This window comes from Streptomyces sp. NPDC002896 (genome assembly GCF_040295225.1).
GTDB lineage: Bacteria > Actinomycetota > Actinomycetes > Streptomycetales > Streptomycetaceae > Streptomyces.
Map to the genome: position 1 here is coordinate 403,397 of NZ_JBEOVA010000001.1, position 57,671 is coordinate 461,067.

The 57,671-nt window shown below is 71.2% G+C and carries 46 protein-coding genes (2 of these 46 running past the window's edge); 21 read left to right on the forward strand and 25 right to left on the reverse strand.

What is annotated here, in order from left to right:
- Together ABT009_RS01645 and ABT009_RS01650 are read right to left on the reverse strand one after the other, a co-directional pair.
- On the reverse strand, nucleotides 1-188 hold the 5' portion of the coding sequence (locus tag ABT009_RS01645; protein WP_351288302.1) for a phosphatase. The gene continues 610 nt to the left of window position 1, outside the view; only the first 188 of its 798 coding nucleotides appear in the window; the start codon lies at nucleotides 186-188; its stop codon lies off the left edge, out of view.
- Between the two features lie 134 nt (nucleotides 189-322).
- A complete protein-coding gene (locus ABT009_RS01650) occupies nucleotides 323-1,957 on the reverse strand; it encodes a PucR family transcriptional regulator ligand-binding domain-containing protein (protein ID WP_351288305.1) in 1,635 nt (544 codons plus the stop codon).
- 199 nt (nucleotides 1,958-2,156) lie between these two features.
- Here ABT009_RS01650 and ABT009_RS01655 point away from each other — a divergent pair, with 199 nt between their 5' ends.
- The 3 genes from ABT009_RS01655 to ABT009_RS01665 all read left to right on the forward strand — a co-directional run bounded on the left by ABT009_RS01655 (nucleotide 2,157) and on the right by ABT009_RS01665 (nucleotide 6,486).
- Nucleotides 2,157-3,632: a sodium:solute symporter family protein gene (locus ABT009_RS01655; RefSeq protein ID WP_351288308.1), complete on the forward strand. Its 1,476-nt coding sequence runs from the start codon at nucleotides 2,157-2,159 to the stop codon at nucleotides 3,630-3,632.
- 170 nt (nucleotides 3,633-3,802) lie between these two features.
- Nucleotides 3,803-4,807, forward strand: coding sequence for an agmatinase (speB, locus tag ABT009_RS01660; protein ID WP_502989792.1), 1,005 nt, complete (start codon nucleotides 3,803-3,805; stop codon nucleotides 4,805-4,807).
- Nucleotides 4,804-6,486 carry a thiamine pyrophosphate-binding protein gene (locus tag ABT009_RS01665; protein ID WP_351288311.1) on the forward strand — a complete coding sequence of 561 codons (1,683 nt, stop codon included), beginning with the start codon at nucleotides 4,804-4,806 and terminating at the stop codon, nucleotides 6,484-6,486. The genes speB and ABT009_RS01665 overlap by 4 nt, the downstream gene beginning before the upstream one ends.
- 34 nt (nucleotides 6,487-6,520) lie before the next feature.
- Here ABT009_RS01665 and ABT009_RS01670 read toward each other — a convergent pair whose 3' ends face one another.
- Together ABT009_RS01670 and ABT009_RS01675 are read right to left on the reverse strand one after the other, a co-directional pair.
- Nucleotides 6,521-6,859 carry a helix-turn-helix domain-containing protein gene (locus ABT009_RS01670; RefSeq protein ID WP_351288314.1) on the reverse strand — a complete coding sequence of 113 codons (339 nt, stop codon included), beginning with the start codon at nucleotides 6,857-6,859 and terminating at the stop codon, nucleotides 6,521-6,523.
- 14 nt (nucleotides 6,860-6,873) lie between these two features.
- Nucleotides 6,874-7,242, reverse strand: a complete 369-nt coding sequence (locus ABT009_RS01675) for a type II toxin-antitoxin system RelE/ParE family toxin (RefSeq protein WP_351288316.1) — start codon at nucleotides 7,240-7,242, stop codon at nucleotides 6,874-6,876.
- Between the two features lie 266 nt (nucleotides 7,243-7,508).
- Between ABT009_RS01675 and ABT009_RS01680 the strand changes: the two genes are divergently transcribed.
- From ABT009_RS01680 to ABT009_RS01690, 3 genes are all read left to right on the forward strand, one after another.
- Nucleotides 7,509-11,276, forward strand: a complete 3,768-nt coding sequence (locus ABT009_RS01680) for an ABC transporter ATP-binding protein (RefSeq protein ID WP_351288319.1) — start codon at nucleotides 7,509-7,511, stop codon at nucleotides 11,274-11,276.
- 143 nt (nucleotides 11,277-11,419) lie between these two features.
- On the forward strand, nucleotides 11,420-11,827 hold the full coding sequence (locus ABT009_RS01685; RefSeq protein ID WP_351288322.1) for a hypothetical protein: 408 nt from the start codon (nucleotides 11,420-11,422) through the stop codon (nucleotides 11,825-11,827).
- A 114-nt stretch (nucleotides 11,828-11,941) separates the two neighbouring features.
- Nucleotides 11,942-13,354, forward strand: a complete 1,413-nt coding sequence (locus tag ABT009_RS01690) for a S28 family serine protease (RefSeq protein WP_351288325.1) — start codon at nucleotides 11,942-11,944, stop codon at nucleotides 13,352-13,354.
- 90 nt (nucleotides 13,355-13,444) lie between these two features.
- Here ABT009_RS01690 and ABT009_RS01695 read toward each other — a convergent pair whose 3' ends face one another.
- The 3 genes from ABT009_RS01695 to ABT009_RS01705 form a co-directional block, all read right to left on the reverse strand.
- Nucleotides 13,445-14,077 carry a hypothetical protein gene (locus ABT009_RS01695; RefSeq protein ID WP_351288328.1) on the reverse strand — a complete coding sequence of 211 codons (633 nt, stop codon included), beginning with the start codon at nucleotides 14,075-14,077 and terminating at the stop codon, nucleotides 13,445-13,447.
- A 131-nt stretch (nucleotides 14,078-14,208) separates the two neighbouring features.
- Entirely contained in the window at nucleotides 14,209-16,041 is a 1,833-nt protein-coding gene (locus tag ABT009_RS01700; RefSeq protein ID WP_351288331.1) for a glycoside hydrolase family 3 protein, read from the reverse strand.
- A gap of 397 nt (nucleotides 16,042-16,438) precedes the next feature.
- Nucleotides 16,439-17,356, reverse strand: a complete 918-nt coding sequence (locus ABT009_RS01705) for a LysR family transcriptional regulator (RefSeq protein WP_351288334.1) — start codon at nucleotides 17,354-17,356, stop codon at nucleotides 16,439-16,441.
- Between the two features lie 129 nt (nucleotides 17,357-17,485).
- On the opposite strand from ABT009_RS01705, the gene ABT009_RS01710 reads away from it, so the two are divergent.
- Entirely contained in the window at nucleotides 17,486-18,409 is a 924-nt protein-coding gene (locus ABT009_RS01710) for an EamA family transporter (protein ID WP_351288337.1), read from the forward strand.
- 25 nt (nucleotides 18,410-18,434) lie between these two features.
- Here ABT009_RS01710 and ABT009_RS01715 read toward each other — a convergent pair whose 3' ends face one another.
- Nucleotides 18,435-18,956, reverse strand: a complete 522-nt coding sequence (locus ABT009_RS01715; RefSeq protein WP_351288340.1) for a MarR family winged helix-turn-helix transcriptional regulator — start codon at nucleotides 18,954-18,956, stop codon at nucleotides 18,435-18,437.
- 86 nt (nucleotides 18,957-19,042) lie between these two features.
- Between ABT009_RS01715 and ABT009_RS01720 the strand changes: the two genes are divergently transcribed.
- Nucleotides 19,043-20,347: a hypothetical protein gene (locus tag ABT009_RS01720; RefSeq protein ID WP_502989793.1), complete on the forward strand. Its 1,305-nt coding sequence runs from the start codon at nucleotides 19,043-19,045 to the stop codon at nucleotides 20,345-20,347.
- Nucleotides 20,348-20,394: 47 nt separating this feature from the next.
- On the opposite strand, the gene ABT009_RS01725 is transcribed toward ABT009_RS01720, so the two are convergent.
- From ABT009_RS01725 to ABT009_RS01755, 7 genes are all read right to left on the reverse strand, one after another.
- Nucleotides 20,395-21,195 carry a sugar phosphate isomerase/epimerase family protein gene (locus ABT009_RS01725; RefSeq protein WP_351288342.1) on the reverse strand — a complete coding sequence of 267 codons (801 nt, stop codon included), beginning with the start codon at nucleotides 21,193-21,195 and terminating at the stop codon, nucleotides 20,395-20,397.
- Nucleotides 21,196-21,301: 106 nt separating this feature from the next.
- A complete protein-coding gene (locus ABT009_RS01730) occupies nucleotides 21,302-22,234 on the reverse strand; it encodes a bifunctional helix-turn-helix transcriptional regulator/GNAT family N-acetyltransferase (RefSeq protein WP_351288345.1) in 933 nt (310 codons plus the stop codon).
- 179 nt (nucleotides 22,235-22,413) lie between these two features.
- Nucleotides 22,414-23,175 carry an amino acid ABC transporter ATP-binding protein gene (locus ABT009_RS01735; protein ID WP_351288347.1) on the reverse strand — a complete coding sequence of 254 codons (762 nt, stop codon included), beginning with the start codon at nucleotides 23,173-23,175 and terminating at the stop codon, nucleotides 22,414-22,416.
- Nucleotides 23,172-23,984, reverse strand: a complete 813-nt coding sequence (locus ABT009_RS01740) for an amino acid ABC transporter permease (protein ID WP_351288350.1) — start codon at nucleotides 23,982-23,984, stop codon at nucleotides 23,172-23,174. Before ABT009_RS01740 ends, ABT009_RS01735 begins: the two co-directional genes overlap by 4 nt.
- Nucleotides 23,981-24,883, reverse strand: coding sequence for an ABC transporter substrate-binding protein (locus tag ABT009_RS01745; RefSeq protein WP_351288353.1), 903 nt, complete (start codon nucleotides 24,881-24,883; stop codon nucleotides 23,981-23,983). The genes ABT009_RS01740 and ABT009_RS01745 overlap by 4 nt, the downstream gene beginning before the upstream one ends.
- A 156-nt stretch (nucleotides 24,884-25,039) precedes the next feature.
- Nucleotides 25,040-26,149, reverse strand: coding sequence for an o-succinylbenzoate synthase (gene menC / locus ABT009_RS01750; protein ID WP_351288355.1), 1,110 nt, complete (start codon nucleotides 26,147-26,149; stop codon nucleotides 25,040-25,042).
- Nucleotides 26,146-26,979 carry a chorismate synthase gene (locus tag ABT009_RS01755; protein ID WP_351288358.1) on the reverse strand — a complete coding sequence of 278 codons (834 nt, stop codon included), beginning with the start codon at nucleotides 26,977-26,979 and terminating at the stop codon, nucleotides 26,146-26,148. The genes menC and ABT009_RS01755 overlap by 4 nt, the downstream gene beginning before the upstream one ends.
- Nucleotides 26,980-27,083: 104 nt before the next feature.
- On the opposite strand from ABT009_RS01755, the gene ABT009_RS01760 reads away from it, so the two are divergent.
- Nucleotides 27,084-28,706 (forward strand): PucR family transcriptional regulator, encoded by a 1,623-nt coding sequence (locus ABT009_RS01760; RefSeq protein ID WP_351288361.1) that lies wholly within the window; start codon nucleotides 27,084-27,086, stop codon nucleotides 28,704-28,706.
- Nucleotides 28,707-29,048: 342 nt separating this feature from the next.
- On the opposite strand, the gene ABT009_RS01765 is transcribed toward ABT009_RS01760, so the two are convergent.
- Entirely contained in the window at nucleotides 29,049-30,098 is a 1,050-nt protein-coding gene (locus ABT009_RS01765; RefSeq protein WP_351288364.1) for a LacI family DNA-binding transcriptional regulator, read from the reverse strand.
- 180 nt (nucleotides 30,099-30,278) lie between these two features.
- Between ABT009_RS01765 and ABT009_RS01770 the strand changes: the two genes are divergently transcribed.
- The 3 genes from ABT009_RS01770 to ABT009_RS01780 are packed head-to-tail and all read left to right on the forward strand — an operon-like array spanning nucleotide 30,279 to nucleotide 33,429.
- Entirely contained in the window at nucleotides 30,279-31,436 is a 1,158-nt protein-coding gene (locus ABT009_RS01770; RefSeq protein WP_351288367.1) for a Gfo/Idh/MocA family protein, read from the forward strand.
- A complete protein-coding gene (locus ABT009_RS01775; RefSeq protein WP_351288369.1) occupies nucleotides 31,433-32,593 on the forward strand; it encodes a dihydrodipicolinate synthase family protein in 1,161 nt (386 codons plus the stop codon). The genes ABT009_RS01770 and ABT009_RS01775 overlap by 4 nt, the downstream gene beginning before the upstream one ends.
- 41 nt (nucleotides 32,594-32,634) lie before the next feature.
- Nucleotides 32,635-33,429, forward strand: a complete 795-nt coding sequence (locus ABT009_RS01780) for a sugar phosphate isomerase/epimerase family protein (RefSeq protein WP_351288615.1) — start codon at nucleotides 32,635-32,637, stop codon at nucleotides 33,427-33,429.
- A 52-nt stretch (nucleotides 33,430-33,481) separates the two neighbouring features.
- On the opposite strand, the gene ABT009_RS01785 is transcribed toward ABT009_RS01780, so the two are convergent.
- The 6 genes from ABT009_RS01785 to ABT009_RS01810 form a co-directional block, all read right to left on the reverse strand.
- The gene (locus ABT009_RS01785; RefSeq protein ID WP_351288372.1) at nucleotides 33,482-33,994 is read right to left on the reverse strand and encodes a DinB family protein; all 513 of its coding nucleotides are present in this window, start codon (nucleotides 33,992-33,994) and stop codon (nucleotides 33,482-33,484) included.
- 279 nt (nucleotides 33,995-34,273) lie between these two features.
- On the reverse strand, nucleotides 34,274-34,663 hold the full coding sequence (gene rbsD, locus ABT009_RS01790; RefSeq protein ID WP_351288375.1) for a D-ribose pyranase: 390 nt from the start codon (nucleotides 34,661-34,663) through the stop codon (nucleotides 34,274-34,276).
- The gene (locus ABT009_RS01795; protein WP_351288378.1) at nucleotides 34,660-35,568 is read right to left on the reverse strand and encodes a ribokinase; all 909 of its coding nucleotides are present in this window, start codon (nucleotides 35,566-35,568) and stop codon (nucleotides 34,660-34,662) included. The genes rbsD and ABT009_RS01795 overlap by 4 nt, the downstream gene beginning before the upstream one ends.
- A 111-nt stretch (nucleotides 35,569-35,679) precedes the next feature.
- Nucleotides 35,680-37,629 carry an ABC transporter permease/substrate-binding protein gene (locus ABT009_RS01800; protein ID WP_351288380.1) on the reverse strand — a complete coding sequence of 650 codons (1,950 nt, stop codon included), beginning with the start codon at nucleotides 37,627-37,629 and terminating at the stop codon, nucleotides 35,680-35,682.
- Nucleotides 37,619-39,145, reverse strand: coding sequence for a sugar ABC transporter ATP-binding protein (locus tag ABT009_RS01805; protein ID WP_351288383.1), 1,527 nt, complete (start codon nucleotides 39,143-39,145; stop codon nucleotides 37,619-37,621). The genes ABT009_RS01800 and ABT009_RS01805 overlap by 11 nt, the downstream gene beginning before the upstream one ends.
- Before the next feature lie 11 nt (nucleotides 39,146-39,156).
- On the reverse strand, nucleotides 39,157-40,158 hold the full coding sequence (locus tag ABT009_RS01810; RefSeq protein ID WP_351288386.1) for a LacI family DNA-binding transcriptional regulator: 1,002 nt from the start codon (nucleotides 40,156-40,158) through the stop codon (nucleotides 39,157-39,159).
- Nucleotides 40,159-40,487: 329 nt separating this feature from the next.
- Between ABT009_RS01810 and recD2 the strand changes: the two genes are divergently transcribed.
- The 3 genes from recD2 to ABT009_RS01825 all read left to right on the forward strand — a co-directional run bounded on the left by recD2 (nucleotide 40,488) and on the right by ABT009_RS01825 (nucleotide 46,177).
- Entirely contained in the window at nucleotides 40,488-42,731 is a 2,244-nt protein-coding gene (recD2, locus tag ABT009_RS01815) for an SF1B family DNA helicase RecD2 (protein ID WP_351288388.1), read from the forward strand.
- Between the two features lie 356 nt (nucleotides 42,732-43,087).
- Nucleotides 43,088-44,377, forward strand: a complete 1,290-nt coding sequence (locus tag ABT009_RS01820; RefSeq protein WP_351288390.1) for a citrate synthase — start codon at nucleotides 43,088-43,090, stop codon at nucleotides 44,375-44,377.
- Nucleotides 44,378-45,133: 756 nt separating this feature from the next.
- On the forward strand, nucleotides 45,134-46,177 hold the full coding sequence (locus ABT009_RS01825) for a zinc-dependent alcohol dehydrogenase family protein (protein WP_351288392.1): 1,044 nt from the start codon (nucleotides 45,134-45,136) through the stop codon (nucleotides 46,175-46,177).
- Between the two features lie 55 nt (nucleotides 46,178-46,232).
- Here ABT009_RS01825 and ABT009_RS01830 read toward each other — a convergent pair whose 3' ends face one another.
- Nucleotides 46,233-46,433 (reverse strand): helix-turn-helix transcriptional regulator, encoded by a 201-nt coding sequence (locus tag ABT009_RS01830; protein ID WP_067280795.1) that lies wholly within the window; start codon nucleotides 46,431-46,433, stop codon nucleotides 46,233-46,235.
- Between the two features lie 417 nt (nucleotides 46,434-46,850).
- Nucleotides 46,851-47,795: a helix-turn-helix domain-containing protein gene (locus tag ABT009_RS01835; protein ID WP_351288394.1), complete on the reverse strand. Its 945-nt coding sequence runs from the start codon at nucleotides 47,793-47,795 to the stop codon at nucleotides 46,851-46,853.
- Nucleotides 47,796-48,274: 479 nt separating this feature from the next.
- Here ABT009_RS01835 and ABT009_RS01840 point away from each other — a divergent pair, with 479 nt between their 5' ends.
- From ABT009_RS01840 to ABT009_RS01865, 6 genes are all read left to right on the forward strand, one after another.
- Nucleotides 48,275-48,415, forward strand: a complete 141-nt coding sequence (locus ABT009_RS01840) for a hypothetical protein (protein WP_351288396.1) — start codon at nucleotides 48,275-48,277, stop codon at nucleotides 48,413-48,415.
- 16 nt (nucleotides 48,416-48,431) lie between these two features.
- Nucleotides 48,432-49,934: a CoA-acylating methylmalonate-semialdehyde dehydrogenase gene (gene mmsA, locus ABT009_RS01845; protein WP_351288398.1), complete on the forward strand. Its 1,503-nt coding sequence runs from the start codon at nucleotides 48,432-48,434 to the stop codon at nucleotides 49,932-49,934.
- Between the two features lie 286 nt (nucleotides 49,935-50,220).
- Nucleotides 50,221-51,633 (forward strand): APC family permease, encoded by a 1,413-nt coding sequence (locus ABT009_RS01850; protein WP_351288400.1) that lies wholly within the window; start codon nucleotides 50,221-50,223, stop codon nucleotides 51,631-51,633.
- A gap of 179 nt (nucleotides 51,634-51,812) precedes the next feature.
- Entirely contained in the window at nucleotides 51,813-54,464 is a 2,652-nt protein-coding gene (locus ABT009_RS01855) for an alpha/beta fold hydrolase (RefSeq protein ID WP_351288402.1), read from the forward strand.
- Entirely contained in the window at nucleotides 54,461-55,324 is an 864-nt protein-coding gene (locus tag ABT009_RS01860) for an ABC transporter permease (protein ID WP_351288404.1), read from the forward strand. Before ABT009_RS01855 ends, ABT009_RS01860 begins: the two co-directional genes overlap by 4 nt.
- A gap of 337 nt (nucleotides 55,325-55,661) precedes the next feature.
- Nucleotides 55,662-57,194: a vWA domain-containing protein gene (locus ABT009_RS01865; protein ID WP_351288406.1), complete on the forward strand. Its 1,533-nt coding sequence runs from the start codon at nucleotides 55,662-55,664 to the stop codon at nucleotides 57,192-57,194.
- Nucleotides 57,195-57,264: 70 nt separating this feature from the next.
- Here ABT009_RS01865 and ABT009_RS01870 read toward each other — a convergent pair whose 3' ends face one another.
- On the reverse strand, nucleotides 57,265-57,671 hold the 3' end of the coding sequence (locus ABT009_RS01870; protein WP_351288408.1) for a S8 family peptidase. 805 nt of this gene lie beyond the right edge of the window; the window shows 407 of its 1,212 coding nt (coding positions 806-1,212); the start codon falls outside the window, past its right edge; the stop codon is at nucleotides 57,265-57,267.

Here is a 57,671-nt window from a genome sequence, read left to right on the forward strand (position 1 = left end):
AGTACGTCCTGCTCGTCGGTCCAGCGGTCGCCGAGCTCCAGGCCGAGCCAGTAGTGGCGGTCGCCGTTCGCGAGCTTGCGGTAGTGGGAGAGGTTGTTCTCGCGGGGCGTGGCGACGTCGCCCGCTATGCGGGTGCGGACGAGGTGGCCGACGAGGTCGGCGCGGCTGGGTGTCCCGGATATCGGCATGGGCCCCATTCTGCCGTCGGCTGACCGGACTGGCGGCGATGTCCCGAACGCTGGGACGCGCCTCACGTCCGCGCCGGGGCTCGAGGGCGCCGCCGTGCTTCACGTCCGCGTCCGCCCCCGCGCCCGGCGCAGTGCTACTCCGTCTGCCGCAGCGCGAACCACAGCTCCATGCGTACGTCCGGGTCGTCCAGGTCCCTGTCGAGCAGTGCCGAGCAGCGGGCGATGCGCTGACGGACGGTGTTGCGATGGACCGCAAGGGCGACCGCTGTGCGGTCCCAGCTGCCGTGGAGTGAGAGCCAGGTGCGCAACGTCTCGGTCAGCGCGGGGGCCTGCGGGGTGCCGGTGAGCGGGGCGAGCAGCACGCGCGCGTGGGCGTCGGCTTCGTCCGCAGGGACGAGCGCGGCGAACCCGGAGCGGTCGCTGTGCGGCACGAGCGGCCTACGGGTGACCAGGGCCCGGGTCAGGGCCCTGGCCGCCTGCGTGTCGGCGACGCCGAGTTCGTGTGCCCCGGAGGGCGCGCTCGTCCCGAGCGTCCAGCCGGGTTGCGCGGTGACCTGGCGGTCGGCGGGGACGAGGAGCCGTACGACGTCGCCGTCCGCGTCCACGAGGGTGGTGCCCAGCGCGGTGCCCAGCGCGGCGGCGCTTACGGGGGCGGCGGAGGCACCCGCAGTGCCGACCGGACTCGCCGCGTCGGCTGCGTGTTCTTCGCCCGCACTCGCACCACCACGGTCCGGCCGCCCGTGCACCACGACCCACCGTTCGCCGCCCAGCAGCGGTGCCACATCCTCCGGAGCCGCGCCCAGCAGCATCCGGACCAGTGCCGTCGAGCGGGCGGTCTCCGTGGTGCTCTGGTGTTCCCCGGTGAGTAGTGAGAGAAGGACCACGGCGACGCCCGCGATCGTGTGGTCGCCGGGTTCGCGGCGGTCCGTGGCGATGCCGAGCGCGAAGCCCTGCCCGCCGCCGAGCGCGTACGCGGTGAGGTGTGTGCCGGACGCGGTGTCGGCGGCCGAGGACGGGCGCGCACCGGGGCCCCGTCTCGCGGAGCCCCGTCCGGGTCCGGGTCCGGGGCCGGCCTCGCTGTCGGTGTCCCTCGCGCCTTCCGCCGGCCGTACCACCGATGCCAGTTCGCGCAGGGCATGCAGCGCCTCGCTGCCAGGCGGGCGGCCCGCCGTCGCCGCCTCCGTGCCGTCCGGGGCGAACAGCACCGCCCAGCCGCCGAGGCGCTGCGCCAGCTGGCGCAGGACCGCCGGCACCGGATCTGGCCGGGCCGCAGCGATCGCGAGGCCCTGCTGGGCCTCGGTGACCCGGCGCAGCTCCGCATGCCGGGCCTGGGCCATGAGCCCCCACACCGCACGGGCGACCGCGCTGAACGTGGTCTGCGGCGGCACCTCGATGAGCGGCAGCCCGTACCGGTCGCAGGCCGCGATCAGGGCGCGCGGCACGGTGTCGTGCACCGGCGCAACTCCGAAGCCGAGGGCCGCGCCGCCCGCCGCGACGATCCGGGACACGTAGTCGTCGAAGTACGGCCCGGTGCCCGCGGCCTCCGTGGCGTGCACGCCCGCGGTGAGCAGCAATTCGCCGCCGAGAAGATACGGATAGGGGTCGGCCATCTCGGAGGTGTGGGCCCAAAGGATCATCGTCGGCTCGTCCGCGGGCGCGGGACCGGCGATCTGGCGCAGCCCGAGGTCCTCGCGGGCCAGCAGGGCGGCGAGCGGGACGGGCGGGGTCGGTGGGGCGGCGGGGTCCGGCACGGTGGACGTTCCCTCCATTTCGTTCCGGAGGAATGGATGAAACGTACACTTCAGCGTCGCATTCCGGCCACCTAGTGTCGTGCCGTCGGCGGCCGCGGGTACGGGCGGATGTCCCCGCGACCAGTCGTCGGCCGCAGGGTCCGCGAGCCGAGTGCGCTCGCCGGCCCACCCACCCCATCTGCACGACACGCCACCGAGGTGCGCGAAGGAGGGCCGCATGGCCGTCGACTACACAGTGATCGTGGTCTATCTGGCCGGGATGCTGGCCATGGGCTGGTGGGGCATGCGCCGCGCCAAGTCCAAGAGCGAGTTCCTGGTCGCGGGCCGCCGGCTCGGCCCGGCCATGTACTCCGGCACCATGGCCGCGATCGTCCTCGGCGGCGCGTCCACCATCGGCGGCGTCGGTCTCGGCTATCAGTACGGTCTTTCGGGCGCCTGGATGGTCTTCACCATCGGGCTCGGCCTGCTTGCCCTCTCGGTCTTCTTCTCGGCCCGTATCGCGCGGCTGAAGGTCTACACCGTCTCCGAGATGCTCGACCTGCGCTACGGCGGCCGGGCCGGGGTCATCTCCGGCGTCGTCATGTGGGCGTACACGCTCATGCTCGCGGTCACGTCCACCATCGCGTACGCCACGATCTTCGACGTCCTCTTCGACATGAACCGGACGCTTGCGATCATCCTCGGTGGCTCGATCGTCGTCGCGTACTCGACGCTCGGCGGCATGTGGTCCATCACGATCACCGACATGGTCCAGTTCGTCGTGAAGACCATCGGTGTGCTGCTTCTGCTGCTGCCCATCGCGGTCGTCAAGGCCGGCGGCTTCAGCGAGATGAAGGCCAAGCTGCCCACCGAGTACTTCGACCCGTTGGGCATCGGCGGCGAGACGATCTTCACGTATGTCCTGATCTACACGTTCGGCATGCTGATCGGGCAGGACATCTGGCAGCGCGTGTTCACCGCGCGCAGCGACAAGACCGCCAAGTGGGGCGGCACGGTCGCGGGCACGTACTGCCTCGCGTACGCGCTCGCGGGCGCCGTCATCGGTACGGCGGCCAAGGTGCTCTACCCCAAGCTGGAGAGCGCGGACGACGCCTTCGCGACCATCGTCAAGGACGAACTGCCCATGGGCGTGCGCGGTCTCGTGCTCGCCGCGGCCCTCGCCGCGGTGATGTCCACGTCCTCCGGCGCGCTGATCGCGTGTGCGACCGTCGCGAACAACGACATCTGGTCGCGGCTGCGGGGCGTGGTGTCCCGTAAGGGGGAGGAGCACGACGAGGTGAAGGGCAACCGCGTCTTCATCCTGATCATGGGTGTCGCCGTGGTCTGTATCGCGATCGCCCTCAACGACGTCGTCGAGGCCCTCACCGTCGCGTACAACCTGCTCGTCGGCGGGCTGCTCGTGCCGATCCTCGGCGGGTTGCTGTGGCGGCGCGGCACCGTGCAGGGCGCGCTCGCATCCGTCGTCGTGGGCGGTCTTGCCGTCATCGGGCTGATGTGGGGGTACGGCATCCTCGCCAACGAGCCCGTGTACTACGGCCTGCTGTCCTCGCTCGCCGCGTACGTCGTGGTGTCCCTGGCCACGAAGCCGACGGACGCGGCGGTCCTTGCGCACTGGCGCGAGCGACTGGCGGGGCGGGGGGACGAGGCCCCGGTGGAGGCCGAGGCAGCCGCGCCGAGCGCCGCGGGGGCCTGACCGACCCGCCCACGCGTGGCCCGCTGTTGCGTCCCGCCCCCGTTGGTCGGGACCGGCACCGGTGACTGTCAGTGGGCCGCGCAACACTTGACCGAGCAGATCCGCACCACCGGATCCGCACCACCTGGATCCCCACCCACTGGATCCGTACCACCTGGAGGAGTTCGACCGTGAACAGCACCGACTACCCGGTTATCGGCGGCGAGGGCAGCCCCCGCGGCCCCGTCGACTCCTCCCGTGTGCCGCGGTATGCCGGGCCCGCGACGTTCGCCCGGCTGCCGCGCATCGACCAGGTCGACGCCGCCGACGTGGCCATCGTGGGCGTGCCGTTCGACACGGGCGTCTCCTACCGGCCGGGCGCCCGATTCGGCGGCAACGCGATCCGCGAGGCCTCGCGCCTGCTGCGGCCGTACAACCCGGCACAGGACGCGTCCCCCTTCGCCCTCGCGCAGGTCGCGGACGCCGGTGACATCGCGGCGAACCCGTTCAACATCAACGAGGCCGTGGAGACCATCGAGGCCGCGGCGGACGAGATCCTCGGCACCGGCGCGCGGATGATGACACTCGGCGGCGACCACACCATCGCGCTGCCGCTGCTGCGCTCGGTCGCGAAGAAGCACGGCCCGGTGGCGCTGCTGCACTTCGACGCGCACCTCGACACGTGGGACACGTACTTCGGCGCCGAGTACACGCACGGCACGCCGTTCCGCCGGGCCGTCGAGGAGGGCATCCTCGACACCTCCGCGCTCTCCCACGTCGGCACGCGCGGCCCGCTGTACGGCAAGCAGGACCTGACCGACGACGAGAAGATGGGCTTCGGCATCGTCACGTCCGCCGACATCTACCGTCGCGGCGCGGACGAGGTCGCCGACCAGCTGCGCCAGCGCATAGGCGACCGCCCGCTGTACATCTCCATCGACATCGACTGCCTCGACCCGGCGCACGCCCCCGGCACCGGCACCCCCGAGGCCGGCGGCATGACCTCGCGCGAGCTGCTGGAGATCCTGCGCGGCCTGGCCTCCTGCAACCTGGTCTCGGCGGACGTCGTGGAGGTCGCCCCCGCCTACGACCACGCGGAGATCACGGCCGTCGCCGCCTCGCACACCGCGTACGAACTGACGACGATCATGTCCCGGCAGATCGCGGAGGCCCGTGAGAGCGGTGGGGCCAAGTGACCCACGACCACGACCTGGAGCTGCGCCCGACCGCCGCACAGACCGAGGCCGCGCTCAACCCTCCCCCGGGGCGCAACGGCGGTGACCTCGTCGTCGAGACCCTGCAGGGCCTCGGCGCCACCACCGTCTTCGGCCTCCCCGGCCAGCACGCGCTCGGCATGTTCGACGCGCTGCGCCGCTCGTCCCTGCGGTACGTGGGGCTGCGCGTCGAGAACAACGCCGGGTTCGCCGCCGACGCGTACGGCCGGGTCACCGGTGAGGCGGCGCCGCTGCTGCTGTCGACGGGCCCTGGCGCGCTGACGTCCCTGGCCGCCCTCCAGGAGGCGGCAGCGGCGAGCGCCCCCGTGCTGGCGATCAGCAGCCAGATCCCGGTCGCCGGACTCGGCGGCGGGCGCCACGGCTATCTGCACGAGCTGCCCGACCAGCAGGCGTCGTTCCGCGGGATCGTGAAGTCGGTGCACACGGTGCGTACGCAGTCCCAGATCCCCTCGGCGATCGCCGAGGCCTGGCAGTCGGCGCTGACCGCGCCGCACGGGCCGGTCTGGGTGGAGATCCCGCAGGACGTACTGCTCGCCGAAACGGCCCTGCCCGTCGTCACGGCGGTCGACGCGACGCCGCACGACCTCGTGCCGCGTCCGGAGCTGACCGCGGTGGCGGCCGACCTGCTGTCGCGCGCCGAGCGCCCCGCGATCATCGCAGGTGGCGGCGTTGTACGGGCCGACGCGTCCGGAAAGCTGTGCGCGCTCGCGGAGAAGATCCAGGCCCCGGTCGTGACGACGTTCGGCGGCAAGGGCGCCTTCCCCTGGGAGCACCCGCTGTCGCTGCAGTCCTGGCTGGAGGACCGGTACACGACCGACTTCCTGGAGGACGCGGACGTCCTGCTGGTGGTGGGCTCGGGCCTGGGCGAACTGTCCTCGAACTACGGCACGTTCAAGCCGCGCGGCCGGGTCATCCAGATCGAGGCCGACCTCGGCAAGCTGGAGTCCAACCACCCGGCGCTCGGCATCCACGCCGACGCTCGCCTGGCGCTGTCGGCACTCCTCGAGACGGTGGAGGAGCGCCACGACCCGTCCGCGCCGGAGCGCGTGGCCACGCTGCTCGCGAAGGTCCGGGACCGGATCGCGTCCCAGGACCTCACCCTGGAGCAGCAGACGCTCGCCGCGATCCGCGCCGCCCTGCCCGACACGGCGCCCTCCTTCTGGGACATGACGATCCTGGCGTACTGGGCCTGGTCCGCGTTCGACGCCCGCCGGCCGAACACCATGCACTCGGCGCAGGGCGCGGGCGGCCTCGGCTACGCCTTCCCGGCCGCGCTCGGAGCCGCGGTGGCCGACCCCACCCGCCCGGTCCTGGCGGTCTCGGGCGACGGCGGCGCCCTGTACTCCATAGCCGAACTGGCCACGGCCAGGCAGCACGACCTGAACGTCACCTGGCTGATCGTCGACGACGGCGGCTACGGCATCCTGCGCGAGTACATGACGGACGCCTTCGGCCAGGCCACGGCCACCGAGCTGACCCGCCCGGACTACGCGGCCCTGGCGGAGTCCTTCGGCGTCCCGGGCATCCGCACGACACCGGAGACCCTCGAGGACGACTTGGCGAAGGCCGTGTCGACCCCCGGCCCTTCGGTGGTGGTGCTCCCGGCGCTCCTGCGGATGTTTGCGCCGACGCACCTGTGACGACGCGGTTCCCGGGACGGAGCCACCTTGAGGGTCACGCGGCGGAGTGTGCCTTGAACTCGACGACGGAGGTCTCCCCGTCGAGTTCGAGGCAGAGCGCCGCGTCCAGCGCCCTGGCGAGCCGGGCCAGCAGCGGCAGCGTCGGCACGGTCCCGCCCAGCTCCAGCTTGGAGACCTGCGGCTGGGTCATGCCGGCGCGCCGGGCGAGTTCGGTCTGCGAGATCCCGAGCGCGGTACGGCGGTCGTAGACGGCCTGGCCGAGGTCGAACGCGAGCCGGATCTCCTCGCGCATGCGCTCGGTCTCGGGGCTCTCGGCGATGCCTTGGGCGATCTTCTTGTCCCGGCTGAGCTTCCACTGTGAGTGGCCGACCATCGCAGCTCTCCTCTTCAAAAATCGCGGCTGAATTCCCCGTGGGCGGGAGGGTGCTCGGCATGGCAGATCAACTTCACGCGCTTTGCGCGGGACACCTCGGATTCCTCGCGTTGCCTGGTCTTGCGAAACACTGTCAACAGAACGATCCTCCGCCCCGGGGCGAGCCAGTACGGGATTCGTACGGCCTCGCGGTTGTTCCCAAGATCGAAGCGCAGCTCCCGTACGCCATCGCCCAGATGTCGCGAGTATGGCTCACCGAGGGTCGTTGGATGTGCCAAGAGCGCCTCAACGACATGCTCGACGGTTCGGTAGTCACGTTCGCCCAGGTTCATCAACCACAGCCGGACCTCCGGTTCGATCTCGATCACGTACGGCTCTCCCATACAGCCGAACGTATATATCTCCGAGTGTATGGCCCCTCTGTTCGGTCGGGAAGTCACCCGATCCGGTGCAACCGCGTACCAAGGGCGACATCAGAGGCCGCGGGCCCGGGGCGGCGTACTCGCGCCGAGGCAGACGTAGGACCACAGCCCCATGCGGCCAAGGACCTTGGTCCCGACCCCGCCCCGGAATTGTTGCGGCGGGATGAAATCCGCCGTCAGGCGCGTTGGGATCTTCCGGCGGGACAGGACGAACGGAAGGCGCCGGCGTGGCAGCGGAGAAGGGTTCGGTCGGGCAGGGGGAGGAGCCCGGCTGGGCGCGGAGGCTTGCCGGGTATGCGTGGCGGTACCCGAAGGACGTCGTGCTCGCGCTCGGCTCGTCGCTCGCCGGTATGGGCGTCATGGCGCTCGTGCCGCTGATCGTCAAGGTGATCATCGACGACGTGATCGAGGACAAGGCGCGGTCCATGGCCGTCTGGGCCGGTGCGCTGGTCGGGGCCGCCGTCCTCGTCTACGTCTTCACCTACGTCCGCCGCTACTACGGCGGCCGTCTCGCGCTCGACGTGCAGCACGACCTGCGTACCGAGATGTACGGGACGATCACCGGGCTCGACGGGCGGCGGCAGGACGAGCTGTCCACCGGGCAGGTCGTCGGCCGCGCCACCAGCGATCTCCAGCTCATCCAGAGCCTGCTCTTCATGTTGCCGATGACCATCGGCAACGTCCTGCTCTTCCTGATCTCCCTGGTGATCATGGCGTGGCTGTCGCTGCCGCTCACCCTCGTCGCGCTCGCCGTCGCCCCCGCCCTCTGGTTCATCGCCCGGCGCAGCCGCTCCCGGCTGCACCCTGCCACCTGGTACGCGCAGGCGCAGGCCGGAGCAGTCGCAGGCGTCGTCGACGGGGCCGTCTCGGGTGTGCGCGTCGTCAAGGGCTTCGGGCAGGAGGAGCAGGAGACCGGGAAGCTCCGCGAGGTGAGCCGGCGGCTGTTCGCGGGGCGGCTGCGCACCATCCGGCTCAACGCCAGGTACACCCCTGCCCTGCAGGCCGTACCGGCCCTCGGGCAGGTCGCGATGCTGGCGCTCGGCGGTTGGCTGGCGGTGCGCGGGCAGATCACGCTCGGTACGTTCGTGGCCTTCTCCAGCTATCTCGCGCAGCTCGTCGGACCCGTCCGGATGCTCGCCGTGGTGCTCACCGTCGGCCAGCAGGCACGCGCGGGCGTGGAGCGCGTCCTCGAACTCGTCGACACCGAGCCGAGCCTCAAGGACGGCACCACGGAGCTGCCCGCGGACGCCCCCGCGACCGTCGAGTTCGACGACGTGTCCTTCGCGTACGCGGACGGCAGGCCCGTCCTCGAGGGGCTGTCCTTCGAGATCCGGCCCGGCGAGACCGTCGCCGTCGTCGGCGCGTCCGGCTCCGGCAAGTCCACCGTCTCCCTGCTGCTGCCGCGCTTCTACGACGTGACGCACGGCGCCGTCCTCGTCGGCGGCCGCGACGTGCGCGAGCTGACGCTCGACTCGCTGCGCGCCGCCATCGGGCTGGTACCGGAGGACAGCTTCCTGTTCTCCGACACGGTGCGCGCCAACATCGCGTACGGGAAGCCGGACGCCACCGACGAGGAGATCCTCCGGGCCGCCCGCGCCGCCCAGGCCGACCGGTTCGTCTCCGAGCTCCCCGACGGCTACGACACGAAGGTCGGCGAGCAGGGGCTCACCCTCTCCGGCGGCCAGCGCCAACGCGTCGCGCTCGCCCGCGCCATCCTCACCGACCCCCGCCTCCTCGTCCTCGACGACGCCACCTCGGCGGTCGACGCGCGCGTGGAGCACGAGATCCACGAGGCGCTGGCGCACGTGATGCAGGGCCGGACGACCCTGCTCATCGCCCACCGCCGCTCCACCCTCGGCCTCGCCGATCGCATCGCCGTTCTCGACGGCGGACGGCTCGCCGACATCGGCACGCACGACGAGCTGCAGGAACGCTCGGCCCTCTACCGGCGGCTGCTGACCGACCCCGACGAGATGGGCGGCGTCTCGCCCGGCCACCAGCCCCCGGCCGCAGAGCCCGAGGAGGACCGTTCGGTCCGCGCGGAACTCGACGCCGAGTTCGACGCCGAACGCGGCATCACCCCGCATCTGTGGACCGGCGACCGCGAACCGAAGGACACCTCGCTGTCCGGATCCCCCGCCACACCCGAACTCCTCGCCCAGGTCGAGGCGCTCCCCCCGGCCACCGAAACGCCCGACATCGACGAGGCCCGCGCGGTCACCCCCGAGGAGTCGTACGGACTGCGCAGGCTGCTGCGCGGCTTCGGCAGGCCCCTGCTGTTCGCGCTGCTCCTCGTTGCCGTCGACGCCGGCATGGGACTGCTGCTGCCCGTGCTGATCCGGCACGGCATCGACGAGGGCGTCACACGGATGGCCCTCGGCGCGGTATGGGCGGCGGCCGGGCTCGGCCTGGTGACCGTGCTCTTCCAGTGGGCGGCGCAGGTGGGCGAGACGCGCATGACCGGACGCACCGGCGAACGCGTCCTGTACTCACTCCGACTGAAGATCTTCTCGCAGCTGCAGCGGCTCGGACTCGACTACTACGAGCGCGAGCTGACCGGCCGCATCATGACCCGCATGACCACGGACGTGGACGCGCTGTCCACGTTCCTGCAGACGGGCCTGGTCACCGCGTTCGTCTCCGTCGTCACCTTCTTCGGCATCATGGCCGCGCTCCTCGTGATCGACCTGGAGCTCGCGCTCGTCGTCTTCGCGACGCTGCCGCCGCTGATCGTCGGCACGTACTTCTTCCGCAAGCAGAGCGTGAAGGCGTACGAACTCGCCCGCGAGCGCGTCTCGGTGGTCAACGCCGACCTCCAGGAGACCGTCGCCGGGCTGCGGATCGTGCAGGCGTTCCGGCGCGAGCGGTCCGGCGTACGGCGGTTCGCGGAGCGCAGCGACAGCTACCGCCAGGCCCGGGTCCGCGGCCAGTGGCTGATCTCCGTGTACTTCCCCTTCGTGCAGATGCTGTCGTCCGTCGCCGCGGCCGCCGTGCTGATCGTCGGTGCGGGACGCGTCGACGCGGGCACGCTCACCACCGGCGCCCTGGTCGCGTATCTCCTCTACATCGACCTGTTCTTCGCGCCCGTGCAGCAGCTGTCGCAGGTCTTCGACGGCTACCAGCAGGCGACCGTCTCGCTCGGCCGCATCCAGGAGCTGCTCCGGGAGCCGACGTCCACGAAGGCCGCCGACGAGCCGCTCGAAGTGCTGTCGCTGCGCGGCGAGATCGCCTTCGAGGACGTGACCTTCGCGTACCGGGCCGCCGACGAGGACGGGGCCGCCGAAGAGGCCCTCAGCGACGTCACGCTGCACATCCCGGCCGGACAGACCGTGGCCTTCGTCGGCGAGACCGGCGCGGGCAAGTCGACACTGGTCAAGCTCGTCGCACGTTTCTACGACCCGACGGACGGCCGCGTGGCGGTGGACGGCACCGACCTGCGCGCCCTCGATCTGACCAGCTACCGCCACCGGCTGGGCGTCGTCCCGCAGGAGGCGTACCTCTTCTCCGGCACCGTGCGCGACGCCATCGCCTACGGCCGCCCGGACGCCACGGACGCCGAGGTGGAGGCGGCGGCCCGCACGGTCGGCGCGCACGACATGATCGCCAAGCTCGACGGCGGCTATCTGCACGAGGTCTCGGAGCGTGGCCGCAATCTCTCCGCCGGACAGCGTCAGTTGATCGCACTGGCCCGCGCCGAGCTCGTCGACCCGGACATCCTGCTCCTCGACGAGGCGACGGCCTCCCTGGACCTGGCCACCGAGGCCCAGGTCAACCAGGCCACCGATCGTCTGGCAGGCAAGCGCACCACGCTCGTCGTCGCCCACCGGCTCACCACGGCGGCCCGCGCGGACCGCGTCGTGGTGATGGCCGACGGCCGGGTCGCGGAGGAGGGAACCCACGACCAACTGCTCGCGCGCGACGGGCGGTACGCGGCGCTGTGGCGGACCTTCATCGGAGAGCCGGAGGAGACCGTGGAGGTCGGCACGGCGCCCTGAGGTCTGGGGGCACCTCCAAGGCCCTTAAGGCACTGGGGGAGGCTCCCGGTTCGTCCGTACGGCGGCGTGCACGCAACCACGGGCCCGGCACGGCGCGTCCCGTTCACCAGTACGGTGATGCTGGTGTGACGAGAGGGGCTGCAGTGGACAGTGGTGCGATACGCCGGGGATTCCGGCGCCGCAGCATGCTCGGTACGGCCGTACTGACCGCGGCGGCACTGCTGCTCCTCGCGGGCCCGGCCAGCGGCACCGCCCAAGCCGCCTCCTCCCTCTGTCCCGGCCGCAAGGTCCGTACTCTCCCGTTCTCCACCGGTGATGTGCGCGTCTACAAGAGCCGCGGCTACATCTGCGCGGTGACGATGGCCGAGCGCTCCGGCACGCGCAAGCAGATGTCCGTCAGCGTGCAGGCGCGCGGCAGCCGTCCGGTGCGGGACAGAGGGCGCTACACCCATCACGCGGGCCCGATCACAGTGCACGCGGGCCACCGCTGCGTATGGATCAAGGGAGCAGTGGGCTCGGGCTCGGTGAGCTCGGGCTGGATCCTCTGCTGAGGGTAATCCCTCTTCGTTCACCCTCGTTCCTCGCCAAACCCAACTTCCCCTGGTGTGACGCCAGTTGCTCCGCTAGGTTCCGGCGCACATCTGTGTTCCGTCAGGGGAGGGTGCATGCGCAAGGCAGTCAGATGGCTGCTGTCGCTCGTGGTGCTGATCGGCACCCTGAGCACGGCCGGTGCGGCCACCGCCGCAGAACCGGCGGCCGCCGACACCGACATCAAGGACCGGCTTCTGGCCGTTCCCGGCATGAGCCTCATAGAGGAGAAGCCCTACGCCGGCTACCGCTACTTCGTCCTCGACTACACCCAGCCGATCGACCACCGGCACCCGTCCAAGGGCACCTTCGAGCAGCGCATCACGGTGCTGCACAAGGACACCAGCCGCCCGACCGTCTTCTCCACCTCGGGCTACAACGTCTCCACCACGCCCAGTCGTTCCGAGCCGACGCGCATCGTCGACGGCAACCAGGTGTCGATGGAGTACCGCTTCTTCACGCCGTCCCGGCCCGACCCGGCAGACTGGTCCACGCTCGACATCTGGCAGGCTGCGAGCGACCAGCACCGCATCTTCCAGGCGCTGAAGCCCATCTACGGCAAGAACTGGCTGGCCACGGGCGGCTCGAAGGGCGGCATGACCGCCACGTACTACGAGCGGTTCTATCCGCACGACATGGACGGCGTCGTCGCGTACGTCGCGCCCAACGACGTCGTCAACAAGGAGGACTCGGCGTACGACGAGTTCTTCGAGCAGGTCGGCACCGAGGAGTGCCGCGACAGGCTGAACGCGGTGCAGCGCGAGGCGCTGGTACGGCGTGAGCCGCTGGAGGAGAAGTACGCCGCGTACGCCGAGGACAAGGGCTACACGTTCACGACCGTCGGCTCCCTCGACAAGGCGTACGAGGCCGTCGTACTCGACCTGGTGTGGGGCTTCTGGCAGTACCACCTCGAGGACGAGTGCGCCGAAGTGCCCGACGCGTCCACCACGACCGACCAGGAGCTCTTCGACTACGTCGACGCCATCTCCGGCTGGTCCTTCTACACCGACCAGGGGCTCGAGCCCTACACGCCGTACTACTACCAGGCGGGCACCCAGCTCGGCGCGCCGACCATCCAGCAGCCCTGGCTGGGCGACCTCTCCCGGTACGGCTACCAGCCGCCGCGGAACTTCGTGCCGCGGTCCATCCCGATGACGTTCCAGCCGTGGGTGATGCGGGACGTGGACAGCTGGGTGCGGCACAACGCGCAGCGGATGCTGTACGTGTACGGGGAGAACGACCCGTGGGGTGCGGAGCCCTTCCGGCTCGGGAAGGGGGCACGGGACTCTTATGTCTTCACGGCGCCCGGTGCGAACCACGGTGCGCGGGTCGCCGGTCTGGCCGAGTCCGAACGCGACCTTGCGACGTCGCGGATCCTTGCGTGGGGCGGCGTCCCGGCTGCGGCTACGGCTGAGGCGAAGCCGCTGGCCGCGTACGACGCGAAGCTGGACCGGCAGCAGCTCCGTCGGGAGCCGGCACTGCGGCCGTAGGCCGCCGGCCGCCCCCGCTGTGGGCAGGCGTTCCGCCCTGCGGCGCGCCGCCCACAGACGGGCGGCGCGCCGCCCGCAGAGGCGGCGGCGTCAGACGCGTTTCGCGCAGCCCACCGGTGTCGTGCCGCCCAGGTCGACGTAGAGGGCCGTCGAGGACGGGCACTTGGGGCGGGACGGGACCGCCTTCGTCACCCGGTACTCGGGGGCCTCCTCGCCCTTGCCGTCGCACGACGTCTCGCGGACCTCCCCGCGCCCGGCGGAGTACACGCAGTCCCCGACGATGGTGCGCGGCCCCCCGCCGCCCCCGGGATCCCCGGGGTGCGGCGCCTCGAGGTTGCGCATGCACGCGTACCCCTGCGGCACCGCCCCGTCGCCGTCCTCGTCCAGGGCCGGACTGTTCTCGCTGATGTGCAGCACGAAGTCCGTACGCTCAGGACAGGACGGCCCGTCCGGCACGCTGCCGTCGTGGCGCGCGACGACCCGCGCCGCCGCCTTCTCGCTGGTGCACGACACCTCGGTGAACGTCTCGCGCCCCCGCGAGCTGCACTCGTCGAGGGCGAGGAACACCGCGCCGTACCCCGAAGGACGGGTCGGCGACGGTTCCCCGCCGAGCCTGCCGTCCTCCGAACCCGCCCCCGAAGACGGGGACTTCTGACATCCCGTGAGCGCCGCTGCAGCGACCAGCAGCGCGCACACCACCCCCGCGGTCCGCGCGTTGTGCATCCCCAACCCCCCATAGATGCACCAAGCGTGACCTGCCGGAACGGGCACACGCCAGATGTACAGGGGATTTGCGTCTCTTGGGGGTGGCGCGCGGGGTGTCCGGCGTACGCCGCGTACGCCGGACTGCGCAGCTAGTACGTCAACCCGTAGCCGATCGGATACAGCACCTGCGCCGGGTCGTCGGCCCGCTGCACCGGAACCGGCAGCCTGCCCTCCGGTTGTGCGCGACCCGCGATCACCCGTACCGCGGCGCGCAGTTCGACGTCCGTCCAGGAGTATGCGGCGAGACACGCGCCGACGCCGGGCAGCTGCGCCACGTCGTACGGGTTGCGGATCGCCACCGCGACGACCGGCACGCCGGTCGCGACCAGCGCGTTGACGAGGGTGCGCTGCGAGCTGCCGGCCGTGACGTTGTACGTGCCGACGACCACCGCGTCCTTGCCCCGGGCCGCCGCCACCGCCTCGTCGATCTTCGCCTGCGAGGGTGCCGTACCGGTGGACAGGGCGGTGGCGGAGAAGCCCGACTCGGTGAGCGCGCCCGCGAGCACGGTCGTCGGCGGGCCGGTCGTGCCGGACGGGGAGGCCGGATCCGCGCCCACGACCAGCACGTTCCTGTGGGTGAGGCGCGACAGCGGCAGCAGGCCCTGCTCGTTGACGAGCAGGGTCGTCGTCTCCTCGGCGATCCGGTCCGCCGCCGCGAGATGCGCGTCGGTGCCGACCGTCCGGTCGACGCCCTCATGGGAGACGTACGGGTCCTTGAAGAGCCCCAGCTTCGCCTTCAGCCGCAGGATGCGCAGGATCGACTCGTCGAGGCGGGCCTCCGTCAGCTCCCCGCTCTTCACGGCGTTCAACACCGCGTTCCAGGCGATGTCGAGGCTCGGCGGGTTCAGCAGCTGGTCTACGCCCGCCTTGAGCGCGAGGACGGGGACGCGGTCGTCGCCGTACTTCTGGCGTACGCCCGCCATGCCGAGCGAGTCCGTCACCACGACACCGTCGTAGCCGAGCTGTTCGCGCAGAATGCCCGTGAGGATGGGGTGCGAGAGCGTGGCCGGGTCGCCGGACGGGTCGAGCGCCGGGACCATGATGTGCGCGGTCATGATCGAGTCGATGCCCGCCGCGATCGCCGCCCGGAACGGCGGTGCGTCCAGCCGGCCCCACTGCTCCGTGGTGTGCTCGATGACCGGGAAGCCGTAGTGGCTGTCGGTCGCCGTGTCGCCGTGCCCCGGGAAGTGCTTGGACGTCGCGGCGATGTCCGCGCTCTGATAGCCCTTGACCTGCGAGGCGACCAGTCCGGCCACGGCATCGGGGTCGGCGCCGAAGGAGCGTACGCCGATGACGGGGTTGGCCGGGTTGACGTTCACGTCGGCGACCGGCGCGTAGTTCTGCCGGATCCCCATCGCGTGCAGCTCGGCTCCGGCGATCTGCGCGGCCCGGCGTGCGTCGGACCGCGAACCGCCCGCGCCGAGCGCCATCGCGCCGGGGAACAGCGTCGCGGGCTTGCCCACGCGCGCGACGATGCCGTGCTCCTGGTCGGTGGAGATGAGCAGAGGCAGCCCGTTCGGCTGGGACAGCCCCGCCTGCTGGATGCCGTTGGACAGATCCGCTATCTGGTGCGGATCGCGGGTGTTGTGGGCCCAGGCGAAGTAGATGATGCCGCCCACGCGGTATTCGGCGATGAGCTCGGCGGCCGTCCTGACCCCGATCTCCTTGAGGTTGGCGTCGATGTCGGCCTGGTCGGGTTCGGTCGCGGAGTGGCCGTACACCCGCATCACGAAGAGCTGGCCGACCTTCTCCTCGAGGCTCATACGGGATATGAGCGCCCTGAGCCTGTCGTCCTGGCCGCTGTCCGCGTCGGCGGCGGCGTCTGCGTGCGCTGTGCCGGCGCCCGCGGCCACGGCGGCGGCCGCGCCCGCGGTGGCCGCGAGGAGAGTGCGTCTGGAGGTTCCGGAGTGTCTGTACTGCACGTGCGCTCCTTCCGGAGGAGATCCCGGGGATCCATGGAGGGGCGTGGTGAAGAGAGGCGATGAAGGAAACTTCCGCGACGCCACGGATATCCTGACAATTTCTTCCAGTCAAGGGTGCGCGCGAGGGCCGTGGCAGGAACGCACGGGGTCAGGGCCGGTCAACAAGGGGCAGGCAGACGCGGGATGAGGGGCCGTCACCGGCGCAGTTGGAGGGGGGCGCGCCGGTGACGGCGTGCTGCCGGCCGCAGGCGGTGGAGAGGGTGGTCAGCGATCGCAGCCAGCAGCGAGGCCGACACCGCCCTGCGGAGACTCATCCGTCAGCATGCCGCTTGGACGCGGCCGCATGGGCACAGGTTCCGCGTATCGCGGAGATTCCGCGAAGTTGATGCGCCGGCGCTCACAGGGGCGCGTGTGCCGAGACGTCCGGCCAGTGGGCCTGCAGGGTCCGGACCGCCTCCGCGATCGCGGGCCGCCGCGCCGCCCCGGTCCGCCACAGCGCGTACAACCGCCGTACGGGCATGGGATCGAGTCGCACCTCGACGACACCGTCGGGCAGCGGACCGCGCCCAAGGCGGGGCAGCAGCGCGATGCCGAGCCCGGCCGCGACGAGCGCGACCAGCGTCGGGTTCTCGTCCGCCTGGTGCGCGATGTCCGGCTCGCAACCGGCCTCGCGCAGCGTGCGCACCAGCCAGTCGTGGCAGACCCGCCCCGGCGGCTGGCACACCCACCGCTCCCGCTTGAGGTCCTCACGGCGTACGGACGTCCGCCCCGCGAGCGGATGTCCGGCCGGTACGAGCAGGTCGCACAGGTCCTCGCCGATGACGGCCTGTTCGACGCCGGGCGGGGCGGGCAGCGGCGCGATGTCCCAGTCGTGCGCGACGGCCACGTCCACGGCGCCCTTGGCCACCAGGTCGACGGAGAGATGCGGGTCGACCTCGGACAGCCGGGCGTCCAGCGCCGGATGACGCACGGCCAGATCGGCCAGTACGCGGGGGAGCAGGCCGCGTGCCGCCGAGGCGAACGCGGCCACGGTCAGCCGCCCGGCGGGCAGTCCGCGCCGCTCCTCCAGCTCGGTCTCGGCCCGCTCGACGATCGCCATCAACTGCTGTGCAGTGTCGGCGAGCTGGCGTGCCTCGTCGGTGAGCCGGACCCCGCGCCCGTGCCGTTCGAGGAGAACCGTCCGAGTCTCCCGCTCCAGCTTCGCTATCTGCTGCGACACCGCGGACGGGGTGTAGCCGAGGGCGGCCGCGGCAGCGCCGACCGTGCCGTGGACGGATACGGCGTGCAGGGCGCGCAGCCGCTGGAGATCGAGCATGGGGACCCCTCGCGTCGGCTCAGGTCGGCACGCGCCTGAGCGATGCTCCACTCACGTAAGCAATGCTTCATCCAACCATGAAGGAACTCGCGCTGGTGCTTCACGATGGTGGCCGACGATGCTCACTGCATGCGTCCCGTACACATCTGCCTCGCCGTCCTCGTCGCCGCAGTCTGGGGCGTGAACTTCACCGTCATCGAGATCGGCCTCGACCACTTCCCGCCGCTGCTCTTCTCGGCCCTGCGCTTCCTGGTGGCGGCGCTGCCCGCGGTCTTCTTCGTGGGGCGGCCCAAGGTCGCCTGGAAGTGGATCGTGGCGGTCGGTCTCGCCCTCGGTGTGGCGAAGTTCGGGCTGCTCTTCGTCGGCATGGACGCGGGCATGCCCGCCGGTCTGTCCTCGCTCGTGCTGCAGATCCAGGCCGTGTTCACGGCGCTGTTCGCCATGGTGGCGCTGGGCGAGCGGCCCGGCCGCGTCCGTGTGGCGGGCATGGTGGTGGCCCTCGGCGGCGTCGCGGTCGCCGTGGTGGACGAGGGCACATCCGGGCCGCTCCTCGCCTTCGCGCTGGTAATCGCGGCCGCCGCCTGCTGGGGCGTCTCCAACGTCCTGACCCGCAAGGCGTCCCCGCCGGACTCCCTCAACTTCATGGTCTGGGTCAGCACTGTCCCGGTCCTGCCGCTGCTCCTGCTGTCCCTGCTCACCGAGGGTCCGTCCGCGGACCTCGCCGCGCTGCGCTCCCTCGACTGGCAGGGCGCGGGTGTCATCGTCTACGTCGCCTGGATCACCACGGTCTTCGGCTTCGGCGCCTGGGGCTGGCTGCTGCACCGCCACCCCGCGTCCACGGTCGCGCCCTTCTCGCTCCTCGTCCCCGTCTTCGGGATGTCGTCGGCGGCGCTGTTCCTGGGCGAGCCGGTGAGCCCGCTGCGGTGGTGCGCGGCGGCGCTGCTGGTGGGTGGAGTGGCGCTGACGTCGCTCTCGGGCGCTGGGCGGGTGCGCGCGGCGAAGGCGGAGGTTCCGGTGGAGGTCCCGCGGAAGTCGCCGGCCTTGGCCGAGTAGCGGTACCCATGGTGGCGGCGACCGGCTAGGCGGCGGCCTCGCCGGCTGCCGCCCTGCCGCCACCCGGGAGTGTTCGGTTGTACCGCTCCAGGTAGGCGGCGAAGCGCACCAGGTCACTCGTGTCCCAGTCGCCGAGGCGGTCGTCGAACATCGCCTGGCGGCTGTGCGCTGCCGCCGCCAGGGCGCTGTACCCGGCCTCGGTCACCTCGAGGATCTGCGCGCGATGGTCACGGGGATCGGGCCGGCGTTCGAGCAGGCCCATCTTCAGCAGGGCCGAGACCTGTCGGCTGACCGTGGACTTGTCGAGCATGTAGTGCGTCGCGAGATCGGTCGCGTTGCAGCCCTGCTGATCGTGTACGTGCGTCAGGATCGTGTGCGTGACAAGGGAGAGTTCCGGGTGCAGCCGGGCGGCTGCGGCGCGAGCCCGCCGGGTGAGGGCGATCACCTCTCGCGCGATCGCCTGACTGGCGGTCTCCCGGTCGACTGCCTGACTGGCGGTCTCCCGGTCGAGGGTCTCCTCGCTCTTCTCCGCGCTCACGTCCGTCATGGCACCTCTCTCGAAAGCATCTAGTTGTATGATACAACAGAATTTAGTTGTATTACCCACCTAGCTCTGGGGAGGATCGCGCCACGATGTCAGCTTCCGGCCATGCCAGCCAGGCCTCAGCCGCCCATGAAGACCCCGCGCCCTCGAAGCGGGGAGTACCGCCAGGCGCGATACGCCACGTCTTCAGCCACCTCCTGGTCCCGCTCCTGATGTGCGTCGGCATGGGCCTGGCGTACCTCGGGGGCCTGTCCAACCCGCAGCCGCACGGGGTGCGCGTGGACATCGTCGGATCGGGGACGAAGGTCCAGGTCATGGCCCAGACGCTGCAGGACGAGGCCGGTGACGCGCTCGACATCCGCACGGTCGCCTCACGCGACGCCGCGGTCTCCCGGCTGCAGGACCGCGACGTGTCCGGGGCCTTCGTCCCCAGCGCCAAGCACCCGGAACTGCTGATCGCCAAGGCGGGTTCCGAGACCACGGCCAACGTGGTGCAGAAGGTGTTCACGCAGGTCGCCGCGGAAGAGCACCGGCCCCTCGAGGTCACCGACGTCGTGCCGCTGGGCGAGAACGACCCGACCGGTCAGGCGCTGTTCTTCCTGCTCGTCGCCGTCAGCATCGGCTCCTACGCGTCGGTGGCTGTCATCGGCGGCGCGGGCGCGGTGCTGGCGACCTGGATCCGGGCGCTCATCGGACTCGGGACCTCGTTCGTGGTGAGCGTCTTCGGGCTGCTCTTCGCGGGCCCCGTCTTCGACTTCGTCGACCACGACCTCGCCGCGGTCTGGGCCCTGTCCTGGCTCTACTCGCTGGGCATCATCTGGGTCGGCACCGGCCTGCACACGTTCTTCAAGCGCTGGACGACCCTCAGCATGACGATCATGTTCGTAGCGCTGAACTTCACGTCGTGCGGCGGAATCTTCGAACCGGCGCTCCAGCCGGGGTTCTTCGGCGCTCTGCACGCCTTCTGGAACGGCGCCGGATTCCTCGAGGCGGCACGGAACGCCGTGTACTTCGACGGCCTCGACGTCGGAGGGTACGTGCTGCGGCTGGCGCTCTGGGTCGTCGCCGGCGCGGTGCTCCTCATCGCAGCCTATGCCTTCGAACGGCGGGGCAAGCGGTCCGCCGCGGCGACTCCCCAGCCTGCTGCGGCCGAACTCGCGCGTGTGGACGGCCCGGTGTCGTCCGCCGCACCTACGCCCTCGACCGCCCCGGCCCAGGCCGTGCCCGCCGCGCAGCGGGCTGCACACCCGTCCGGCGTGCAGCGCCTCTCTCCGCAGGCCGCCGCCGCGACCGGCTGGAGCCACGCCTACTACCACGGTGATCCGAACCACGGTGATCCGAACCACGGTGATCGGAAGCTGGAGGAGGAACTCGAGGAGAACACGCCCGCCTAGGCCCGGGGTGTCCTGTGAACCGGGCCCGCGGGTGCCCTACGAGCCGGTCACGCCGACTCGTTGAGCAGCCGCGCGAGGTGTGCCCGGCCCGGCCCCAGCAGGCCGGGCAGCGGCGCCGCGGCCTCGTACCAGCGCTTCTCGTACTCCCAGCACAGCCAGCCGTCCCAGCCGTTCCGGCTGAGGAGCTCCACGCACTCGGTGAGCGGCAGGACTCCCGCACCGAGCGCCAGCGGTGTCTTGTCCTCGGCGGACGCGATGTCCTTGACCTGGACGTAGCCGAGATACGGCGACAGCGCGGCGTACGTCTCGGAGGGCTGCTCACCGCCGAGCCAGGTGTGCATCACGTCCCACAGGGCGCCAAGGCGGCGGTGGCCCACCTGGCCCAGGATGCGCGTGGCGGCGGCGCCCGTACGGTGCGAGTCGTGGGTCTCCAGGAGGATGCGTACGCCCAGGTCGCCGGCGTACTCCACGGCTGTGCCCAGCCGGCGGGCGGCCGTCGCGTCGGCCTCCTCGGCGCTCTGCTTGGTGCCGCCGCCGGGGAAGACGCGGATGAAGGGCGCGCCGAGGTCCCGGGCGAGTTCCAGCAGCCGGCGGATCTCCGCGAGCACCGGCTCGTCCTCGCCGGGGGCCGCCACGCGCGCGTACCCCGCGATTCCCAGGATCTGGACGCCGGCCGCCTTGAACTCGGCCGCGACATCGGCCCGCTCGGTGAGGCCGATGCCCGGGTGCACCGGCTCCTCCTCGTGGGCGCGCAGTTCCACGCCGTGATAGCCGTTCTCGGCCGCGAGCCGTACCACGTCGGCGATGGGGAGCCCCGGCACGCCGAGGGTGGAGAAGGCCAGTTTCACCGCTGTTCACCTCACTGGGGCGGGCCGGGCGTGCGCGACGGCGGGCATGCCGGCCGGGGTCCGTGGGCGCGCCCGGGGTCGGCGGGCGCGCTCCGGACCCTACCCGTCACCCGGCGTCCTCGTGCAGAGCAAGGCGCCAGTCCTGTCCGACAAGATCGGCCCCGAACGAACGGTGGGGCTTCTCCGCTACCAGAACGAAGCAGTGCCGCTGGTAGATCCTGCGGGCCGCGGTCAGCACGTCGTTCGTCCACAGCACCAGGTCCCGGTAGCCCACGCCCCGCGCGAAGTCGATGCACGCGCGCACCAGCCGGTCGCCGATGCCGAGGCCGCGCGCGTCCGGCTCGACGAGCAGCAGCCGCAGTCGCGAGGTCGCGGGTGCCGCGTCGCGTACGCACATCACACAGCCCACCGGACGCCCGTCGAGCTCGGCGATCCACACCCGCTCCAGATGCGGGTTGTGGTCCTCGGCGAAGTCGGCGACGATACGGGCCACCAGGCCCTCGTGGTCCGTGTTCCAGCCGTACTCGGCGGCGTACAGGGCGGCGTTGCGCTGCACCATCCACCCCAGATCGCCCGGACGGGGCTCGCGCAGCACGACGTCCTCGGGCCGCGGCGGGCGGCCGCTGGACAGCAGCTCGCGGACGGTGTGCATCGCTTCGGCGAGCCTCGGCCGCTCGCCGGCCGGCACGGCGCCAAGGAGCGAGGCCACGGCCTGGCTCGAACGCTCGTCGAGCAGGGCGGCGGTCTCACGCCCGCGTGCGGTCAGCGTGACCTGCCGGCGCCGCGTGTCCCGCTCTGACGCCGCCCGCTCGATCAGCCCCTCCTTCTCGAACTTGGCGAGGATCCGGCTGAGGTACCCCGCATCGAGCGAGAGCTCGGCCCGCAGATCGGCGGCGTCGGTACGCGGGGAGTGCGCGAGCTCGTACAGCACGCGCGACTCGGTCAGTGTGTACGGCGCGTACAGGTGGCGGCCGTAGTCCAGCGCGCCGATGAGGTTCGTGTAGAAGCGGTTGAACGAGCGGATGTCGTGCACGGTCATGGGACACCTGCCCTGCTAGGCACCGATGGCCGGTCCGCCGTCGTCCCCGGACGGCCCGGCCCCGGACAGAGAACAGTTGACTGAGTCAGAGATTACGGCGCCCCGTGCAGTGGCGTCCACGCTACTCGGGGAACGTCGGAGACCTTGGATCAGGGCGCCTTGGATCAGAGCACCTTGGATCAGAGCACCTTGGACAGGAACGCCCGCGTGCGCTCGTGCGACGGTTTCGCCAGGACCTCCCGGGGCGCTCCGGATTCGACGACCGTGCCGCCGTCGAGGAAGACGACGGAGTCGCCGACCTCGCGGGCGAAGCCGATCTCGTGGGTGACCACGAGCATCGTCATGCCAGAGGCCGCCAGGTCGCGCATCACGTCGAGGACCTCGCCGACCAGTTCGGGGTCGAGCGCGGACGTCGGCTCGTCGAACAGCATCAGCTTGGGCTCCATGGCCAGGGCACGCGCGATCGCCACCCGCTGCTGCTGTCCACCGGACAGCTGGGATGGGTAGGCGTCGCCGCGGGTGCCGAGGCCGACCCGGTCGAGGAGGGCGAGCGCGCGTTCGCGGACGACGGCCTTGGGCTCACGGCGGACCCGGCAGGGCGCCTCCATGATGTTCTCCAGCGCCGTCATGTGCGGGAACAGGTTGAAACGCTGGAAGACCATGCCGATCTCACGCCGCTGCGCGGCCACCTCCTTCTCGCGCAACTCGTAGAGCCTGCCGCCGTGTTCGCGGTAGCCGACCAGCCGGCCGTCGACCTCCAGCAGGCCGGCGTCGATCTTCTCCAGGTGGTTGACGCACCGCAGGAACGTGGACTTGCCCGAGCCCGACGGCCCGATGACGCAGGCCACCGCGCCGGGCTCGACGTCCAGGTCGATCCCGGACAGCACCTCGGTGTCGCCGTAGCTCTTGCGTACCCCGCGCGCGCGGACGACGGGTGTCATCGCTGGACTCCCTTGGAGTAGCGCCGCTCCAGGAAGCGCTGGAGCACCGTGGCGACGGTGGTCAGCACCACGTACCAGATCGAGACGGTGAGCAGCAGCTCGACGATCATCAGGTTGTTGGAGTAGATCTTCACGGCGGACTGGAGCAGTTCGCCGTACTGGATCGCGTACGCCAGCGAGCTGGTCTTGAGCATCCCGACGAACTCGTTGCCGGTCGGCGGCACGATGACCCGCATGGCCTGCGGCAGTACGACCCGGCGCAGGGTGAGCAGCCGGGACATGCCGAGGGCCTGCGCCGCCTCGGTCTGGCCCTTGTCGACCGAGTCGATGCCGGCCCGGACGATCTCGGCCATGTACGCGCCCTCGTTGATGCCGAGGCCGAGCAGGGCCGCGACGAACGGCGTGATCAGCTGGTTGGTCTGCCAGCTGCCCAGGCCCGGGAGCGTCACGGTGTCGATGACCAGCGAGAGGTTGTACCAGAGCAGCAGCTGGACGATGACGGGCGTGCCGCGGAACAGCCAGACGTAGCCGGCCGAGAACGCGCGTATCTCGGCGTGCCGGGACCGCCCGAGGATCGCGAAGACCACGCCCAGCGCGATGCCGAGGGCCTGGGCGAGCACACTGATCACGATGGTGTTGCCCAGGCCGCTCAGCACGGTGGAGGCGGTGAGGAAGTGGAGGGTGACCGAGTAGTCGATGTCCGCACCCGCGAACGCCCATACCGCCAGTGCGAGGAAGGCGACCAGCGCGACCAGGAACACCAGCCGTCCGTAGTGGCGGACCGGGACCGCCCTGATCTGCTCGCTCATGTGCCCGAGTTGATCTTCGCCTCGGTGACCGCGCCCGCGGGGATCTCCCACTTGTCGATCAGCTTCTTGTACGTGCCGTCGTCGATGATCGCGTCGAGCGCCTTCTGGATGACATCGCGCAGCGCGGTGTCCTGCTTGGCGACCGCGATACCGAGCGGCCCGGCCTCGATCTGGTCGCCGGCCACCTCGAAGTCCGCGCCGTCGCCGGACGTACGGGCGTTGTAGCTGGCGACCGGGTAGTCCTCCAGACCGGCCACTGCGCGTCCCTGCTTGACCTGGAGCAGCGCCTCGGTCTCGCGGTCGAAGGAGAGGATCTCGATCTCCTTCTCGCCGTCCTTCTTGCAGGTCTTGCTCTGCTCCTCGGCGTATCCCTCCTGGGTGGTGGCGCGCTGCACGGCAATGGTCTTGCCGCACAGGTCGGCCAGCGTCTTCAGGTTCTCCGGGTTGCCCTTCTTGACCAGGAGCATCGCGCCGGCGGTGTAGTAGTCGACGAAGTCGACGCTGCCCTGGCGCTCCTTGGTGTCCGACATCCCGGACATCACCACGTCGATCCGCTGGGACTTCAGCGAGGTGATCAGGCCGTCGAAGGAGGCGTTCTTGAACTCGAAGGGGACGCCGAGCTGCTTGCTCAGGGCGTCGGCGAGCTCCTTGTCGAAGCCGAGGACGGTGGTCCCGTCGGTGTCGTAGTACTCCATCGGCGCGTAACTGATGTCCGAGCCGACCACGATCTTGCCGGCCTTGCGCTGCTCCTGCGGCAGCTTGGCATAGAGCGGGGCGGAGGAGTTGGTCTTGGCTGCGGGCTTGCCGGAGTCGGTGGAGCCACCGCAGGCGGTGGCCGATGCGGCGACGACCGCGGCCGTCAGGGCCGTGACGAGGAGCTTTCCGGGCTGGGAAGTCATGTCCTCTTCTCTTTTCAGGCGTTCGGGGCGTGTCTGAGGGCGTGAGGAGGGACGCGCCGGGCGACGTTGACGCGGCGCAGGCCGTTTCTCGGGGGTGGGGCTGGATGGCTCAGGTGGCTTTCAGGCCGTAAGGCCGACGGCATCCATGGGCGGCTTTCAGGACGTGAGCAGATCGCGCCGGGCGACGGTGACGCGGCGTAGGGCGTCCGGCAGCACGGTGGCGCCGGTTCCCGGTCCGTCGGGGACGGTCAGATGGCCCTCGTCCAGGACGAACGGGGCGGTGAGATCCTCCGCGTAGTAGCGGGAGGAGGCGGAGGTGTCGCCGGGCAGGAGGAAGCCGGGCAGCGCGGCGAGCGCGAGGTTCGCCGAGCGGCCGACGCCGGTCTCCAGCATTCCGCCGCACCAGACCGGCACGCCGTTGGCGACGGCGAGGTCGTGGATGCGGCGGGCTTCCAGATAGCCGCCGACCCGCGCCGGCTTGATGTTGATCACGCGGCAGGCGCCGAGCGCGAGCGCGGCGGCGGCACCCCGCGCCGAGGTGATCGACTCGTCCAGGCAGATGGGGGTGCGGACGACCTTGGCCAGCTCGGCGTGGCCCATCAAGTCGTCCTCGGGCAACGGCTGTTCGATCAGGACGAGGCCGAACTCGTCCAGGCGGCGCAGATGCTCGGCGTCGCTCAGCGAGTAGGCGGTGTTCGCGTCCACCTGGAGCAGCAGCTCCTCGCCGAACTCGGCGCGCACCGCGCGGACGGCCTCCACGTCCCAGCCCGGCTCGATCTTCAGCTTGATCCGCAGATAGCCCTCGGCGAGATAGCCCTCCACGGCACGCAGCAGCTCGGGGATCGTGTCCATGATCCCGACGGATACGCCCGCCGGCACCCGGTCCTTCACGGCACCGAGGTAGGTGCCGAACGACATGCCGTACGAGCGCAGTTCGGCGTCGAGGATCGCGGTCTCCAGCACGGCCTTGGCCAGCGGATGGCCCTTGATCTCCTCGACGGCGGGGCCGACCTGCGCGGCGGTGACGTCGTGCAGCGCCGCGACCCGGGGGATGAGGTGGTCGCGCAGCGCCAGTTCGGCACCGGCGGCGAACTCCGGGCAGTACAGGGGGTCGGGGTCGCCCGCGAACTCCGCCCAGCCCTCCCCGGTGTCGGTGACGACGCGCAGCAGGAAGGTGTCCCGGACGGTGTCGGTGCCGAAGGAGGTACGGAACGCGCCGACCAGCGGCAGCCGGACGTGGATCAGTTCGATGCGCTCTATCTTCACGGGGTGTCCTCGCGGTCGGAGCGGGTCAGGTGGTACCAGCCGTCGCGGGTCATCGACGTGGCGGTGTAGCCGTCGGCCAGCGCGTCCGCGAGCACGTCGCGTACCGCCGTGCGCCAGGCCAGGGCGATTTCGGGCCGCTGCCGGCGGATCGCCGTGATGTCCTCGGGGATCCGGCACCACAGGGAGCGGCCGTCGCGGGCGGTGAACGGCTGCCCATCGGGGCCCGGCAGCGGATCGGGCTCCGGCCGGGCGGCCGTCGGCGCCTCGGCGCTGCCGACGGTGTCCAGCTGCCAGACGGCGGTCAACCGGTCCGTCTCGTCTCCCGCGTTGAAGCCGTCGTCCATCGGGCCGTAGAAGTCCACGGTGTACTCGCCGGCCACCGCACCCAGTTTGACCAGGTTGAACCAGGCGTTGCGGCGGACCAGCGGGTCGAAAGTCCAGGTGATCGTCCGTGCGCCCTGCTCCAGCGCCCAGGCGCGCTGGGCCAGCTTCAGCGCGTATCCCACGCCCTGGCTGATGCGGGTGGCGCCCGCGATCAGGCTGTAGAGGTCTCCCTTACGTGGAGGGCCGAACACGGCGGCACTCGCGCCGAGCAGGCCGGCCGGCCCGAAGGCGGCGTGCACCGCGCCGCCCGCGTGGGCCAGGGAACGCAGTACGTCACCGGCGAACGGCTCGTGTCCGGGATCGGTCCCCCAGACCTCGGCGAACAGGCCGGACACGGCCAGCAGCCGCTCGGGGGACTCGACGGTCTCGATCCGGACACCCGCAGCCCCGGCGGCGGCCTCGGCCTGCCGGGTCGCGGAATCGAATGACGGGGTGGTGGTGAACACCCTCCAAGCCTTGGGGACGTACCCACCGTCCCGCTTCGGCCGATCCCCCAAGGTCACAAATAGGGGACTGGGAGATCGTCCAAATTCGATCTAGCATCCCGGCCATGCCTTCGTCTCTGCGGGCCCTCTGCGACGCGCTGGGCCCGTCGCCCGTCCGGCTGGTGACCGCCCCGCGCGGCGCGGAGTGCCAGGTCTCCGGAACCCTGGTCCACGAACCGCGCAGCCCGCTGCCCCGCCGGGACGGCGCCCTGCTGCTCGCGGTCGGCGTCCCGCCCTCCGAGGCCCCGCAGTTGATCGACGCTGCCGCCGCGGCCGGGCTCGCCGGGATCGTCGTCAAGCAGTACGGGGAGCCGGTCGCCGAGCTCGCGCTGGCCGCCGAGAAGGCCGAAGTGGCACTGCTGACCGCCGACGACGACCTGGCCTGGCAGCAGCTCGACGCCCTGGTCACCTCGGCGCTGGCCGCCGTCGCGCACACCGGCCAGGGCACCGCGGGGCCGGACATCGGCGACCTGTTCTCGCTGGCCAACGCCATCGCCGCGGCCGTCGGCGGAGCCACCGCGATCGAGGACCCGTACCAGCGGATCCTCGCCTACTCAACGCTGCGCGGTCAGGAGATCGACGAGGAACGCCGCCAGGGCATTCTCGGTCTGCACGTCCCGTACGCGCCCATCAACGTGCCCCAGTACCGCGAACTCGCCCGCGCCACCGGGGTCCTGCGGTTCGCCGCCAGCCCCGGCGGCCTTGCCCGGCTCGCGGTGGCGGTCCGCGCGGGCAGCGAACTGCTGGGCTCCATCTGGGTGGTCGACGCGCACGACGACCTGGGCGAGGACGCCGTGCGCACGCTCGACGACGCCGCCCGCATCGCAGGCCTCCATCTGCTGCGCGCCCGTACGTCCCACGACCTGGTCCGCCGGCAGCGCGGCGACCTGCTGCGGCGGCTCCTGGACGACCCGGCCAGCGCGCCCCTGGTCGGCCCGCAGCTCGGACTGCCGGTCGACGCACCGGCGGTGGTGGCCGCCTTCCACCTCACCGCGGCCGGACCCGACGACGCGCTCACCGCCCGGGCCGCGCTCCAGCTCACCGACCTGGTCAGCCTGCACTGCGAGGCCCACTACAGCCACCACGGCTGCGCCCTCATCGACGGCACCGTCTACGCGCTGCTGCCCGCCGACGCCCACCGCGACTTCGTGGCCGACGTCGCCCGCCGCGCCCACCGCGCGCTGCACCTGCCCGTCCGCGCCGCCCTCGGCTCGGTGGCGCCCTCACTGCGCGCCGCCCCCGCCTCCCGCCGCGACGCCGACACCGTGCTGCGCACCCTCGCACCCGCAGACACCGCCGTGGCCGCGATCGACGACGTACGCCCCACGGTCACCCTCGCCGAACTGGCGGAGCAGGCCCATCTGACACCCCGCCTCGCCGAGGGCGCCGGCCCCGCCATCCGCGCCCACGACGCCACCCACCGCACCGCCTACGCCGAGACCCTGCTCGCCTACTTCGCCGCCGACAGCGACATCTCCACCGCCGCCCGCACCCTCAACATCCACCCCAACACCTGCCGCTACCGCCTCTCCCGCGCCGAGTCCCTCTTCCACCTCAGGCTCTCGGACCCGGACACCCGGTTGGTGCTGTGGCTGCAGCTGCGGCTGGCGGAGGGAGGGGGTGGTGGACCCGTGCATGGAGGCGAGTCGCCGCGCCGGGTCGACGGGGGCGCGGAAGACGCCGGCTGAAGCCGAACAGCGTTATCTCCTCATCCTCTCGGCCCCGACACCCGCCTGTGCTGGGACTCCGACTGGCGCGGCGGTAGGCAGCGATGGCCAACCGGCACATGCAGGCGAGTCGGCTCGCCGGGTGGATCGGAGCGTGGCGGGCGTCGGCTGAGCCGCAGGGCGCCGTCCGCAAGCCCCCGGAACCGGGGAGAGGACGGCTGCCCGCAGCAGGGGCGCAGTGCTGCGCCGGTCCGGCGGCGGTCACGGGGCCGTGGGGAAGCCGTCGATCCTCACAGTGATCTCGCGCTCGTCGGACCCGGTGCTGCAACCGTGGCGAGGCGTCGCGTCAGCGACAGCGAGACGTCACCGGCCCGGCGCCGCCGTAGACCCCCGAACCATCAGTTCCCCCTGCACCGTCGCGATCCCCCCGGGCGGCGGATTCTCCCGTCCCATCGCAATCCGCCCCGCCCGCGCCCCCGCCGCGGCCAGCGGCAGCCGTACCGTCGTCAGGGCCGGTACCGCGTCGATCGCGAACGGCAGGTCGTCGAAGCCCGCCACCGACACGTCGTCCGGGATGCGCAGGCCCTCGTCGCGCAGGGCCGCGCAGGCGCCGAGGGCGACCGTGTCGTTGGCGGCCACGATGGCGGTCAACGAGCGGTCGCGGCGCAGGAGTTCGACCGTCGCGTCGTACCCGGAGCGGCGGTCGTACGGCCCGTGCACGGTGAGCTTGGGGTCGTCCTCGATGCCGTGCTCGGCCAGCGCATCGCGGTGGCCCTCCAGCCGGTGCCGGGTGGTGGTGCGCTCCTCGGGACCTGCGATGTAGGCGATACGGCGGTGCCCGAGCGCGATCAGATGCCCGGTGAGCCGCTGCCCGCCGCCGCGGTTGCCGAAGGTGATCGCGACCGCGTCGGTGCCCGGGACCGGCGGCCGCCCGCAGAGCACCACGCGCGTGCCCGCGTCCGCGAGCCTGCGCAGCTTCGCGGACACCGCCTCCACGTGCGGCGCGTCCTCGACCGCACCACCGGTGAGGACCACGGCGGCCGCCCGCTGCCGCTGCAGCAGGGTCAGATACGTGAGCTCGCGCTCCGGAGAGCCCCCCGTGTTGCACACGACGGCCAGCCGCTCACCGCCCGCGCGCCCGTCCGGCTGCCCCCCGATCTCCGACTGGACCGCGCCCGCCATGATCCCGAAGAACGGGTCGGCGATGTCGTTGACGAGGATGCCGACCAGGTCGGACGTGGCCGCGGCCAGCGAACTCGCGGGGCCGTTGAGGACGTAGTCGAGGTCGTCGACCGCGCGCAGCACCCGCTCCCGGGTCTTCGCGGCCACCGGGTAGTTGCCGTTCAGCACGCGGGAGACGGTGGCGGGCGAGACCTGCGCGCGCGCTGCCACGTCCGCGAGGGTCACAGTCATCTGGTCGTCCTCCGGTGCTTGTCCGAACCCATGTGCACTGGTCGCCCTCCAGTACTTGTACGAGGTACTTGTCCGAGCCGCTGTGCAGAGGCTAGCTTCTTACCGTATAGAAAGCGCTTGCTAAAGAGAGACGCTCGCCGTACGCGGACAGGGCGTACGGGGCCGTACGGAGGGAAACTCGTGACACGCAAGACGGTGCGCATCGCCATGAACGGCGTGACGGGACGCATGGGCCATCGCCAGCACCTGGTCCGCTCGATCCTCGCCATCCGGGAGCAGGGCGGCCTCGACCTCGGCGACGGCACGGTGCTGTGGCCCGAGCCGGTCCTCGTCGGCCGCCGCGAGCACGCGCTGAAGGCGCTTGCCGAGCAGCACGGCCTGGACCCTGAGAACATCTCCACCGACCTGGACGCCGTCCTCGCCGACGAGACCATCGAGATCTACTTCGACGCCCAGGTCACTTCGGCCCGCGAGGAGGCGATCAAGAAGGCGATCGCGGCCGGCAAGCACATCTACACCGAGAAGCCCACCGCCACCGGCCTGGACGGCGCCCTGGAGCTGGCGCGCCTGGCGGAGGCGGCCGGCATCAAGCACGGCGTCGTCCAGGACAAGCTGTTCCTGCCGGGCCTGCTGAAGCTCAAGCGGCTCATCGACGGCGGCTTCTTCGGCCGGATCCTCTCCATCCGCGGCGAGTTCGGCTACTGGGTCTTCGAGGGCGACTGGCAGGAGGCGCAGCGCCCGTCCTGGAACTACCGGTCGGAGGACGGCGGCGGCATCGTCGTCGACATGTTCCCGCACTGGGAGTACGTGCTGCACGAGCTGTTCGGCCGTGTGAAGTCCGTCCAGGCCCTTACCGCCACGCACATCCCGCAGCGCTGGGACGAGCAGAGCAAGCCCTACGACGCCACGGCCGACGACGCCGCGTACGGCATCTTCGAGCTCGAGGGCGGCGCGATCGCGCAGATCAACTCCTCCTGGGCGGTCCGCGTCAACCGCGACGAGCTCGTCGAGTTCCAGGTCGACGGCACCGAGGGCTCGGCCGTCGCGGGCCTGCGCAAGTGCCGCGTCCAGCACCGCAGCGCCACGCCGAAGCCGGTGTGGAACCCGGACATCCCGGCCACCGAGGTCTTCCGCGACCAGTGGCAGGAGGTCCCGGACAACGCCGAGTTCGACAACGGCTTCAAGGCCCAGTGGGAGCTGTTCCTCAAGCACGTCTACGCCGACGCGCCCTACCACTGGGACCTGCTCGCCGGCGCCCGCGGCGTCCAGCTCGCCGAGCTCGGCCTGAAGTCCGCGGCCGAGGGCAGCCGTCTCGAGGTTCCGGAGGTCGCGCTGTGACCATCCGCCTGCCCGACGCGACCGGCGCCCTGCGCGCCTACGAACCGCGCACCCAGCCCTCCGTGTTCACCCCCGGCGGCGCCCCGCTCGCCTCCCGTACGGTCTTCTCCGCGGCCCACGTGGTCGCCGATCCGTACGCGGACGTGTCCCCGGACTCCCCGGCGGCCGTGGACTGGGACGCCACCCTCGCCTTCCGCCGGCACCTGTGGTCGCACGGCCTGGGCGTCGCCGAGGCCATGGACACCGCGCAGCGCGGCATGGGCCTGGACTGGGCCGGTGCCGCCGAACTGATCAAGCGGTCCGCGGCCGAGGCGAAGGCCGTCGGCGGCCGGATAGCGGCCGGCGTCGGCACCGACCAGCTCACCGCGCCCGCCACCTCGCTCGACGAGGTCGTGGCGGCATACGAGGAGCAGCTGGCGGTCGTCGAGGAGGCCGGCGTCCAGCCGATCCTCATGGCCTCGCGCGCCCTCGCGGCGGTCGCGAAGGGCCCCGAGGACTACCTGGAGGTCTACGGGAGGCTGCTGCGCCAGTCCGCGGAGCCCGTCGTCCTGCACTGGCTCGGCCCGATGTTCGACCCGGCGCTCGAGGGCTACTGGGGCTCGTCCGACCTGGACGCGGCCACCGACACCTTCGTCGACGTCATCGCCGCGCACCCGGACAAGGTCGACGGCATCAAGATGTCCCTCCTGGACGCGGGCCGCGAGATCGGCGTCCGCCGCCGCCTCCCGAACGGCGTGCGCTGCTACACGGGCGACGACTTCAACTACCCCGAGCTGATCGCCGGCGACGAGAAGGGCTTCAGCCACGCCCTCCTCGGCATCTTCGACCCGCTCGGCCCGCTCGCGGCCGAGGCCGTACGCGTCCTGGACACGGGCGACGTGAAGGGCTTCCGTGAACTCCTCGACCCCACGGTCGAGCTGTCCCGCCACCTCTTCCAGGCGCCCACCCGCTTCTACAAGACCGGCGTGGTCTTCCTGGCCTGGCTGGCCGGGCACCAGGAACACTTCACCATGGTCGGCGGCCTCCAGTCGGCCCGCTCCCTGCCCCACTTCGCCCGGGCGTACGAACTGGCCGACACCCTGGGCCTGTTCCCGGACCCGGCCCTGGCCGAGGCCCGTATGAAGTCCCTGCTCAACGTGTACGGAGTCCAGCAGTGACCGAACCGCTGACCGACCTCAGCCGCTTCAGCATCAACCAGATGACGGTCAAGCCGCTGTCGCTGCCCGAGCTGGTCTCGGCGTGCGTCGACCTCGGCGTGCCGGGCGTGGGCCTGTGGCGCGAACCCGTGCAGCAGTACGGCGTGGAGGCCGCCGCCAAGCTCGTACGGGACGCGGGCCTCAGCGTTACCACCCTGTGCCGGGGCGGCTTCCTCACGGCGATCGACCCCGTGGAGCGGGCGGAGGCGCTGGGCGACAACCACGCGGCGATCGACGAGGCCGCCACGCTGGGCACGGACACGCTGGTCCTGGTCTGCGGGGGGCTCCCCGCCGGCAGCAAGGACCTCCACGGGGCGCGCGAGCGCATCGCGGACGCGCTCGCCGTGCTCGCCCCGTACGCCGCGGAACGCGGGGTCCGCCTCGCGATCGAGGCGCTGCACCCGATGTACGCGTCCGACCGGTGCGTGGTCTCCACGCTCGAGCAGGCCCTCGACCTGGCCGAACGCTTCCCCGCCGAGCAGGTCGGCGTCACCGTCGACACGTACCACATCTGGTGGGACGACAAGGCGCCCGCACAGATCGCCCGGGCCGGGGCCGCGGGCCGGATCCACAGCTTCCAGCTCGCCGACTGGACGACTCCGCTGCCGGAGGGCGTCCTCAACGGCCGCGGCCAGATCGGCGACGGCGCGATCGACATGCGCGAGTGGCGGGGCTACGTCGAGGCGGCCGGGTACACCGGCCCGATCGAGGTCGAGCTCTTCAACGACGGGCTGTGGGCGCGGGACGGGAGGGAGGTCCTGGCCGAGACGGCGGAGCGGTTCGTGCGGCACGCGTGACGGGCGTCGGCGCTGCCGGATGCGCCGACAGCCCGTCAGCGTCCGTAGCGCGTCAGTAGTAACCGGTCTCGCCGTCGAGCAACTCGCGGATGGCGTCCAGGTGGCCGGCGTGCCGGGCCGTCTCCTCGATCATGTGGATGACCATCCACCGCAGGTTGGCGGCGGCCGAACGGTAGTCGGGATGGCGGCCCACCTCGTCCAGGGAGTGGGCCGCGAAGATCTCGTTGGAGACGGCGCACTGCTGCTCGTACTCCTTGAGGAGCCGGTCGAGGGGGATGCCTTCGACGCGCATGTCGGCGTCCTCCGGGTCCTCCAGGAACTGCGGGCCGTCGGCCGGCCCGCCCAGGAACAGCACCTCGAACCACATCTGTTCGGTCCACCGCAGGTGGGAGACGACGCCGGCCATCGTCATCAGCGGCGACGACGGGAGGACGGCCCGGTGCGCGTCCTCGTCCGACAAGCCCTGGCACTTCCACCGCACGATGGAACGCTGTAGGTCCAGCCAGCCGACGAGGGCGGTCCGCTCGTCCGCGGTGAAGGGGGGACGCTCATGGGAAGGCGACATGGGCGCCGACGTTACCGAGGCTCCGTCCCCCGGTGCAGCGGATTTTCCGCCGCGTCCGGCTCGTAGGGAGCGCCGGAATTTTTTTGCGATCCCGTGCAACCCTTCCCGGCGGTCGCGGGTCGTACTTGTCATCAGGGCTTCCGGTGGGGGATCTGGGGGGATCTGGGAAGTTCTGGTTTGGGGAGGGGAAACCGAGGGGGTCTGATCGACGGATCAGGCCCCCTCGAGAGATTCCCGGGCCGAATCGGCCAAGCGACGGCTCAGAGAACAAGCGGTGGTTCAGAAGAAGACGCCGCAGCGCAGCAGCACATTCGCGTACGGCCGCGCCTCGCCGGTGCGGACCACCAAGCGGGCATCCGGCGACATCGCCTTCAACTCCTCGTGGGAGACCAGCTCCAGCCCGGGGAACGACGTCTCCAGCAGCCGCGTCGCCGCCGGGTTCGCGTCCCGTACCTCGCGTGCGGCGACCGCGCCCTCCACGACCAGCTCGGCCAGCAGGCCGTCCAGCACGTCCGCGAAGGACGGGATCCCGGCCCGGAAGGCGAGATCGACGACCCTCGGGCCCGCCGGGATCGGCATGCCGACGTCGCAGACGAGGACGCCGTCGCCGTGGCCCAGTTCGGCGAGGGCACCCGACAGATGGCGGTTGAGAATTCCGGCCTTCTTCACAGCTCAGCGATCTCCTCAAGGCCCTCGAGGGACGGGAAGGACGCCTGCGCGCCCTCCTTCGTGACGGCCGCCGCACCCACGCGCACCGCGAAGGCGGCGGCCGTCGGCAGGTCCTCGCCCAGGCCGAGGCGCCAGGCCAGGGCCGCCGTGAAGGCGTCGCCTGCACCCGTGGTGTCCACGGCGGCGACGTTCACGGACGGCACGCGGACGGCCGACGCGCCGTCCGCCACCAGGGCACCCTCCGCGCCCAGCGTGATGACGACCGAGCGCGGCCCCAGGGCCAGCAGACCGTCCGCCCACTCCTCCGGAGCGTCGCCCGCCGAGCCGCCCAGGATCACGCGCGCCTCGTGCTCGTTGACGACCAGTGGATCGCAGGCGGCCAGCACCTCGGCGGGCAGCGGCGCCGGGGGAGAGGGGTTCAGTACGAAACGGCTGCCGTCGGCGAGGCCCCGTACGACCTCGGCGACCGTCTCCAGCGGGATCTCCAGCTGCGCCGAGACGACCCGCGCCGAGGCGAGCAGGGCCTTCGCGGCCCGAACATCCTCCGGCGTCAGGCGGGCGTTGGCGCCCGGCGACACCACGATGCTGTTGTCACCCGACGGATCGACCGTGATCAGCGCGACCCCGGTGGGCGCGCCACCGGTGAGGACGCCGACGGTGTCCACTCCGGCGGCGCGCTGCGAGTCCAGCAGCAGTCGTCCGTGCGCGTCGTCCCCGACCCGGGCCAGCAGGGCCGTACGGGCCCCGAGGCGGGCGGCGGCGACCGCCTGGTTCGCGCCCTTGCCGCCCGGGTGGACGGCCAGGTCGGAACCCAGCACCGTCTCACCGGGGCCGGGACGGCGGTCGACACCGATCACCAGGTCGGCATTGGCCGACCCTACGACCAGCAGGTCGTAGTCGTACATGAACCCTCTCCCTACGCAGGTCAGTTCAGCTTGCCGTCGGTTGTGCTCGCCGGCCGGTCGAGCTCGCCGGGCGGGCGGCCCGCGGACGTCGCCTCGGACCGCCCGTGGACGTCATCCGCTGAAGCCGTCCACGTTCTGCGACGTGACGACCTTCACCGGCACCTTCACCGTCTCCGCGACCGTCTTGCCCTCGGCCGCCTTCAGCGCGTTCTCGACCGCGATACGGCCGAGCTCCTTCGGCTGCTGGGCAACGGACGCGTAGAGCGTGCCCGCCTTGACCGCCGTCAGACCGTCCGGGGTGCCGTCGAAGCCGATCACCGCGACCGATGTGCCGGCCTTGCTGCCCAGCGCCTTGATCGCGCCCAGCGCCATCTCGTCGTTCTCGGCGAAGACGCCGTCCACCGCCGGGTGGGCCTGCAGCATGTTGGTCATCACGTCCAGGCCCTTGGTGCGGTCGAAGTCCGCAGGCTGCTTGGCGAGGACCTTGATGCCCGGGTAGTCCTTCAGGCCCTCGGCGAAGCCGGCGCCCCGCTCCCGGCTGGCGGACGTACCGGCCTGGCCCTGCAGGATCACGATCTCGCCCTTGCCGCCCAGCTTCTCGGCGAGCGTCTTCGCGGCGAGCTTTCCGCCCGCGACGTTGTCGGAGGCGACGAGCGCAGCCGTGTCGGCCTTGTTGACGCCTCGGTCGACGCCGATCACCGGGATGTCGGCCTTGTTCGCGGCCCGCACCGCCGGGCCCGCGGCGTCCGAGTCCACCGGGTTGACGATGATCGAACCGACGCCCTCGCTGGTGAAGTTCTGCAGCTGGTTGGCCTGCTGGGACGCGTCGTTCTGGGCGTCCGTGACGGTCAGATCGGCGCCCGCCTTCTTCGCGGCCTCCTGCGCGCCCTGCTTGATCTGTACGAAGAACGGGTTGTTGAGGGTCGACAGGGACAGGCCGAGCTTCTGGTTCGCCGGGGAGGAGCCGCTGTTGAAGAGGGACATCGCGCCCAGGACGGCCGCCACGAGGACCGCGGCGAGAGCGAACTTCACCGCCTGCGGGCCCTTCTTGCCGGAGGCACCCGTACCGGCCGCGACCGGCGTCGCACCGGCCTTGCGCCGCACCGTGTCGAGGAGCACCGCCAGCGCGATCACGACACCGATGACGACCTGCTGCCAGAACGCGGACACCGAAAGCAGGTTGAGGCCGTTGCGCAGCACCGCCAGGATCAGCGCGCCGATGAGCGTGCCGGACGCCTTGCCCGTGCCACCCGCCAGGCTGGCGCCGCCGATGACGACCGCGGCGATCGCGTCGAGCTCGTAGCCCTGCGCGGCCTGCGGCTGCGCCGAGGACAGACGGGAGGCCAGGACGATGCCCGCGGCCGCGGCGAACAGACCCGACAGCGCGTAGATCGCCAGCTTCTGCTTCTTCACACGCAGACCGGAGAGGCGGGCCGCCTCCTCGTTGCCGCCGATCGCGTACATGGAGCGCCCGATGTACGTACGGCCCAGGATCACGGCCGTGATCAGACCCATCACGATCATGATGAGGACCGGGACGGGCAGCCATCCGCCGAGCGTGTCACCGAGGTGCGAGACCGAGTCGGGGAAGGCGATCGGGCTGCCCTGGGAGATCACCAGGGACAGACCGCGGCCCACCGACAGCATGGCCAGGGTCGCGATGAACGGGGGCAGCTTGCCGTACGAGATCAGGACGCCGTTGACCAGGCCGCAGGCGATGCCTGTGGCGATCGCGAGGATCACCGCGATCCAGACCGGCAGGCCCTCCGAAGTGGCCGTCCAGGCAAGAACGGTGGCCGACAGGGCGGCGACGGAGCCGACCGACAGGTCGATGCCCGCCGAGACGATCACGAAGGTCACGCCGAAGGCGAGGATGGCCGTCACGGCCGCCTGGACGCCGACGTTCAGCAGGTTCTGGGTGGTCAGGAAGTCGCCGGAGAGCAGCGACATCGCGATGACCAGGACGATCAGGGCGCTTAGTGCGCCGTTGTCGAGCAGGAGGCGGCGGACCGCCGAGGCGCCACTCGCGCCCGTTGTTCTCTTGAGCGTGTCAGTGGCCACGGGGGGCCTCCTTTTCGGTGTTGCTGCTGTTCGTGCTGACGGCGAGCGCCATGACCGCGTCCTGGGTGGCCTCGTCCGCGGCGAGTTCGCCCGCGATCCGGCCCTGGGCCATGACCAGCACGCGGTCGCTCATGCCGAGCACCTCGGGCAGGTCGCTGGAGATCATCAGGACGGCGGCGCCCGCGGCCGTCAGTTCGTTGACGAGCTGGTAGATCTCGACCTTGGCGCCGACGTCGATGCCGCGCGTCGGCTCGTCGAGGATCAGCACCTTGGTGTCCGCAAGCAGCCACTTGCCGATGACGACCTTCTGCTGGTTGCCGCCGGACAGGGTGCGGACGTGCTGGCCGAGGCCCGCCATACGGACGCCGAGCTTCTCGGCGATCCGGGCGGCCGCGGTGCGCTGGGCCTTGCGGTCGACCAGCCCGCCGCGGGTCGCGGCACGCATCGTGACCAGGCCCAGGTTCTCCTCGACGGAGGCGTCGAGGACGAGGCCCTGCGCCTTGCGGTCCTCGGGGATCAGGCCGATGCCGGCGGTCATGGCCGCGTTCACGTCGTGGCGCGGCACCTGAGCGCCCGCGACGTGCACCGAGCCCGTGTCGTACGGGTCGGCGCCGAAGACCGCGCGGACGACCTCCGTACGCCCGGCCCCCACGAGCCCCGCGATGCCGACGACCTCACCGGCCCGCACCTCGAAGCTCACGTCGTGGAAGACGCCGTTCCGGGTCAGCCCGCTGACGGACAGCAGGGCCTCGCCGGCGTCGGCACGCGCGCGTGGGTACTGCTGCTCGATGCTGCGGCCCACCATCAGCCGTACGAGCTCGTCCTCCGGGGTCGAGGCGGGCACCTGGCCGACGCTCTTGCCGTCGCGGATGACGGTCACGCGGTCGCCGAGTGCGGCGATCTCCTCGAGGTGGTGCGTGATGAAGACGATGCCTACGCCGTCCTCGCGCAGCTGCCGCACGATCCGGAAGAGCTTGTCGACCTCTTCGGAGGTGAGGACGGCGGTCGGCTCGTCCATGATCAGCACGCGCGCGTCGAGGCTGAGCGCCTTGGCGATCTCCACCATCTGTAGCCGCGCGATGCCGAGTTCACGCACCCGCGCGCGGGGGGAGACGTTCACGCCGACCCGCTCGAGGAGTACGGCGGCGTCGGCCTCCATCCTCTTCCGGTCGATCATCCCGAAGCGGCGCGGCTGACGGCCCAGGAAGATGTTCTCGGCCACCGTCAGATCGGGGACCAGGTTGAACTCCTGGTAGATCGTGGCGATACCGAGCCGTTCGGCGTCCTGCGCGCCGTGGATGCGGACCTCCTCGCCGTCCACCAGGACGCGGCCGGAGTCCGGGCGGTAGGCGCCGGAGAGCATTTTGATGAGGGTGCTCTTGCCCGCGCCGTTCTCGCCGAGCAGGACATGCACTTCGCCGCGGCGCAGATCGAAGTCGACGCCGTCGAGCGCGACGACGCCGGGGAACGTCTTGCGTATCCCTTCGATACGCAGCAACTCGTCCGGGTTGCTCACGTGGTGCTCCTTCATGCTGGGGAGTTCTCGCCGCAGGAGCGGCGTACGACGAGACGGGCGGGAAGGGTGACCGACTCGGGAGGGCGGCCCTCGATGCGGTCGACCAGAGCGCGGACCGCGGCGCGGCCCAGTTCGCCGGTCGGCTGGGCGATCGCCGTGATCGGCGGGTCGGTGTGCACGAACCACGGGATGTCGTCGAACGCGGCCAGCCCGATGTCCTGGGGAACGCGCAGCCCGCGCGCGCGGATCGCGTCCAGCGCGCCGAGTGCCATCAGGTTGTCCGCGGCGAAGACGACGTCGGGCGGCTCGGGCAGCGCGAGGAACGCCTCGGTGACGCGGCGTCCGCTGTCGGCCTGGAAGTCGCCCTGCCCTATCAGCTCGTCGGGCAGCGGAAGCCCGTGCTCGCGCAGCGCCTCGCGGAAGGCCTCGACGCGCTCGCTGCCGGTTGTGGTGGCGGCCGGACCCGCGATGATCGCGAGCCTGCGGTGCCCGAGCCCGTGCAGATGGCTGACCAGATCCCGCACGGCCTGACGTCCGTCGGCTCGTACGACGGGTACGTCGACCCCGGCGATCCAGCGGTCGACGAACACCATCGGCGTGCCCGCCCGCGCCGCCTCCAGCATGAGCGGGGAGCCGCCGTCGGTGGGGGAGACCAGCAGCCCGTCGATACGGCGGTCGAGCAGCGTACGGACGTGATGGTCCTGCAGCTCGGGCCGCTCGTCGGCGTTCCCGATGATGACGCTGTAGCCGAGCGCGCGGGCCGCCTCCTCCACGGAGCGGGCCAGTTCCGTGAAGTACGGGTTGAGTACGTCGCTGATGACCAGGCCGAGGGTGCGGGTCTGGTCGGTGCGCAGGGACCGGGCGACGGCGTTCGGACGGTAGCCGAGCGTCTCGACGGCGGCCAGGACGCGGGAGCGGGCTTCGGGGCTTACCGACGGGTGGCTGTTGAGCACACGGGACACCGTGGCGACGGACACGCCCGCCTCGGCAGCAACGTCCTTGATGCTCGCCATCGCGGTTCCACCTCCTCGTGGAATCGATTACACGGAGGATTGGAATCGATTACACGAGCGGAGGGCAAGACCTGAATGAACGCCGAGATCGGATCGTGATAGATCGTCGCTCAGATGAGCGGACGAGGGTTCGAGGCCCGGGCGCTGGTGGGAGTCGGCCCGTGGGGGCCGGCGCGAAGACGGTGCTGAGGTGGTGAACTCACCGATCCATCACCCCGATGAACACTTCATCGGCTTGGGCCCGGCCGGTTGACGCCGCTGAGCCCCAGCCGACGGCTGTGGCTCAGCCGGGGGGCCTCACTGTCACCCCCCGGCGATACCGTCGGATCATGGCGAGTCGAGGGGCAGGCGGCGCGGAGAGTGGGCCGCGCATGGCGGTGTTCGAGGGGGTCCTCGAGCGGATCACGTACGCCAACGAAGAGAACGGCTACACGGTCGCAAGGGTCGACACCGGCCGCGGCGGCGGCGACCTGCTCACGGTCGTCGGCTCGCTGCTGGGCGCCCAGGTGGGGGAGTCGCTGCGGATGGAAGGCCGCTGGGGCTCCCACCCGCAGTACGGACGCCAGTTCACGGTGGAGAACTACACGACGGTGCTGCCCGCGACCGTCCAGGGCATCCGCCGCTATCTGGGATCCGGGCTGGTCAAGGGCATCGGACCGGTCTTCGCGGACCGGATCACGCAGCACTTCGGGCTGGACACGCTGAAGATCATCGAGGAGGAGCCCAAGCGCCTCATCGAGGTGCCCGGCCTCGGCCCCAAGCGGACGAAGAAGATCGCCGACGCCTGGGAGGAGCAGAAGGCGATCAAGGAGGTCATGCTCTTCCTCCAGACCGTCGAGGTGTCGACGTCCATCGCGGTCCGGATCTACAAGAAGTACGGCGACGCGTCGATCTCGGTCGTCAAGAACGAGCCGTACCGGCTGGCCGCCGACGTCTGGGGCATCGGCTTCCTCACGGCCGACCGGATCGCCCAGTCCGTCGGCATCCCGCACGACAGCCCGGAGCGCGTCAAAGCGGGCATGCAGTATGCGCTGTCGCAGTCCACGGACCAGGGCCACTGCTATCTGCCCGAGGAGAAGCTCATCGCGGACGCGGTGAAGCTGCTCCAGGTGGACACGGGCCTGGTGATCGACTGCCTGGCCGAGCTCGCGGCCGACGAGGAGGGCGTGGTACGGGAGCAGATCCCGGCGCCGGACGGAGGCGGAGAGACGGTCACCGCCGTCTACCTCGTCCCCTTCCACCGCGCGGAGGTCTCCCTCTCCGCCCAGCTCCTGCGCCTGCTGAACACCGGTGACGACCGGCTGCCCGCCTTCCAGGACGTCGCCTGGGACAAGGCCCTGTCCTGGCTCGCGGACCGTACGGGCGCGGAGCTCGCCCCCGAGCAGGAGGCCGCTGTACGGCTCGCCCTGACCCGTAAGGTCGCCGTGCTCACGGGCGGCCCCGGCTGCGGCAAGTCCTTCACGGTCCGCTCGATCGTCGAGCTGGCCCGCGCCAAGCGCGCCAAGGTGGTGCTCGCCGCCCCGACGGGCCGTGCCGCCAAGCGCCTTGCCGAGCTCACGGGCGCCGAGGCGTCCACGGTGCACCGGCTGCTCGAGCTCAAGCCCGGCGGCGACGCGGCGTACGACCGGGACCGGCCCCTGGACGCGGACCTGGTCGTGGTCGACGAGGCCTCCATGCTCGATCTGCTGCTCGCCAACAAGCTGGCCAAGGCCGTGCCGCCGGGCGCCCATCTGCTCTTCGTCGGCGACGTCGACCAGCTGCCCAGCGTCGGCGCCGGCGAGGTGCTGCGCGATCTGCTCAGCGACGGCAGCCCCGTCCCTGCGGTCCGCCTGACCCGTATCTTCCGCCAGGCCCAGCAGTCCGGCGTGGTCACCAACGCCCACCGCATCAATTCGGGCATACCGCCCGTCACGCAGGGCTTGAAGGACTTCTTCCTCTTCGTCGAGGACGACACGGAGGCCGCCGGCCGCCTCACGGTGGACGTGGCGGCCCGACGCATCCCCGCCACCTTCGGCCTGGACCCGCGCCGCGACGTGCAGGTCCTGGCCCCGATGCACCGCGGCCCGGCGGGGGCGGGCAACCTGAACGGCCTGCTGCAGCAGGCCATCACACCGGCCCGTCCCGAGCTGGCCGAGAAGCGTTTCGGCGGCCGTGTCTTCCGCGTCGGCGACAAGGTCACCCAGATTCGCAACAATTATGAGAAGGGGCGCAACGGCGTCTTCAACGGCACGGTCGGCGTGGTCACCTCGCTCAACCTGGACGACCAGCGCCTGACGGTGCTGACGGACGAGGACGAGGAGGTTCCGTACGACTTCGACGAGCTCGACGAGCTGGCGCACGCCTACGCGGTGACCATCCACCGGTCCCAGGGCAGCGAGTATCCGGCGGTGGTGGTCCCGGTCACCACGGGCGCATGGATGATGCTGCAGCGGAACCTGCTCTACACCGCGGTGACCCGCGCCAAGAAGCTGGTCGTGCTGGTCGGTTCGCGCAGGGCGCTCGGTCAGGCGGTGCGCACGGTGTCGGCCGGAAGGCGCTGCACGGCCCTGGACTTCCGCCTCTCGGGCCGCTGAGAGCCGCGGGGCCGGGCGGGGCAGAACACCCGACAAGCGGATCCTGGCTCCCACAGGCGACCGGACCGAGGCGATACGTTTCTGCTGAGACTCTTCACCCAAAAGCACCCGTTCCGACCGGCCCAACGGCCGCGGAACCAAAGGCATACAGAATTTTGATCGATCAAACGAGTCGCAAAGGTCACACAACACTTCCAGAAGCAGGGCGAAGGGGGCAGGATGAGCAGGTTGGCGGCACTCAGTGCCGCCGACAGCCCCAACGGTCGACCCCGAGTGCACTCTCCTGAGCCAAATGGGGGATGGTAGAGACAGTCAGGGCACCTCGAAGATGAGGCACTACGTCGGTGAGGGATGACGTGAGCGACAACTCTGTAGTACTGCGGTACGGCGATGGCGAGTACACCTACCCGGTGATCGACAGCACCGTCGGCGACAAGGGCTTCGACATCGGGAAGCTCCGCGCCCAGACCGGTCTGGTGACCCTGGACAGCGGGTACGGCAACACCGCCGCATATAAATCCGCGATCACCTATCTGGACGGCGAGGAGGGCATCCTCCGGTACCGCGGCTACCCGATCGAGCAGCTGGCCGAGCGCTCCACCTTCCTTGAGGTGGCGTATCTGCTGATCAACGGCGAGCTCCCGAACGTCGACGAGCTGGCCGTCTTCAAGAACGACATCACGCAGCACACCCTGCTGCACGAGGACGTCAAGAACTTCTACCGCGGCTTCCCGCGCGACGCCCACCCGATGGCGATGCTTTCCTCGGTGGTCTCCGCGCTGTCCACCTTCTACCAGGACAGCCACAACCCGTTCGACGAGACGCAGCGCAACCTCTCCACGATCCGGCTGCTCGCCAAGCTTCCGACGATCGCGGCGTACGCGTACAAGAAGTCGATCGGCCACCCGTTCGTCTACCCGCGCAACGATCTCGGCTACGTCGAGAACTTCCTGCGCATGACCTTCTCGGTCCCGGCCCAGGAGTACGAGCTCGACCCGGTCGTGGTCTCGGCGCTCGACAAGCTGCTGATCCTGCACGCGGACCACGAGCAGAACTGTTCGACCTCCACCGTGCGTCTGGTCGGCTCCTCGCAGGCGAACATGTTCGCCTCGATCTCCGCCGGCATCTCCGCCCTGTGGGGCCCGCTGCACGGTGGCGCCAACCAGTCGGTGCTGGAGATGCTCGAGGGCATCCAGGCCTCCGGCGGCGACGTCGACTCCTTCATCCGCAAGGTGAAGAACAAGGAGGACGGCGTCCGCCTGATGGGCTTCGGCCACAGGGTCTACAAGAACTTCGACCCGCGCGCGAAGATCATCAAGGCCGCCGCGCACGATGTCCTGTCGGCCCTCGGCAAGTCCGACGAGCTGCTCGACATCGCGCTCAAGCTGGAGGAGCACGCGCTCTCCGACGACTACTTCGTCTCGCGCAGCCTCTACCCGAACGTGGACTTCTACACCGGTCTGATCTACCGGGCCATGGGCTTCCCGACCGAGATGTTCACCGTGCTCTTCGCGCTCGGCCGCCTCCCCGGCTGGATCGCCCAGTGGCACGAGATGATCAAGGAGCCGGGTTCCCGCATCGGCCGCCCGCGCCAGATCTACACGGGCGAGGTCCTGCGCGACTTCGTCCCGGTCGAGGGGCGCTGACCGGCTCCCCGCGCTGAGCGGCTCCCGCACCGTATGCGGAAAGCGCCCCGCTACCAGTCCCCCCACGGGCCGGTAGGCGGGGCGCTTTCCTGTGTCCCGGTGCGGATTCCCCCCACGGGATCCGGCCGGGCGTCTATAGGGGCAGCGCCAGCTGCGTCAGGTGTCGCAGGCTCTGTCAGTGCAGGGAACCCGTCGATACCTGTTGCGGTCCGCCGGGACGCGTACGCACGGGAGGGCCGCTCAAAGCTCCCCGGTGCACGTGTCCCGGCCAACGCTCCCCACGGCCGCTGTGCGCCGTGGGGTACTACCTCCATCCGGGAACGTCCCCCAAGACGTCCCCCCGATGACAGAAACGCCCCCCAAGACGTCCCTGGCATCGCTCTCTTAGACTCACGAGCCTCTTCGATGGTTACGTTCGGACCGCTGTGATCTGCATCTCTTGCACATCTCTTCTGCCTGCGCAAGAGCATCGATACGGCAATCCAGGGCCAAGCGTAAGGATGTTGGAGGGGCTCTGTGAAGACCTGATGAGACCTTACCGGCGGGTTCACAGCGAGTTCTTACTCGGGGGCGGCGCGGACGAGGGATGCCGGTGCGGCGAAGGCGGACGAAACCGGCGCACCGGCGCAGGCGGGCAGGCCCGGGCAGACAGGTCGGCCGCCCGGCGCTAGCGTGCGGGCGGTGAGCGCACGACCGCCCACCCGCGGCAGGGCGATGCGGCCGGGCGCCGGACCGGACGGAAGGACTGGCAGGACGATGCGGGCAGTGGTGTTCGAGCGGTACGGGGAGCCGGCCGAGGTGCGGGACGTGGCGGACCCGGTGCCCTCGCCCCACGGAGTGGTCGTCCGGGTCGAGGCCACCGGGCTGTGCCGCAGCGACTGGCACGGCTGGATGGGGCACGACCCGGACATCACGCTTCCCCATGTGCCTGGCCATGAACTCGCCGGCGTCGTCGAGGCGGTGGGCGACCGGGTGGCGCACTGGCGGCCCGGCGACCGCGTCACCGTCCCGTTCGTCTGTGCCTGCGGCAGCTGCGCCGCCTGCGCGGAGGGCGACCAGCAGGTGTGCGAGCGGCAGACCCAGCCCGGCTTCACCCACTGGGGCTCCTTCGCGCAGTACGTCGCGCTGGAGCATGCCGACGTCAACCTGGTCGCGGTGCCGGAGGAGATGTCGTTCGTGACGGCGGCCGCGCTGGGCTGCCGGTTCGCGACCGCGTTCCGCGCCGTCGTCGCGCAGGGCAGGGTGGCGCCGGGCCAGTGGGTCGCCGTGCACGGATGCGGCGGAGTGGGGCTGTCGGCCGTGATGATCGCGGCGGCCTCCGGTGCGCGGGTCGTGGCCGTCGACATATCGCCCCAGGCGCTCGATCTCGCGCGCAAGTTGGGCGCCGCGGAATGCGTCGACGCCTCGGCGGCCGGAGACGTCGCCGGGGCGGTGCGCGAACTGACCGGCGGCGGCGCCCATGTGTCGCTGGACGCCCTCGGGTCACCCGCGACCTGCGCGGCCTCGGTGGGCAGTCTTCGGCGCCGCGGCCGGCACATCCAGGTCGGGCTGCTCCCGTCCGCTGCCGGCGACCCGGTCGTGCCGATGTCTCGCGTCATCGCCCTGGAGCTGGAGGTCCTCGGCAGTCACGGCATGCCCGCCCACGCGTACGCCCCGATGCTGGAGCTGGTGCGCGCGGGCGCGGTGCGCCCCGACCTCCTGGTCACCTCCACGATCCCGCTGTCGGCGGCCCCGTCTGCTCTGGCCGCGATGGGCGCGGCGCCGGGCGCGGGGGTCACGGTCATCGAACCGCAGCGGTGAGAGCCGGGCCCGGCCCGGAACGGTGGGCCGGCAGGAGAGGCGGGGGCACGGCAGGTCAATCGGTTCTGCGGTGCCGGTTGCCGGGCCGGGAGGCCACCCAGGCGCGCACGGTGTCCGCGTACCAGAAGGGCTTGCCGCTCTCGACATGGTCGGGTGGCGGCAGCAGCCCGTGCTTGCGATAGGACCGGACGGTGTCCGGCTGCACCTTGATGTGCGCGGCGATCTCCTTGTACGACCAGAGCCTTCGGTCGGTCATCAGTGCACCTCCCTGCGAGCGTCGCGACGGCGGCGGGGGCCGTCGGGGGCTGGACGCGACGCTGGCGATCACTCAACCTGTGTCTGGTGAACGACGGTGAGTGATCACGGGAGAACAGCTGTGGATCGCATGTGACACAACGCATGCGAACGCGGGACATGTGTGACAGAAGAGAGGCATTCGTAACGCGCCCGACGCACAACGTAAGTGAGACGCGACAAATGCGGCGTTACACGGCGGCCGGGCATGCGTAGTGGACCGGACCCTTCCCCAAGCTCTCGGCTGCTCCCCCAGTGCCTTAAGGGCCTGGGAGGTGCCCCCAGAGCAGGGGATACCCCAATCGCCGGTTCCGGTCCACCGCTCCCCGCTGCCCTCCGAATCCCCCCGGTCAGAGAGCTGGAAGGCCCCAGGGTGCCGTCAGCGCAGCCTGCCGGTCTTGGAGAAATGCGCACTTCCCCCCGATGACAGCACCAGGCTCGTGGCCTCGCCGGTGAGCCGGTCCGTGCTGGGCGGTCCCGACCGCTGCGGCCCCCGTCGGTTGCGGGCCGCGGTGAACTCGGCCGGTGTGCAGCCGGTCATCACCCTGAACTCGCCGCTGAGATGCGCCTGGTCGTAGAAGCCGCAGGCCGCTGCCGTCTCCGCCTGACTGTGTCCGGCCACGAGCATCCGCCGCGCGCGCTGCAGCCGCAGTACCCGCGCGGCCGCCTTGGGCCCGAGGCCGATCTGCTCCCGGAAGCGGTTCTCCAACTGGCGTACGCTCCAGCCGACCTCGTGGGCGAGGCGGCTGACGGGGATGGTGCCCCCGGTACGGACGAGCGCGTTCCAGGCCCCGACGATCCGGGGCGAACAGGGTGTCGCGGCATCCGCACAGCGGGCCAGGGCCTCGTCCAGCAGGGCGAACCGGGCGCTCCAGGTGCTCAGCCCGGCCAGTGCGGAGACGAGTTCGGCGATGCTGCCCCAGCCGGCGAGCCCTCGCGGCCTGTCGAGGTCGTACGGGTCGACGTGCTGGTTGGCCAGCTCGTGCTGTGCGATGCCGAAGAGCGAGAACGCGGCCCAGGGCGCGAGCAGGACCGAGACACCCGACAGCCGCCCCTGGTGCTCGCCGACGGCGGGCACCGTGCCCAGCCCCGCGCACACCGAGACGAGGGAGACGGCGGGACGTCTCGCGGTGGAGATCCGCACCGGCTCCTCGAAGCCGAGCATCAGCGTGACCGCGCCGATGGGCGTCTCCAGCCTGCGCCGCGGATGCTCGAGGTTGAACCGGAACCCGCGATAGCTGATCACGCCCGGCCGCAGCCGCGGGTGGGGCAGGGCCCATGCGGCTTCCCAGGTGCTGGCGGCGTTGACCGGCTGTGGCGCCACGGCCGGCCCCCTCCCCGTCGTCATGGCGGTCAGCTTTCCGGCCGCCGGAGAAAAGTGTCAAGACGGTAAGGATGTCAGGACAATGCATTGACAGGGTGCATGGATGCGACTAAACCCAGACTGCGAGACCCCGTCCCATCCCCACTCCTCACGAATCGGCCGACGCCGCCCGCCGCTCCGACGCTCTCGACGCTCCTCCGAGAGGCGTTCGTACGGTGCACGCAGAGTGCCGGATCCTTGAACTGCCGGGCCAGGCAGGCGTGTTCAGCAGAGGTCGACGACCTTGCCCACACGCACCGCTCGACGCCCTGCACCGATCGCCTCCGGCGCGGAGGCCGCTTCGCCCTGGCAGGAGCGAAGCGCGAGCGCCGACTCCCCGCCCGCCACGCCCCCGCGCCGGAGGTTCAGTTCGGAGCTGCCGGTATCTGCAGCTGCCCGTGTCTGCGCCGGGCGCTCCATGTGTCTACGCCGACCCCGAAATGGCAGACACAGTGTCCGGCGCGCTCCCCGCTCTCGCGTGGTGGGATGAGGGCGTGGCCGAGGCCGGGACCCGCACGCCGGCCACGGAAGCCCACAAGGAGTACGACCGGGACGTCAGGGCCCGACGCCGCCGTCTGTGAAGGTAGGGATCTTGTCATGACGAAGACCGTGAACCACTGGATCGGCGGGAAGACCGTCGAGGGTACGTCGGGTACGTACGGCCCGGTCACCGATCCCGCGACCGGCGCCGTCACCACGCAGGTCGCCTTCGCCACCGTCGACGAGGTGGACGCCGCGGTCGGCGCGGCCAAGGCGGCGTACGCGACCTGGGGCACGTCGTCGCTCGCGCAGCGCACCGCGATCCTGTTCAGGTTCCGCGCGCTGCTGGACGCCAACCGCGACGCGATCGCCGAGCTGATCACCGCCGAGCACGGCAAGGTCCACTCGGACGCGCTGGGGGAGGTGGCCCGCGGTCTGGAGATCGTCGAGCTGGCCTGCGGCATCACCACGCAGCTGAAGGGCGAGCTGTCGACCCAGGTGTCCAACCGGGTCGACGTCTCCGCGATCCGGCAGCCGCTGGGCGTCGTCGCCGGCATCACGCCGTTCAACTTCCCGGCCATGGTGCCGATGTGGATGTTCCCGATGGCCATCGCGTGCGGCAACACGTTCGTGCTGAAGCCGAGCGAGAAGGACCCGTCGGCCTCTATGAAGGTCGCCGAGCTGCTCGCGGAGGCCGGCCTGCCGGACGGCGTGTTCAACGTCGTGCACGGCGACAAGGTGGCCGTGGACCGGCTGCTCGAACACCCGGACGTCGCGGCCGTGTCCTTCGTCGGCTCGACTCCGATCGCCCGCTACATCCACACCACGGCCTCCGCGAACGGCAAGCGCGTCCAGGCCCTCGGCGGCGCCAAGAACCACATGCTGGTGCTGCCCGACGCCGACCTTGACGCCGCCGCAGACGCCGCGGTCTCGGCCGCGTACGGCTCCGCGGGCGAGCGCTGCATGGCCATCTCGGCCGTCGTCGCGGTCGGTTCGACCGGTGACGAACTCGTCGCGAAGATCAAGGAGCGCGCCGAGAAGATCAAGATCGGCCCGGGCAACGAGCCGGAGTCCGAGATGGGCCCCCTCATCACGGCCGCGCACCGCGACAAGGTCGCCTCGTATGTGAAGGGCGCCACCGACCAGGGCGCCGAGGTGGTGCTCGACGGCACCGGCTACACCGTGCCCGGCTTCGAGAACGGCCACTGGATCGGCCTGTCCCTGCTCGACAAGGTGCCGACGGACGCCGACGCCTATCAGGACGAGATCTTCGGCCCGGTGCTGTGCGTACTGCGCGTCGACACGTACGAGGAGGGCGTCGAGCTGATCAACGCCTCGCCGTTCGGCAACGGCACCGCGATCTTCACCCGGGACGGCGGCGCCGCCCGCCGCTTCCAGCTGGAGATCGAGGCGGGCATGGTCGGCGTGAACGTGCCGATCCCCGTGCCCGTCGGCTACCACTCCTTCGGTGGCTGGAAGGACTCGCTCTTCGGCGACCACCACATCTACGGCAACGACGGGACGCACTTCTACACCCGCGGCAAGGTCGTCACAACCCGCTGGCCGGACCCGTCGGAGGCCCCGGCCGGCGTGGACCTCGGGTTCCCGCGCAACCACTGACCGCCTGCCGTCGGCCCTGTGCGGGCGTCCGTATTCCGGACGCCCGCACAAGTTTTTTGTGGCCGTGGCTACGGTTCCCGTACAGAGTCGGCTAATCGGGCGCCGCAGGCGAAGAGCCGCTTCCTCCTTGGAAACTCACGCCCGGGCGACTGCCCCGCCGTGGGTGCGCAGGGATCTGGATCACACGATCGCTGCGGAATCCGAAGGAAAACGACCGTTGACGCTGCGGTTTCCGCAAGGGTTCGATGACGCGGCCGCCTGCCGCACGAGTCGATCGGAACCCTCCATGACCGACACGCTCCGCCCTCCCCAGACCGCGGTACCGGACGCTCTCGAGGCGACCGGCACCGGCGCTCCCCGGACGCTCAAGCGTTCCATCGGCATCGTCGGCGGCACCCTGCTCACGCTGTCCTGCGTGACCCCCGCCTCCACCCTCTTCGTGGTCGTGCCGGACCTGTTCTCGAGCCTGGGCACGGCCACCGCGCTGACGATCGCCATCGGCTCGCTGCTCTGTATCGGCGTCGCCTTCTGCTACTCGGAGCTGGGCACGCTCATCCCGAGCGCGGGCGGCGAGTATGCGATGGTCTCGACCCTGGCCGGGCGGCTCGCGGGCTGGCTCGTGTTCGTCCTGTCCCTGCTCGTAGTGATGATCGTTCCGCCGGTGATCGCCATGGGCACGGCGGACTACCTCGCGTCGGTCGTCCATCTCCCGGCGGCCGGTGCGGGTGCGGCCGTGATGCTGCTCGCCACCCTTGCCGGCCTGCTCGACCTGCGCGCCAACGCCTGGATCACCGGCATCTTCCTGGTCCTGGAAGTGGTCGCCGCCGCGGTCGTGGCCGTCCTCGGCTTCGCGCACTCCGAGCGCGGCGCGGGCAGCCTCGTCGACCTCACCGTCGCCGGTGCCGACGGAAAGCCGGACGCCGTCACCGCGATGCTCATCGTCTCCGGGCTCGCCATCGCGCTCTTCGTCACCCAGGGCTTCTCCACGGCCGTCTACCTCTCCGAGGAACTGGAGAACCCGCGTCGCAACGTCGCCCGTACCGTCCTCGCCACGCTCGGGCTCTCGACCGTGATCATCCTGGTTCCGGTGGTCGCCATCACCCTGGGCGCCGAGGACCTGAAGGCCCTGACCTCCGGGGACATCAGCGGCATGGTCGAGGCGTGGAGCAACTCCGCCGTCGGCACGTTCGTCAGCCTCTGCGTCGCCCTCGCCATCATCAACGCCGGCATCGTGATGGTCATCCAGAACTCCCGCGTGCTCTTCGCCTCCGCACGCGACAAGGCCTGGCCCGAGCCGGTCAACCGCGCGCTCGCGCGCCTCGGCCGGTTCGGCTCGCCGTGGGTCGCCACGCTCGCCGTGGGTGTCCCCGGAGCGGCCCTGTGCTTCGTCAACCTGGACACCCTCTACGGCGTCACCGGCGTCTCCGTCACCGGCATGTACCTCCTGGTCGCCGTCGCCGCACTGCTCGCGCGCCGTGGCCGGCACGCCGGGCGGCCCGCGTGGCGGATGCCGCTGTGGCCCGCCGTGCCCGTGCTGCTGATCGCCGTCCTCGCGTACGTCCTCAGCCAGCAGGAGGCGGCGTATCTCCTGTGGACGGGCGGCATCGCCGCCGCCGCCACCGTGTACTGGGTCTGCTACCTGCGGCCGCGTCGCGAGACGCGGTGGCTGGTGATGCTTCCGGACGACGTGCGGGACTGAGCGGGGCGCCCAAGGCGTCACGGCCGTCGCCGAGGAGGGGGCGCCCGGAATCATTCCGGGCGCCCCTAGGCGTACCACGGCTGCGGTATGCGGGCCGAGGGCCGTACTCCTCAAGGAGGTAAGGGGGTTCAGCCCGGCGGCTGCCGTGGATGTCGGTGCCTGCCTTTACCGTTGACGGCATGGATCTCCGACTGCCCGAAATGCGCGGGCCGCGGCGGTGGCTTGCCGCCGCGGCCGCTGTTGTGGTGCTCGCCGGTGCCGGGACGTGGACGGCCGTCGCCTCGGACGAGGCGCCGGCCGTGCACCGAGAAGACCGGACGCTCGACACGGGCGGCGCGAGGATCGACACGTCGTACTTCACGGCGGGCTCCTCGGGCACGGGCGCGGCGAAACGCCCCGCGGTGCTGCTCGCGCACGGTTTCGGCGGCAGCAAGGACGACATGCGGACACAGGCCGAGGGCCTCGCACGCGACGGGTATGCGGTGCTGACATGGTCCGCCCGCGGCTTCGGCAGGTCCACCGGAAAGATCGGGCTGAACGATCCCAAGGGCGAGGTCGCCGACGTCTCCCGGCTGATCGACTGGCTGGCCAAGCGGCCCGAGGTGCAGCTCGACAAGGCCGGCGACCCGCGCGTGGGCGTCGCCGGGCCGTCGTACGGCGGCGCGGTGTCGCTGCTGGCCGCAGGGTACGACCAGCGGGTCGACGCGATCGCCCCGCAGATCACCTACTGGAACCTCGCGGACGCGCTGTTCCCCGACGGCGTGTTCAAGAAGCTGTGGGCCAGCCTCTTCATCAACTCCGGCGGCGGCTGCGGGAAGTTCGAGAAGCAGCTCTGCGAGATGTACGAGCGGGTCGCGGAGACCGGCACGCCGGACGCCGAAGCGCGGGCGCTGCTGGCGGAGCGCAGCCCGTCGGCCGTCGGCGACCGCATCAAGGTGCCCACGCTCATCATGCAGGGCCAGACCGACTCTCTCTTCCCGCTCGGCCAGGCCGACGCGATCGCCAAGGCGATCCGCGCCAACAGCGCGCCCGTCGACGTCGACTGGATCGCGGGCGGGCACGACGGCGGCGACATGGAAGTCGACCGGGTGTACGCGCGCGTGGACGCCTGGTTCGACCGCTATCTGAAGGACGACAAGAACGCCGACACCGGGCCCGCATTCCGTATCACGCGTACCGGAGGTGTCGACTCCACCGACGGTGCGGCCCAGTTGCGGGGCGCGAGCGGAGACCGGTATCCAGGCCTCGAGAACGGGCTGCGCAGCGTGCCGCTCACCGGCCGCGAGCAGACCTTCGACAACCCCGCAGGCGCCGGGCCGCCCGCCGTCTCCTCACTGCCAGGGCTCGGCGGAGCCGGGGGCCTGGCCCAGCTGTCGTCCCTCGGCGTCGGCGTCTCCCTGGACTTCCCGGGCCAGTTCGCACGGTTCGAATCGGCACCGCTGACCAGGGATCTGCGCATCACCGGCTCGCCGACCGTCACGGTGCACATCGCGTCCACCAGCGAGGACGCGGTGCTGTTCGGCAAGGTCTACGACGTGGGGGCGGACGGCAGCCAGCAGGTGCTGCCCTCCCAACTGGTCGCGCCCGTCCGGGTCGAGGGCTCCGGCGCGAAGGGCGGCAAGGACGTCACCCTGACCCTGCCGGCCATCGACCACGAGGTGCAGAAGGGCCACAGGCTGCGTCTCGTCCTCGCCTCGACCGACCTCGCCTACGCCTCGCCGGTCCAGCCGGCCACGTACACGGCGTCGATCAAGGGCGACCTGAAGGTTCCGACGGCGCCCGGTGTGGCGACCGCGGCCGCCCCGCTGCCCGCCTGGGTGTGGTGGCTGCCCATCGCCGGAGCCGTCGCCGCGCTCGCGCTGCTGCTCACCGGGCGGCGCCGCACGGCGACCCCGCCGCCGGACCCGGACCTCGCGGACGTGCCGCTGCACATCACCGATCTGAGCAAGCGGTATGCGAAGTCGGCCGACCGGTACGCCGTACGGGACGTGTCCTTCCGTGTCGAGAAGGGCCAGGTGCTCGGCCTGCTCGGGCCCAACGGCGCAGGCAAGACGACCACGCTGCGCATGCTCATGGGCCTGATCCGGCCCGACGGTGGCGAGATCCGCGTCTTCGGCCACGCGATCCGCCCCGGCGCGCCGGTGCTCTCCCGCGTCGGCGCCTTCGTCGAGGGCGCGGGCTTCCTGCCGCACCTTTCCGGCCGCGAGAACCTGGAGCTGTACTGGCAGGCCACCGGCCGGCCCGCCGAGGACGCCCACATGGACGAGGCGCTGGAGATCGCCGGGCTCGGCGACGCCCTGCAGCGCGCCGTCCGTACGTACTCGCAGGGCATGCGCCAGCGCCTCGCCATCGCCCAGGCCATGCTCGGACTGCCGGACCTGCTGATCCTCGACGAACCGACGAACGGCCTGGACCCGCCGCAGATCCGCGAGATGCGCGAGGTGATGATCCGGTACGCGGCGGCCGGCCGCACTGTCATCGTCTCGAGCCACCTCCTCGCGGAGGTCGAGCAGTCCTGCACGCATCTGGTGGTCATGGACCGCGGCAGGCTCGTGCAGGCGGGACGGGTCGCCGAGATCGTCGGCTCCGGGGAGACCCTGCTGGTCGGCACGGCCCAGCCGCTCGACGACCCGCTCGTGGAGAAGATCGCCGCGCTGCCGGGCGTGGGCTCGGCGGTCCGCGCGGAAGGCGGACTTCTCGTACGGCTGGACGGCGCGGGCACACCGCAGCTGCTCGCCGAACTCCTCCGGCTGGAGGTGCCGGTCGAGTCGGTCGGGCCGCACCGGCGGCTGGAAGACGCGTTCCTGACCCTGATCGGAGGCACCCCATGACCGCCCTCGCCGAACACACCGAGGTGGCCCACGGGTACCGCGCGGGACGGACGCTGCCGCTGCGCGTCGAGCTGGTCCGCCAGCTGAAGCGGCGGCGCACGCTGGTGATGGGTGCGGTGCTGGCCGTGCTGCCGTTCGTGCTGGTCGTGGCCTTCGCGATCGGCGGCGAGCCGGGCGGTCGCAACGGTCAGGTGACCTTGATGGACACGGCCACCGCGTCCGGGGCGAACTTCGCCGCGACCTGCCTGTTCGTCTCGGCGGGCTTCCTGCTGGTGATTCCCGTGGCGCTGTTCTGCGGTGACACGGTCGCCTCCGAGGCGAGCTGGTCGTCGCTGCGCTATCTGCTGGCGGCGCCCGTGCCCCGGGCCCGGCTGCTGTGCTCGAAGCTCGTCGTCGCACTGGGCCTCAGCCTGGCCGCGATGGTGCTGCTGCCACTGGTCGCGCTGGCGGTCGGCACCGTCGCATACGGATGGGGGCCGCTGCAGATCCCCACCGGCGGGGCGCTCGACGCGGGCACCGCGGCCCAGCGTCTCGTGATCGTCATCGCGTACATCTTCGTGTCCCAGCTCGTCACCGCCGGGCTCGCGTTCTGGCTGTCGACGAAGACCGACGCGCCGCTCGGAGCGGTCGGCGGTGCGGTCGGACTGACGATCGTCGGCAATGTGCTGGACGCGGTGACGGCTCTGGGCGACTGGCGCGACTTCCTGCCCGCGCACTGGCAGTTCGCCTGGGCGGACGTGATCCAGCCGACGCCCGAGTGGGCCGGCATGATCCAGGGCACGTCCGTCTCCATAACGTACGCACTGGTGCTGTTCGCGCTGGCCTTCCGCGGTTTCCGGCGGAAGGACGTGGTGTCCTAGGTCTCCGGAGGATCACCTACCGGTCTCAACCGCCGCCCGCCGTAGCCGCATTGAGATCCACCCGCAATGGCCTCGACAGCTCCTTCGGGCCCTCTCGGCCGTCACAGTCACAAGCGCTCCACCGTAAGTCGAACGAAAGAGCGCGCAGACGAGCTGACGGGCCGAGGGGGCAGGGATGGAGCACGAGGGAGAGCACGACCGGACACACCGGACGGAGAGGCGGATACGCCGGACGGGGCGGCCGGGCCGGGTACCGCGGATCAGAGGTACGAGGTGGCCGGGCGCCGCGCACAGGCTGGGGATGCCGCATCGGGCTCGCCGCCTCCGCGGCGGGCTCATGGCCGTGATCCTGGCGGGCGGGATGCTGCTCACGGGATGCAGTGCGTCGGACGGCTCCGGCTCCGCGTCGGACGGAGGCGCCGGCAAGGCGTGGGGCGACGGTCCGGTGCCCGCACCCGCCCCCGCGCAGTCCCAGGCCACCGGCGAGGGCGCCCAGGGTGAGCAGCGGGACGGCGATGAACGGGAGTTCGCGCCGACACCGCCGCCCGACTATCTGTCCACGTTCGCGCTGGACGTGGACACCGCCTCGTACGGCTTCGCGCGCCGCACCCTCGCCGAGGGGCGGCTGCCGGACCCGGCGACGGTGCGGCCCGAGGAGTTCGTCAACAGCTTCCGTCAGGACTATCCGCAGCCCGAGGGCGACGGCTTCACCGTGACCGTGGACGGCGCCCGCACCGACAGTACGGGCTGGTCGCTCGTCCGCGTGGGCCTCGCCACCCGGGCCTCCGCAGCCGGCGCCGAGCGGCCGCCCGCCGCCCTCACCTTCGTCATCGACATCTCCGGCTCCATGGCCGAACCCGGCCGGCTGGACCTCGTGCGGGAGTCGCTCGGCATCATGACCGACCAGCTCCGCGCGGACGACTCGGTCGCACTCGTCACCTTCAGCGACGAGGCCGAGACGGTGCTGCCGATGACCCGCCTGGGCGGCCACCGTGAACGCATCCACTCCGTGATCGACCGCTTGGAGCCCACCGACTCCACCAACGTGGAGGCAGGCATCCGCACCGGCTACGACACCGCCGTCCAAGGCCTGCGCGACGGCGCCACCAACCGGGTCGTCCTGCTCTCCGACGCCCTTGCCAACACGGGCGAGACGAGCGCCGACGCGATCCTGGAGCGCATCGCCGACGCCCGGCGCGAGCACGGCCTCACCCTCTTCGGGGTGGGCGTGGGCAGCCAGTACGGCGACGCCCTGATGGAGCGCCTCGCCGACAAGGGCGACGGCCACACCACCTATGTGTCCACCATCGAGGACGCCCGCACGGTGTTCTGCGAGCAGCTCCCCGCGAACATCGAACTGCGCGCCCGCGACGCCAAGGCGCAGGTCGCCTTCGATCCCGAGACCGTCGAGCAGTTCCGCCTCATCGGCTACGACAACCGGCAGGTCGCCGACGAGGACTTCCGCAACGACCGCGTGGACGGCGGCGAGGTCGGCCCTGGGCACACGGTGACCGCGCTGTACGCGGTGCGGACCAAGCCCGGCGGGTCCGGGCACGTCGCGACGGCGAGCGTGCGCTGGCTCGACCCGGACAGCCGTGCCCCGCACGAGGCGTCGGGCCAGATCGAGTCCGGCGCGCTCGACGGCTCCTTGTGGCAGGCGGGCAGCGGTCTGCGGGTCGCAGCGGTTGCGGCGTACTTCGCCGACGCCCTGCGCACCCCGGCGGGCACGGGCCGCTGGGACCCGCTGCCGGGCGCACCCTCCATGGCGGAACTCGTCGGCCAAGCAGAGGAGCTGGCGTACACGACGCGGGACGAGGCGGTACGCGGGCTGGCGGACGCGGTTCGGCAGGCCGGCCGACTGCGGGCGTGACGGGCTGGGACGCATGCACCACCGGCCGGGACTCGGGCAGTCCCGGCCGGTGGTGCGCCCACTGCCCGGTCTAGAACAGGGAGTAGAGCAGCCTGTTGGGTGAGCCGGTGCGCGGGTCCGTCACCTTGCCGCTGGTCGCGCCGTTCACGAGCGCGTCGCGTACCTGTGCCGGGGTCGCGGTCGGATGGGTGGCCAGATAGAGGGCCGCGACACCTGTGGTGTGCGGCGTCGCCATGGACGTACCGCTGATGGTGTTGGTGGCCGTGTCGCTGTCGTCCCATGCCGACGTGATGTTGACGCCCGGGGCGAACAGGTCGAGGCAGGTGCCGTAGTTGGACCACGACGCCCGCTTGTCCGAGGAGTCGGTGGCGCCGACGGTGATGGCCTCGGGGACGCGGGCCGGGGAGTAGTTGCAGGCGTTCGCCGGCAGGCCGAGGATGTTGCCGTTGCCCGCCGCGATCGAGTAGCTGACGCCGG

Coding starts and splice junctions, on each gene's coding strand:
- ABT009_RS01855 (WP_351288402.1), top strand. CDS start 51,813: ATGGATCTCCGACTGCCCGAAATGCGCGGGCCGCGGCGGTGGCTTGCC.
- ABT009_RS01860 (WP_351288404.1), top strand. CDS start 54,461: ATGACCGCCCTCGCCGAACACACCGAGGTGGCCCACGGGTACCGCGCG.
- ABT009_RS01780 (WP_351288615.1), top strand. CDS start 32,635: ATGACGGTCAAGCCGCTGTCGCTGCCCGAGCTGGTCTCGGCGTGCGTC.
- ABT009_RS01720 (WP_502989793.1), top strand. CDS start 19,043: ATGTCAGCTTCCGGCCATGCCAGCCAGGCCTCAGCCGCCCATGAAGAC.
- mmsA (WP_351288398.1), top strand. CDS start 48,432: ATGACGAAGACCGTGAACCACTGGATCGGCGGGAAGACCGTCGAGGGT.
- ABT009_RS01690 (WP_351288325.1), top strand. CDS start 11,942: ATGCGCAAGGCAGTCAGATGGCTGCTGTCGCTCGTGGTGCTGATCGGC.
- ABT009_RS01765 (WP_351288364.1), bottom strand. CDS start 30,098: ATGACTGTGACCCTCGCGGACGTGGCAGCGCGCGCGCAGGTCTCGCCC.
- ABT009_RS01785 (WP_351288372.1), bottom strand. CDS start 33,994: ATGTCGCCTTCCCATGAGCGTCCCCCCTTCACCGCGGACGAGCGGACC.
- recD2 (WP_351288388.1), top strand. CDS start 40,488: ATGGCGAGTCGAGGGGCAGGCGGCGCGGAGAGTGGGCCGCGCATGGCG.
- ABT009_RS01710 (WP_351288337.1), top strand. CDS start 17,486: ATGCGTCCCGTACACATCTGCCTCGCCGTCCTCGTCGCCGCAGTCTGG.
- ABT009_RS01745 (WP_351288353.1), bottom strand. CDS start 24,883: ATGACTTCCCAGCCCGGAAAGCTCCTCGTCACGGCCCTGACGGCCGCG.
- ABT009_RS01730 (WP_351288345.1), bottom strand. CDS start 22,234: ATGACCGTGCACGACATCCGCTCGTTCAACCGCTTCTACACGAACCTC.
- ABT009_RS01795 (WP_351288378.1), bottom strand. CDS start 35,568: ATGTACGACTACGACCTGCTGGTCGTAGGGTCGGCCAATGCCGACCTG.
- ABT009_RS01670 (WP_351288314.1), bottom strand. CDS start 6,859: ATGGTCGGCCACTCACAGTGGAAGCTCAGCCGGGACAAGAAGATCGCC.
- ABT009_RS01650 (WP_351288305.1), bottom strand. CDS start 1,957: ATGGAGGGAACGTCCACCGTGCCGGACCCCGCCGCCCCACCGACCCCG.
- ABT009_RS01655 (WP_351288308.1), top strand. CDS start 2,157: ATGGCCGTCGACTACACAGTGATCGTGGTCTATCTGGCCGGGATGCTG.
- ABT009_RS01760 (WP_351288361.1), top strand. CDS start 27,084: ATGCCTTCGTCTCTGCGGGCCCTCTGCGACGCGCTGGGCCCGTCGCCC.
- ABT009_RS01840 (WP_351288396.1), top strand. CDS start 48,275: ATGGCAGACACAGTGTCCGGCGCGCTCCCCGCTCTCGCGTGGTGGGAT.
- ABT009_RS01715 (WP_351288340.1), bottom strand. CDS start 18,956: ATGACGGACGTGAGCGCGGAGAAGAGCGAGGAGACCCTCGACCGGGAG.
- ABT009_RS01810 (WP_351288386.1), bottom strand. CDS start 40,158: ATGGCGAGCATCAAGGACGTTGCTGCCGAGGCGGGCGTGTCCGTCGCC.
- ABT009_RS01705 (WP_351288334.1), bottom strand. CDS start 17,356: ATGCTCGATCTCCAGCGGCTGCGCGCCCTGCACGCCGTATCCGTCCAC.
- ABT009_RS01675 (WP_351288316.1), bottom strand. CDS start 7,242: ATGGGAGAGCCGTACGTGATCGAGATCGAACCGGAGGTCCGGCTGTGG.
- ABT009_RS01740 (WP_351288350.1), bottom strand. CDS start 23,984: ATGAGCGAGCAGATCAGGGCGGTCCCGGTCCGCCACTACGGACGGCTG.
- ABT009_RS01825 (WP_351288392.1), top strand. CDS start 45,134: ATGCGGGCAGTGGTGTTCGAGCGGTACGGGGAGCCGGCCGAGGTGCGG.
- ABT009_RS01695 (WP_351288328.1), bottom strand. CDS start 14,077: ATGCACAACGCGCGGACCGCGGGGGTGGTGTGCGCGCTGCTGGTCGCT.
- ABT009_RS01830 (WP_067280795.1), bottom strand. CDS start 46,433: ATGACCGACCGAAGGCTCTGGTCGTACAAGGAGATCGCCGCGCACATC.
- ABT009_RS01850 (WP_351288400.1), top strand. CDS start 50,221: ATGACCGACACGCTCCGCCCTCCCCAGACCGCGGTACCGGACGCTCTC.
- ABT009_RS01735 (WP_351288347.1), bottom strand. CDS start 23,175: ATGACACCCGTCGTCCGCGCGCGCGGGGTACGCAAGAGCTACGGCGAC.
- ABT009_RS01865 (WP_351288406.1), top strand. CDS start 55,662: ATGGCCGTGATCCTGGCGGGCGGGATGCTGCTCACGGGATGCAGTGCG.